General features: G+C 29.6%; 45 protein-coding genes and 1 pseudogene (1 of these 46 running past the window's edge). 38 read left to right on the top strand and 8 right to left on the bottom strand.

Features of this window, described 5'->3' with window-relative positions:
- Positions 1-318 carry the 5' end (the start) of a CinA family protein gene (locus F1B92_RS05085; protein WP_154570796.1) on the bottom strand. It extends 771 nt beyond the left edge of the window, so 318 of the gene's 1,089 nt are visible here — the first part of the coding sequence; its start codon is at positions 316-318; the stop codon falls past the left edge of the window.
- A 117-nt stretch (positions 319-435) separates the two neighbouring features.
- On the opposite strand from F1B92_RS05085, the gene ileS reads away from it, so the two are divergent.
- From ileS to F1B92_RS05050, 7 genes are all read left to right on the top strand, one after another.
- Entirely contained in the window at positions 436-3,195 is a 2,760-nt protein-coding gene (ileS, locus tag F1B92_RS05080) for an isoleucine--tRNA ligase (RefSeq protein WP_154570795.1), read from the top strand.
- A 99-nt stretch (positions 3,196-3,294) separates the two neighbouring features.
- On the top strand, positions 3,295-4,653 hold the full coding sequence (gene gatA, locus F1B92_RS05075; RefSeq protein WP_326833100.1) for an Asp-tRNA(Asn)/Glu-tRNA(Gln) amidotransferase subunit GatA: 1,359 nt from the start codon (positions 3,295-3,297) through the stop codon (positions 4,651-4,653).
- Between the two features lie 3 nt (positions 4,654-4,656).
- Positions 4,657-6,105, top strand: coding sequence for an IMP dehydrogenase (gene guaB, locus F1B92_RS05070; protein ID WP_154570794.1), 1,449 nt, complete (start codon positions 4,657-4,659; stop codon positions 6,103-6,105).
- Positions 6,105-7,214: a homoserine O-acetyltransferase MetX gene (metX, locus tag F1B92_RS05065; protein ID WP_326833099.1), complete on the top strand. Its 1,110-nt coding sequence runs from the start codon at positions 6,105-6,107 to the stop codon at positions 7,212-7,214. The genes guaB and metX overlap by 1 nt, the downstream gene beginning before the upstream one ends.
- Positions 7,202-7,399, top strand: a complete 198-nt coding sequence (xseB, locus tag F1B92_RS05060) for an exodeoxyribonuclease VII small subunit (protein ID WP_154570793.1) — start codon at positions 7,202-7,204, stop codon at positions 7,397-7,399. The genes metX and xseB overlap by 13 nt, the downstream gene beginning before the upstream one ends.
- Entirely contained in the window at positions 7,392-8,192 is an 801-nt protein-coding gene (locus F1B92_RS05055; RefSeq protein ID WP_154570792.1) for a carbon-nitrogen hydrolase family protein, read from the top strand. Before xseB ends, F1B92_RS05055 begins: the two co-directional genes overlap by 8 nt.
- Positions 8,189-8,845: a HesA/MoeB/ThiF family protein gene (locus F1B92_RS05050; RefSeq protein WP_154570791.1), complete on the top strand. Its 657-nt coding sequence runs from the start codon at positions 8,189-8,191 to the stop codon at positions 8,843-8,845. The genes F1B92_RS05055 and F1B92_RS05050 overlap by 4 nt, the downstream gene beginning before the upstream one ends.
- Positions 8,846-8,991: 146 nt before the next feature.
- Here F1B92_RS05050 and F1B92_RS05045 read toward each other — a convergent pair whose 3' ends face one another.
- Complete coding sequence (locus F1B92_RS05045) at positions 8,992-10,173, bottom strand: multiheme c-type cytochrome (RefSeq protein ID WP_154570790.1); 1,182 nt, start codon at positions 10,171-10,173, stop codon at positions 8,992-8,994.
- Positions 10,174-10,340: 167 nt separating this feature from the next.
- Here F1B92_RS05045 and murC point away from each other — a divergent pair, with 167 nt between their 5' ends.
- Genes murC through F1B92_RS04990 form a run of 11 tightly spaced genes read left to right on the top strand, consistent with a single transcriptional unit; the run spans position 10,341 to position 20,434 of the window.
- On the top strand, positions 10,341-11,657 hold the full coding sequence (murC, locus tag F1B92_RS05040; RefSeq protein WP_154570789.1) for a UDP-N-acetylmuramate--L-alanine ligase: 1,317 nt from the start codon (positions 10,341-10,343) through the stop codon (positions 11,655-11,657).
- Positions 11,654-12,004 carry a hypothetical protein gene (locus tag F1B92_RS05035; protein WP_154570788.1) on the top strand — a complete coding sequence of 117 codons (351 nt, stop codon included), beginning with the start codon at positions 11,654-11,656 and terminating at the stop codon, positions 12,002-12,004. Before murC ends, F1B92_RS05035 begins: the two co-directional genes overlap by 4 nt.
- Positions 12,001-14,208 carry an endonuclease MutS2 gene (locus F1B92_RS05030; RefSeq protein WP_154570787.1) on the top strand — a complete coding sequence of 736 codons (2,208 nt, stop codon included), beginning with the start codon at positions 12,001-12,003 and terminating at the stop codon, positions 14,206-14,208. The genes F1B92_RS05035 and F1B92_RS05030 overlap by 4 nt, the downstream gene beginning before the upstream one ends.
- Positions 14,209-14,217: 9 nt before the next feature.
- Positions 14,218-14,841: a LysE family translocator gene (locus F1B92_RS05025; protein ID WP_154570786.1), complete on the top strand. Its 624-nt coding sequence runs from the start codon at positions 14,218-14,220 to the stop codon at positions 14,839-14,841.
- 31 nt (positions 14,842-14,872) lie between these two features.
- On the top strand, positions 14,873-15,976 hold the full coding sequence (gene dapE / locus F1B92_RS05020; RefSeq protein WP_154570785.1) for a succinyl-diaminopimelate desuccinylase: 1,104 nt from the start codon (positions 14,873-14,875) through the stop codon (positions 15,974-15,976).
- Between the two features lie 2 nt (positions 15,977-15,978).
- A complete protein-coding gene (locus F1B92_RS05015) occupies positions 15,979-16,350 on the top strand; it encodes a RidA family protein (RefSeq protein WP_154570784.1) in 372 nt (123 codons plus the stop codon).
- Between the two features lie 8 nt (positions 16,351-16,358).
- Entirely contained in the window at positions 16,359-17,393 is a 1,035-nt protein-coding gene (locus F1B92_RS05010; RefSeq protein ID WP_154570783.1) for a nitrous oxide reductase accessory protein NosL, read from the top strand.
- A 53-nt stretch (positions 17,394-17,446) separates the two neighbouring features.
- Positions 17,447-17,680, top strand: a complete 234-nt coding sequence (locus F1B92_RS05005) for a hypothetical protein (protein ID WP_229770936.1) — start codon at positions 17,447-17,449, stop codon at positions 17,678-17,680.
- Entirely contained in the window at positions 17,677-18,831 is a 1,155-nt protein-coding gene (locus F1B92_RS05000; RefSeq protein WP_326833098.1) for an ABC transporter permease, read from the top strand. The genes F1B92_RS05005 and F1B92_RS05000 overlap by 4 nt, the downstream gene beginning before the upstream one ends.
- Positions 18,828-19,472 (top strand): ABC transporter ATP-binding protein, encoded by a 645-nt coding sequence (locus tag F1B92_RS04995; protein ID WP_154570781.1) that lies wholly within the window; start codon positions 18,828-18,830, stop codon positions 19,470-19,472. The genes F1B92_RS05000 and F1B92_RS04995 overlap by 4 nt, the downstream gene beginning before the upstream one ends.
- Positions 19,473-19,474: 2 nt before the next feature.
- Entirely contained in the window at positions 19,475-20,434 is a 960-nt protein-coding gene (locus F1B92_RS04990; protein ID WP_154570780.1) for a hypothetical protein, read from the top strand.
- A 432-nt stretch (positions 20,435-20,866) separates the two neighbouring features.
- Here the strand turns inward: F1B92_RS04990 and F1B92_RS04980 are convergent, their stop codons facing one another.
- The 4 genes and pseudogenes from F1B92_RS04980 to F1B92_RS04970 all read right to left on the bottom strand — a co-directional run bounded on the left by F1B92_RS04980 (position 20,867) and on the right by F1B92_RS04970 (position 33,776).
- Positions 20,867-31,012 carry a YadA-like family protein gene (locus tag F1B92_RS04980; RefSeq protein ID WP_195836293.1) on the bottom strand — a complete coding sequence of 3,382 codons (10,146 nt, stop codon included), beginning with the start codon at positions 31,010-31,012 and terminating at the stop codon, positions 20,867-20,869.
- Between the two features lie 21 nt (positions 31,013-31,033).
- Positions 31,034-31,144: pseudogene (locus F1B92_RS09520) on the bottom strand (hypothetical protein); the annotation flags it as partial.
- A gap of 173 nt (positions 31,145-31,317) precedes the next feature.
- On the bottom strand, positions 31,318-31,461 hold the full coding sequence (locus F1B92_RS04975; RefSeq protein ID WP_154570777.1) for an ESPR-type extended signal peptide-containing protein: 144 nt from the start codon (positions 31,459-31,461) through the stop codon (positions 31,318-31,320).
- A gap of 539 nt (positions 31,462-32,000) precedes the next feature.
- Positions 32,001-33,776, bottom strand: a complete 1,776-nt coding sequence (locus F1B92_RS04970; RefSeq protein WP_154570776.1) for a biotin/lipoyl-containing protein — start codon at positions 33,774-33,776, stop codon at positions 32,001-32,003.
- Between the two features lie 193 nt (positions 33,777-33,969).
- Between F1B92_RS04970 and F1B92_RS04965 the strand changes: the two genes are divergently transcribed.
- Genes F1B92_RS04965 through pyk form a run of 3 tightly spaced genes read left to right on the top strand, consistent with a single transcriptional unit; the run spans position 33,970 to position 37,477 of the window.
- The gene (locus tag F1B92_RS04965) at positions 33,970-35,322 is read left to right on the top strand and encodes an FAD-dependent oxidoreductase (protein ID WP_154570775.1); all 1,353 of its coding nucleotides are present in this window, start codon (positions 33,970-33,972) and stop codon (positions 35,320-35,322) included.
- The gene (locus F1B92_RS04960; RefSeq protein ID WP_154570774.1) at positions 35,315-36,013 is read left to right on the top strand and encodes a class I SAM-dependent DNA methyltransferase; all 699 of its coding nucleotides are present in this window, start codon (positions 35,315-35,317) and stop codon (positions 36,011-36,013) included. The genes F1B92_RS04965 and F1B92_RS04960 overlap by 8 nt, the downstream gene beginning before the upstream one ends.
- 9 nt (positions 36,014-36,022) lie before the next feature.
- On the top strand, positions 36,023-37,477 hold the full coding sequence (gene pyk / locus F1B92_RS04955; RefSeq protein ID WP_154570773.1) for a pyruvate kinase: 1,455 nt from the start codon (positions 36,023-36,025) through the stop codon (positions 37,475-37,477).
- Positions 37,478-37,511: 34 nt separating this feature from the next.
- Here pyk and uvrB read toward each other — a convergent pair whose 3' ends face one another.
- Positions 37,512-39,488, bottom strand: coding sequence for an excinuclease ABC subunit UvrB (uvrB, locus tag F1B92_RS04950; protein ID WP_154570772.1), 1,977 nt, complete (start codon positions 39,486-39,488; stop codon positions 37,512-37,514).
- A gap of 69 nt (positions 39,489-39,557) precedes the next feature.
- On the opposite strand from uvrB, the gene F1B92_RS04945 reads away from it, so the two are divergent.
- From F1B92_RS04945 to F1B92_RS04935, 3 genes are read left to right on the top strand one after another with little or no spacing between them, the layout of a single operon-like run.
- A complete protein-coding gene (locus tag F1B92_RS04945) occupies positions 39,558-39,800 on the top strand; it encodes a hypothetical protein (protein ID WP_154570771.1) in 243 nt (80 codons plus the stop codon).
- Positions 39,787-40,020 carry a hypothetical protein gene (locus F1B92_RS04940; RefSeq protein WP_154570770.1) on the top strand — a complete coding sequence of 78 codons (234 nt, stop codon included), beginning with the start codon at positions 39,787-39,789 and terminating at the stop codon, positions 40,018-40,020. Before F1B92_RS04945 ends, F1B92_RS04940 begins: the two co-directional genes overlap by 14 nt.
- Entirely contained in the window at positions 40,017-40,454 is a 438-nt protein-coding gene (locus F1B92_RS04935; RefSeq protein ID WP_154570769.1) for a hypothetical protein, read from the top strand. The genes F1B92_RS04940 and F1B92_RS04935 overlap by 4 nt, the downstream gene beginning before the upstream one ends.
- 1 nt (position 40,455) lies before the next feature.
- Here F1B92_RS04935 and F1B92_RS04930 read toward each other — a convergent pair whose 3' ends face one another.
- Positions 40,456-41,553, bottom strand: coding sequence for an FtsW/RodA/SpoVE family cell cycle protein (locus F1B92_RS04930; RefSeq protein WP_154570768.1), 1,098 nt, complete (start codon positions 41,551-41,553; stop codon positions 40,456-40,458).
- 45 nt (positions 41,554-41,598) lie between these two features.
- Here F1B92_RS04930 and F1B92_RS04925 point away from each other — a divergent pair, with 45 nt between their 5' ends.
- The 14 genes from F1B92_RS04925 to F1B92_RS04860 form a co-directional block, all read left to right on the top strand.
- Positions 41,599-42,576: an RluA family pseudouridine synthase gene (locus tag F1B92_RS04925; protein ID WP_154570767.1), complete on the top strand. Its 978-nt coding sequence runs from the start codon at positions 41,599-41,601 to the stop codon at positions 42,574-42,576.
- A complete protein-coding gene (locus F1B92_RS04920) occupies positions 42,506-43,711 on the top strand; it encodes a fibronectin type III domain-containing protein (RefSeq protein WP_154570766.1) in 1,206 nt (401 codons plus the stop codon). The genes F1B92_RS04925 and F1B92_RS04920 overlap by 71 nt, the downstream gene beginning before the upstream one ends.
- Complete coding sequence (trmB, locus tag F1B92_RS04915; protein ID WP_154570765.1) at positions 43,711-44,883, top strand: tRNA (guanosine(46)-N7)-methyltransferase TrmB; 1,173 nt, start codon at positions 43,711-43,713, stop codon at positions 44,881-44,883. The genes F1B92_RS04920 and trmB overlap by 1 nt, the downstream gene beginning before the upstream one ends.
- Positions 44,868-45,569 carry a cell division ATP-binding protein FtsE gene (locus tag F1B92_RS04910; protein ID WP_154570764.1) on the top strand — a complete coding sequence of 234 codons (702 nt, stop codon included), beginning with the start codon at positions 44,868-44,870 and terminating at the stop codon, positions 45,567-45,569. The genes trmB and F1B92_RS04910 overlap by 16 nt, the downstream gene beginning before the upstream one ends.
- A complete protein-coding gene (locus F1B92_RS04905) occupies positions 45,556-46,371 on the top strand; it encodes a cell division FtsX domain-containing protein (protein WP_154570763.1) in 816 nt (271 codons plus the stop codon). Before F1B92_RS04910 ends, F1B92_RS04905 begins: the two co-directional genes overlap by 14 nt.
- Entirely contained in the window at positions 46,368-47,615 is a 1,248-nt protein-coding gene (locus F1B92_RS04900; protein ID WP_154570762.1) for a murein hydrolase activator EnvC family protein, read from the top strand. Before F1B92_RS04905 ends, F1B92_RS04900 begins: the two co-directional genes overlap by 4 nt.
- Positions 47,616-47,680: 65 nt before the next feature.
- A complete protein-coding gene (gene pyrH / locus F1B92_RS04895) occupies positions 47,681-48,391 on the top strand; it encodes a UMP kinase (protein WP_154570761.1) in 711 nt (236 codons plus the stop codon).
- A gap of 12 nt (positions 48,392-48,403) precedes the next feature.
- Positions 48,404-48,628: a DNA-directed RNA polymerase subunit omega gene (locus F1B92_RS04890; RefSeq protein ID WP_154570760.1), complete on the top strand. Its 225-nt coding sequence runs from the start codon at positions 48,404-48,406 to the stop codon at positions 48,626-48,628.
- A complete protein-coding gene (locus F1B92_RS04885) occupies positions 48,603-50,816 on the top strand; it encodes a RelA/SpoT family protein (RefSeq protein WP_195836292.1) in 2,214 nt (737 codons plus the stop codon). Before F1B92_RS04890 ends, F1B92_RS04885 begins: the two co-directional genes overlap by 26 nt.
- 8 nt (positions 50,817-50,824) lie before the next feature.
- Positions 50,825-52,030 (top strand): tyrosine--tRNA ligase, encoded by a 1,206-nt coding sequence (gene tyrS, locus F1B92_RS04880; protein ID WP_154570759.1) that lies wholly within the window; start codon positions 50,825-50,827, stop codon positions 52,028-52,030.
- Entirely contained in the window at positions 52,030-53,121 is a 1,092-nt protein-coding gene (locus tag F1B92_RS04875; protein WP_154570758.1) for a nitronate monooxygenase, read from the top strand. The genes tyrS and F1B92_RS04875 overlap by 1 nt, the downstream gene beginning before the upstream one ends.
- The gene (locus F1B92_RS04870) at positions 53,105-54,562 is read left to right on the top strand and encodes an N-acetylmuramoyl-L-alanine amidase family protein (protein WP_154570757.1); all 1,458 of its coding nucleotides are present in this window, start codon (positions 53,105-53,107) and stop codon (positions 54,560-54,562) included. The genes F1B92_RS04875 and F1B92_RS04870 overlap by 17 nt, the downstream gene beginning before the upstream one ends.
- Before the next feature lies 1 nt (position 54,563).
- Positions 54,564-56,420, top strand: a complete 1,857-nt coding sequence (gene mnmC / locus F1B92_RS04865) for a bifunctional tRNA (5-methylaminomethyl-2-thiouridine)(34)-methyltransferase MnmD/FAD-dependent 5-carboxymethylaminomethyl-2-thiouridine(34) oxidoreductase MnmC (RefSeq protein WP_154570756.1) — start codon at positions 54,564-54,566, stop codon at positions 56,418-56,420.
- Positions 56,421-56,623: 203 nt separating this feature from the next.
- Positions 56,624-57,671, top strand: a 1,048-nt coding sequence (locus F1B92_RS04860) for a hypothetical protein (RefSeq protein WP_195836291.1), incomplete at its 3' end; no start/stop codon positions are given.

Here is a 57,671-nt window from a genome sequence, read left to right as displayed (position 1 = left end):
GTCTATTAAAATACTATTTTTTTGATAATTTAATGAATTTTGTGGTATTAAATCATCAAATTCGTTGAGTATTAATAAATCTTCATTTATTGTGGCAAGTATTTTGTTTGTTAAATAGTGCGTTGAGTTATCGGTAATGATTGTGATTTGACTATAGTTAGATATGCAAAATTCCAAATTCTGCTTTAAATTTATTTTTTCTATAAATTTAATATCATCTAAATTTCCAAAATTCTCAATGTAGCTTTTAAAAATATAATCCAAAAATGGTTGATTTATTTTTATACTACTACTTATTATTAAGAGCAAATTTTTCATTAAAATCCTTAAAATTTTAAAGATTATATCATATTTATGGATAAAAAATTTAAATTTTATGCTTATTTTAGGCAATTTTTGATAAAATTCAAAAATTTTTAATTTAAGGTTTTAGATATGGATTATAAAGACACGCTTTTTTTACCCAAAACAGATTTTCCTATGCGTGGAAATCTGCCACAAAATGAACCAAATAGATTTAAATCTTGGTATGAAAATAGAAAAATTTATGACAAGATGAAAAAAATCAGACAAGGCTGTGATTTAAGTTTTAGTATTCATGATGGCCCTCCTTATGCAAATGGACATCTTCATATAGGTCATGCACTTAATAAAATTTTAAAAGATATAATCACAAAAACTCACTATTTTTTTGGTCAAAATATCAGATACGTTCCTGGTTGGGATTGTCATGGACTGCCGATAGAACAGCAAGTAGAAGTAAATTTAGCTGGCAAAAAAGATAGCTTGCCAAAAAGTAAAATAAGAGAACTTTGCAGAGAACATGCTAGTAAATTTATTGATATCCAAAGAGATGAGTTTAAAGCTCTTGGAATTTTAGGTGATTGGAATGATCCATATTTGACTATGAAATTTAAATTTGAAGCAGATATTTATAGAAATCTTTGTGAGATAGCTAAAAAGGGGCTTTTGATAGAAAGAAGTAAGCCTGTTTTTTGGAGTTGGGCTGCAAAATCTGCTTTAGCAGAAGCTGAGGTTGAATATAAAGAAAAAGAAGATTATAGCATTTATGTGGCTTTTGATTTAAACGAAGAAGCAAATTTAAAACTAAATACTAAAAACGCAAAAGCAGTTATTTGGACTACTACGCCTTGGACTTTGCCTGCTAATGAAGGGATATCTTTAAATCCTGATGAAAAATATGTTGTTACAAAAGAGGGTTATATTTTTGCTAAACCTTTGCTTGAAGTTTTGATTGCAAAAAATTTAACAAAAGGTGAGATTATAAAAGAATTTTCATCTTGTGAGCTTGAAAATTTATATGCTATAAATCCTTTAAATGGTAGAAAATCAAAATTTATATTAGGTGAGCATGTTTTGATGGATGGTGGAACAGGACTTGTTCATACAGCACCAGGACACGGTGAGGATGATTATTTTATAGGGCTTAAATACGGACTTGATGTAACTATGCCTGTAGATGATGGCGGATGTTATGATGAGACGATAAAATCAAAAAAACTTATAAAAGATGAATTTGCTGATGATTTTGTTGGGATGCATATTTTTAAAGCTAATGAGAAAATTTTAGAGATTTTAGGAGATAATCTTTTAGATTCTAGTAAATTTATCCACTCATATCCATTTTGCTGGAGGACGCACAAACCCGTGATTTATAGAGCCACAAAGCAGTGGTTTATCGCTATGGATGAAGCAAAATTAAATGGAAAAACCCTAAGAGAAGTTGCTTTAAACGAGATAAATAATAACATTACTTTTTATCCTAAAACAGGTAAAAACAGGCTTTTATCTATGATAGAAAATCGCCCTGATTGGTGTATTTCAAGACAGAGAGACTGGGGGGTTCCAATAGCTTTTTTTAGGGATAAAACTACCCAAAAACCTATCTTTGATAGTGAAATTTTAGATAAGATAGCTTTTATTTTTGAAGAAAAAGGTGCTGATGCTTGGTGGGATTTAGAAATTTGTGAGTTTTTGCCTAAAAGTTCAAAATACAATCCTTCAAATTTAGAAAAAGTTATGGATATTTTAGACGTTTGGTTTGATAGTGGTTCTACTTGGAATGCAGTTTTAAGAAGCGGATGCTATGATGCAGGTGGATATCCATCTGATATGTATTTAGAAGGAAGCGATCAACACCGTGGTTGGTTTCAAAGTTCATTACTTATTAGTTGTGCAGTCAATGAAAAAGCCCCCTATAGAAGCATTTTAACTCATGGATTTACTGTTGATAAAAATGGTCAAAAGATGAGTAAATCTTTAGGAAATGTGATATCACCGCAAGAAGTTGCAAAAACTCATGGTATTGAAATTTTAAGATTGTGGGTTGGGCTTAGTGATTATTCAAGTGATTTAAAAATAGGTGATGAAATTTTAAAACAAGTAAGTGAGCAATACCGAAAAATTCGAAATACAATTAGATTTTTATTAGCAAATGTTAGTGATTTAGAAGAGCTTGAAATTTCTAAATTTAATGCCTTAGATCTATGGATTTTAGCAAAAGCTAGTAAGACTTTTGATGAAGTTAGTGTTGCTTTTAAAAATTATGAATTTTCAAAAGGTTTTAATACTCTTTTAAATTTTTTAAGTGCTGATTTAAGTGGAATTTATCTTGATATTTGCAAGGATAGATTGTATTGTGATGATGTGAATGAAACAAGAAGAAAAAGTTGTCAAAGTGCTATGGTTTTAATAACTAGAGAGTTGTTGCCACTTATAGCACCAACTCTTACATATACAGTTGATGAAGTTATGGAATATGCACCAGAGATAGTTAAAAATGGTGCAAAAGATGCTTTTGATTTAATTTATAAAGGGCTTGATTATAGCTTTGATGAAAGTGATGAAATTTTGATAAATTCAAGAGAGAAATTTTTTGAAATTATAGACAAATTAAAAAAAGAAAAACTTATAAAATCCACTTTAGAGTTGGTTATAGAAACGAGTTGTGATGAAATTTTATCAAAAGATACCTTATCAATGAGTGATTGGTTTATGGTAAGTGATATAAAAAACATAAGCTCTTCTATTAGTTTGGCTGAATTTAGCGTAAATGATGAGATTTTTAAACTCGTAAAATCAAGTAAATTTAAGTGTCCAAGGTGTTGGAAATTTGATAGTCAAGAAGAAAATGGACTTTGTCCTAGATGTAAAGAAGTAATGAAAAATGTTTAGTTTGCCTATACCTTTTAGTGTGATTGCTATAACTATTGCAATTATTTTGGTTTTTATAGGTATTGGGTTGTTTTTTGTAAATAAATTTAAGGAGTAGAGGTGGTAAGCTTAGAGCAGGCTTTAAAATTTTCAGAAGAAGAGATTAAAAATTTAAGAGACGAGTTGGAAGAAAAGATTATAAAAGATAAAATTTTAGGTGCTTATGTGGAGCAGTTAAGCAATCAAAATTTAAACAAAAGTGGTGATGGAATTCCTGTTGCCATTAAAGATAATATCCAAGTAAAAGGATGGAGTGTAACAAGTGCTTCTAAAATTTTACAAGGCTATATCTCCCCATATGATGCAACTGTTATTGCTAAATTAAGGGCTAAAAATTTAAGCCCTTTTGGAAGAACAAATATGGATGAATTCGCTATGGGAGGAGCTACGACAACCTCTTTTTATGGCAAAACTCTAAACCCAATCGATCACTCAAGAGTTCCTGGCGGAAGCAGTGGAGGCAGTGCTGCTGCTGTTGGCGGCAAGATAGCTATTGCAGCTTTAGGAAGCGATACAGGGGGGAGTATTCGCCAACCTGCTGCGTTTTGTGGTTGTGTGGGATTTAAACCTACATATGGAAGAGTTAGTAGATATGGACTTGGAGCATACTCAAGCAGTCTCGATCAAATCGGACCTATAACTCAAAATGTTCGTGATGCTTCTATTTTGTATGATATTATAGCAGGTCATGACGAAAAAGATAGTACGAGTTTTAATGGTAAATATGAAAGCACTTTTGATAAACTAAACTCAGATAAAAAATTTACAATAGCAGTTATTGAAAATTATATAGATCAAAGTGATGAAGATGTCAAAAAGGCTCTTTTAAATACAATTGAAAGATTAAAATCAGATGGCCATAAGATAATTTATAGAAATTTTACAAATGCAAAATACAATATCGCCACATATTACATTATATCAACCGCAGAAGCAAGTGCGAATTTAAGCAGATATGATGGGATAAGATACGGAAGGCGAGCTGAAACAAAAAGCCTTGATGAGCTTTATTTAAAAACTAGAGGCGAGGGATTTGGCGAGGAGGTTCAAAGAAGAATGCTTTTAGGGACTTTTGTTTTAAGCAGCGGATATTACGATGCTTATTATATAAAAGCACAAAAAGCAAGAGCTTTTATAAAAAGCCAATATGATGAAATTTTAAATGAAGCAGATATTATTTTTATGCCTGTTGCACCAACTACTGCTTATAAATTTGGAGCTATAAAAGATCCAATTAGTGCTTATTTGGGAGATATTTTTACTGTTGGTGTAAATTTAGCAGGGCTTCCAGCCATTTCAGTTCCAATCTCTAAAGATAGAGATGGGCTAAGTATTAGTGCACAAATTGTTGGTAAGGCATATGATGAACAAGGCGTTCTTGATAGTGCTTATTGTTTAGAAAATCTAATAAAAGGATAAAAAATGAATATTATAAAAAGAGCTTTAACTTTTGAAGATGTGCTTTTAGTTCCTCAATACTCCGAGATAGTGCCAACCGATGTTAATTTGCAAACAAAATTTAGTAGAAATATAAATTTAAACATACCGCTTGTAAGTGCAGCTATGGATACAGTTACTGAAGATAGAACTGCTATTATGATGGCAAGACTTGGCGGTATTGGCGTAATACATAAAAATACAGACATACCAACACAAGTTAAAATGGTAAAAAGGGTAAAAAAAAGCGAAAGTGGAGTTATTATGGAGCCTATTTTTATCAAGTCAGACGCCACTATAAAAGAAGCACTTTTAATAATGAGTGAGTATAGAATTTCAGGTATTCCTGTTGTTGATGATAGAGGTATTTTAATAGGAATTTTAACAAATAGGGATCTTAGATTTGAGAGTGATTTTTTAGCAAAAGTAGGAGATAAAATGACTAAAGCTCCGCTAATTACAGCACCAAAAGGTTGCACTCTTGATGATGCTGAAAAAATTTTTAGAAATAATAAAGTAGAAAAGTTACCAATTATTGATGAAAATGGAAAATTAAGTGGTTTGATTACTATAAAAGATCTTAAAAAAAGAATCGAATATCCAAATTCAAATAAAGATAGCTATGGAAGGCTAAGAGTTGCTGCAGCAATTGGAGTAGGGCATATAGAAAGGGCTGAGGCTTTAATAGAAGCTGGGGTTGATGTTTTGGTTATGGATTCTGCTCATGGACATTCAAAAAATATAATCTCAACGCTAAAAGAGATTAAATCTAAATTTAGTATTGATGTTGTAGTTGGAAATGTGGCAAATCTAGAAAGCATTAAAGATCTAGCTAAGGCTGGTGCAGATGCTATAAAAGTAGGAATTGGTCCAGGAAGCATTTGTACTACTAGAATTATAGCAGGCGTTGGCGTACCTCAAATTACTGCTATTAGCGATTGTGCTAAAGAGGCAAAAAGATATGAAATTCCAATAATAGCAGATGGTGGGATAAAATATTCAGGTGATATAGCAAAAGCTTTAGCTGTTGGAGCTAGTTCAGTTATGATAGGAAGTTTGCTTGCTGGCACAGATGAGAGTCCAGGGGATTTTGTAACTTATCAAGGAAGACAATATAAAGTTTATAGAGGTATGGGATCTTTAGGCGCTATGAAAAAAGGGAGTGCGGATAGATATTTTCAAGAAGGAACAGCTTCTGAAAAATTAGTTCCAGAAGGCATTGAGGGTAGAGTTCCATATGTAGGAAGTATAAAAAATGTAGTATATCAATTAATAGGCGGAGTTAGAAGCTCGATGGGGTATTGTGGTAGCAAGGATATTCCTACTTTTCAAGAAAAGGCTGAATTTGTCGAGATAACTTCAGCAGGTTTAAAAGAGAGCCATGTGCATGATGTTATCATCACAAAAGAAGCACCTAATTATAGAGTGGATTAGTGGAAGTAAATACAGGTATTGAGTATTTTAATGAGCCGTTATATTTAGAAAGCGGTAGAATTTTACCAAATTTTAAACTAGCTTATGAAACTTATGGTAGATTAAATAACGATAAATCTAATGCAGTTGTCGTTTGTCATGCACTTACTGGTTCTCACCACGCAGCAAGTCGTTATAAAAATGACACTAAATTTGGTTGGTGGGATGCTATGATAGGCGATGGCAAGGCTATTGATACTACTAAATTTTTTGTCATTTGTATAAATATTTTATCTAGTCCATTTGGTTCTACAAGTCCTCTTGATATAGATGAAAGCACAGGACTTGAATATCGTATGAATTTTCCAGTTATAGTTATAAGCGATGTTGTTAATGCTCAAATGAGACTTTTTAAGAAGTTTGGTATAGAAAAAGCTTATGCTGTTATAGGTGGAAGTTTAGGCGGTATGCAATCGCTTTGCTTTGCTATAGAGCACAATAAATTTACAGATAGAATAATAATGTTAGCTTCTACATATGCTACTAGTGCTTGGGCTATAGCTTTTAATAAAATAGCAATTCATGGAATTTTAAATGATATTATGTTTGACGATGGCAATTATGATGTAAATTTAGTAAAAAAGCACGGTCTTGTTGGGATGGAAGTTGGTAGAATGGCAGGCCATATTAGTTTTTTAAGTCCAGATTCTACTAGTTTAAAATTTGGAAGAAAATACGTAAATACTGATGGTTTATATGAGCTAAAAGGAAGATTTGAAGTGGATAGATATATGGAGTATAATGCTTCAAATTTTGCTAAAAGATTTGATCCGCTTTGTTATTTATATATAGTTAAAATGATGAATAATTTTGATTGTACGAGACATTTTGATAATTTAAAAGATGCACTTTCAAATATTTTAGCAAGATTAACTCTTATTTCTTTTAAAGGCGATATGCTTTTTAGGTGGCAGGAGATGAGAGAAATTTTTGATGTTATGGTAGAGCTTGGCAAGGGCGATATGGTAGAATTTTATAATATAAATAGCAATTATGGACACGATGCGTTTTTGGTTGAATATGATAAATTTGATTTTTATGTAAAAAAGGCTTTAGAATGGAAAATTTAGAACAAAATGGTAGCTTTGAGAGCAAAATTCAAGATTTAAATTCATTAATCGAAAAATTAAAAGATGAGAATTTAAATCTTCAAGATAGTGTTAAAATTTTTAAAAATGCTAAAAATTTACTAAAAGAAGCAAAAAGCATTTTAGAGGAAGCTAGGCTTGAAATTTTTAAGGATGATGATGAGTAGGGTTTGTATTATACAATTTCCAACTCTTTCGATGAGTCCATCAAGGATAGATTATTATTTAAAGATAGTAAAAGACAATGGTGCTAGTTTGGCTCTTCTTGGAGAGTATGTATTAAATAGTTTTTTTACAGAACTAATAAAAATGCCTCAAACCTTAATAGATGAGCAAATTTTAGATAAAAAAAACTTAATGAGCGAGCTTGCAATTAAATATAATTTAGATATTATTGCTCCTTTTGTAATGAAAAAAAATGATTTTTACATAAAAGGAGTAGCTAAATTTAGCCCAAATTCATTTGATTTTTGGGAACAAAATTTTTTAATCAATTATAAACATTGGGATGAGCGAAGTTTTTTTAAAAATAATAAAGAAAAGCTTGATTTAGGTATATTTGAAAATAGTGGTTTTAAATTTGGAGTTATGAACGGCTTTGATACACATTTTGATATTTGTTGGCAATATTTTTTAAAAAATAAAGTTGAGGTTGTTTTGGTGCCTAGTGCTTGCGTTTTCAACTCAAATTTAAGATGGGAAGAGCTTTTAAAGGTAAGAGCCTTTACAAATTTATGTTATGTCTTAAGAGCTAACCGTATAGGAAAGGCTAAATTTATGGATAATTTTGATAATTTTTATGGAGATAGTTTTGCTGTTTCGCCAAATGGAGTTGTTAGTAGCAGGCTTAAAGATGAAGAGGGGATTTTATTGTTTGAGCTTTCAAAAGATGAGTTAAAGGTTGAAAATGAGCGTTGGAAATTTAGAGATATTTTGGATAACAAGGGATTTTTGAAATGAACTATTTTCACAGACAGATACAGCTTTGGGGAGAGGATGTGCAAAATTCGCTACAAGATAAAAAGGTATTAATTGTCGGTAGTGGCGGTCTTGGAAGTAGTTTTGCTTATGCTTTAGGAGCAAGTGGGATAGGGAAAATTGAAGTTGTTGATTTTGATAGAGTAAGCATTAGTAATATCCACCGTCAAATTTTATTTGATTTAAATGATGATGGTAAATTTAAAGCAGAAATTTTTAAAGACAGAGTAGAAGCTAGATTTAAAGGAGTAAATGTAAAAACTCATTTAATGAAATTTGAAGAATTTTCTAAAACTTGCACCGATAAATTTGACTTAATTTTGGATGCAACAGATAATTTAGAAACTAGATATGAAATCTCTAAATTTGCACAATCAAACACCACGCCTTGGATATTTTCAGCTACTCAAAGTTTTCACGGTCAGGTATGTTTTATGAAAAATGCTAGTTTTAAGCCGCTTTTTAAAACAGGCATTAAGCCAGAAGGTATAGCTTGTCCGATTGTTATGTTTATAGCTAGTTTTGCTTCAAATTTAGCACTTAGATATTTGGCAGGATTTGATGTTAAATTTGACATTTTGCACTATTTTGACATAAGTAGCGGAGAGTTGAAGCTAAGCAAATTTAAGATTTGATGCCTTATACCAACAAAATTAAAAACTACTATGTTTTAACTTGGTTTTATATATAATTTTATCTTCATTTTGAAATAAACACTCTGAAATGAAAGCTTGGGCATTATATAAATAAGATGAATTTAGAGTAAATACTCTAAATTCCATTAAATATCAAAAATATACGAACTAATCTCATAAGGTTTTGTGTAGTTAGGATCTTCTATTTCTAATTTTTTTTGTAAATTTGGATCTATTATATAATATATTAAATCAACTCTAAATTTAGTCGCATTTTGTGGAGCATTGATTTTAAATTGTCTAGTTTCAAAAGCATTTAGTCTAGTGTCAAATTCCACTTTTTGTGCTGAGTAAGATAGAGTTTCTAGATTGTTATTTGTATGTTTGATTCTAAGTTTAATTTCATCATTTGAAATTTCTTTACCCTGTATATCTAGGTATGTAAATTTTAAAACAACACTTCTTCCGCTAAAACCAGTAGGAATTTTATGAGTGGCTAAATTTTTTATATATAAAATTCCATTATTATATCTTATGCTTATATTGTTTTTAAGCAAATTTGGATTATTTCTTACGCCAGCAAAAATATGTGGTCTTATATCTCTAGTAATAGCATCTTTAGGTTTTATATGAGGTGCTATAATGCCTTTACTAAGCTCTCCCATATGGCAATCTACACATCTTTTTTCGCTAGTGTTTACTGTGTTTTCTTGACCTGTATTATAAATGGCTAGTGGATTTTTATTTACTTGACCTTGATGACAAGATAGACATAAATCATCTGTTTGTTTGAAAAAATCTCTAGAGCCAATTTTATGAAAACCAGCTCTATTGCTTTCATCTTCATATGGTCCTACAATTGTATCATCGCCTATCCAATTGAAATTTTGATAACCTACTTGAGTTTGATTAGTTCTAGGTTTTATGCTATCTACATTGTGGCAAATATAGCAACTTATACCGTTTTGTATGTGTTTTGCATTTAATGCTTGATTTACCTCTTTTGTTTTTGAAGTTTCAACGCCAAAAGCTTTTGCTATTATGTATTCGTTGTCTATATTTTTGATTTCTAATCTTGGATTATGACAGTTAGAACAGGTTATTAAAACTTTATCATATGGTTTATTCATCTCTAAGGCTACCATTTTAACGCTTTTTTTATATAGTTCGTTATTTAGTTCATGTGATTTTGCGTGAAGAGAAGTTGACCACATTTCGTATTGCTCCTTATGACAGGATTTGCAATTCTCAGGCTGAGTAAAGCGGTGGATGATATTACTAAAGCAACAATTCACAATAAGTAAAATAAAAAACACAAATCTTATCATCTTAAAATCGCCTTGTATTAAATTTTAGTTAATATTATAAATAAATTTATATAAATTTAAAATAAAAATATATTATTTTATATATTATTTTTTTAATTTTTGAATAAAAAAATAAATTTTAAAAAAAATTTTGGTAGAATAACATTAAATTTACTTAAGGATTTATTTTGCAAAAAGTTCATTTTATAGGCATTGGAGGCATTGGAATTTCAGCTATTGCTAGATTTTTAAGAGAAAAGAATTTTATTATTAGTGGCTCAGATATTAAAGAAAGTGATACCATAAAAGCCCTTAGAAACGAAGGTATAAAAGTAACAACTCCACATTTAAAAGAAAACATAAAAGATCAAGATTTTGTGGTTTATTCAGCTGCTGTAAATTCGGACAATATCGAGCTTGTAAGTGCAAAAAAAATGGGCATTAAATGTTTTTCAAGAAAAGAAATTTTACCATTTATATTAAATGATAAAAAAGTTTTTTCAGTAGCGGGTGCTCATGGAAAAAGCACTACTTCGGCAATGCTTGCTAGTTTGCTTGAAGGAAGTGTTATAATAGGAGCGATATCTAAACAATTTTGTTCAAATATGAAGTATTTTGAGAGTGAGAATATTATTTTTGAAGCAGATGAAAGCGATAGCAGTTTTTTAAACTCAAACCCTTATTTGGCGGTTGTTACAAATGCCGAACCAGAACATATGGAACATTATGATTATGATATTGAAAAATTTCATGCAGCTTATCGTGGATTTTTAGAAAGAGCAAAAATTTGTGTTATAAATGCAGAAGATGAGTTTTTATCGACCATAAAAAGCGAGTGCATTAAACTCTATCCTAGCATTGATATTAAAGATTTAAGGCTTGTTTTAAGGGATTATGAGCCATATATGAGTTTTAATCTTAAAAATTTAGGTAGATTTGAGGTTTTTGGTATAGGAGAACATATTGCAATTGATGCAAGTTTGGCTATTTTGGCTGCAAATTCAGAAATAGGATTAGAAGATGTTAGGAAAAATTTATTAAATTATCGCGGTATAAAAAGGCGTTTTGATATACTTTTTGCTGATAGAAATTTTGTTTTAATTGATGATTATGCTCATCATCCAACAGAGATAAAAGCTACTTTAAAAAGCATAAAAGAGTATGCAAATTTAATGGGAATCACTAAAATTACAGCCATTTTTCAACCGCACAGATATACTCGCTTAAAAGCAAATTTACAAGGCTTTAAAGAGTGTTTTGGAAATTGTGATGATTTAGTTATTTTGCCTGTTTATAGTGCTGGAGAAAATGATAATGGTATAAATTTACAAAAAGAATTTAAACACTTAAATCCTTTATTTGCTAATAGTATAATTAGGGGTGAGAAAAATATAGAATTTATTGATATTTACGGCGTTAAACACATTTTTAATGAAGGCATTGTTGTTGGATTTGGCGCTGGTGATATATCGATTCAACTTAGAAAAAGCAAGGATAAAATATGAGATATATAATTTTTTTATGTTTTTTGATTTTTATAATAGTGCTTTTTACGATAGATGATAAAAAAATTAACAAAAAAATGAAAATTTCAGTAGTTTTTTTGCTTAGCTTAATCTCGATTTTTGCATATTTTTATGAAATTAATTTTCAAAAATCAAGTCAAAATATAAAAGAGCTTTCAAATTCATTTTTACAAGGTAAGAATTTAAAATGCAAAGGGATTGATGTAAATTTAACAAATTTTGAATTCTCCTATGCAACTTCATCTTTTATAGCTAAAAATGGTGTTCCAAAAGAATTTAAAAATTTAATTTTTGAAGTTAGTAAATGCGAGTTAAAAGATAAATGAATTTAGAAAAAATTTTTAAAAAATTAGATTTAGATGAGTACTTGTCTAAATTTAACTCATTTTTAGCACGAGAAAAAGAGCTATTTTTAGAAGGAGATAGCAGGGTAAATTTTGCTTGGATAAATGAAATTTCTAAATTTAACATATCATCTTGCAAGAGTGTTGAGAATTTAGATGATGCGATTATGAGAATTTCAAAACAAGCTGTTTTGCATATAAGTGAAATTTATGAGTTTGTGAAGATTATTAATTATTTTACTTATCTTAAAAAATTTAATTTTAGTGGAAATTTGGGCGATTGGATGGCAAAAATTCAAATACCTGCCGAGATTTTAGAAATTTTAAATTTTTTTGATAAAGATGGAAATTTAAAAGATGAGATTGATGGTAGATTTTTTGAGTTAAAGCAATCTTTGAAATTTAAAAAAGATGAGATAAATTTAGAATTGAAAAGATTGATTTACTCAAAACAAATTTCACCATATCTTGTCGATACTCAAATTCACTATATAAATGAAAATGAAACCCTTTTGGTAAGAGGCGGATTTAACCACGTGCTAAAAGGCAGTGTTGTTGGAAGAAGTAGTGGAGGGTATTTTTATGTAGAGCCAAATTCTATTTCAAAGTTAAAAAGCGATCAAAGTGCGATTTTAGACTCTATAGAGATGATTATATATGAACATTGTAAAAAAATCAGCAAAATCTTTAATAAAAATTTATTATTTTTAAAATTTATAAATAAAGCTTTTGATAAGATTGATAGCATAATTGCAAGAGTTTTATTTGCAAAAAGCAGAGATTTTGAATTTATAATAAGTGATAATTCTAATGATATCATAATTAAAGATTTTGCCCATCCAGCACTTAAAAATCCAAAAAGAGTTAGTGTAAATTTTACAAAAAAAGCTCTTTTGATAACTGGTGTAAATGCAGGCGGTAAAAGTATGTTGCTAAAATCTATTTTAAGTGTGAGTTTGCTAGCTAAATATCTGCTTCCTGTTAGTATAAATTCTACTCAAAGTAAGATTGGTTCGTTTAAAGAATTTGAAATAATTATGGAAGATCCACAAAATTCTAAAAATGATATATCAACTTTTGCTGGTAGAATGATTAGTTTTAGTAAAATTTTTGGCAAAAAAAATATGCTTTTAGGCGTTGATGAGATAGAGCTTGGTACTGATTTTGAAGAGGCTGCTAGTCTTTATAGTGTGATGATAAAACAGTTGATCGAAAATGGCGTTAAGATGGTTATTACTACTCATCACAAACGCCTTGCTATGCTTTTAGCTAAAAATAGTGATGTAGAGTTGGTGGCTGCTTTATATGATGAGAAATTTAGAGTGCCTAAATTTGAATTTTTAGAAGGAATGATAGGAAAATCATATGCTTTTGAAACTGCACTTAGATATGGGATTAGTGCAAATTTAGTATCTCAAGCTAAGCAAATTTATGGAGAGGATAAACAAAATTTAAATGAAATTATAAATAAGACAATAAATTTAGAGCTAGATTTAAAAGAAAAACTTACAGAAACTAAGAAAAAAGAGGAAAAATTAGACCATTTGCTAAATTTATTAAAAAATCAAAAACAAGAAAACGATAAAATTCAAAAAGAGCTTATTTCAAAATTAGAATTTGAGTATTATAAAGCTATAAATGAGGCCAAAAGAGGTATAAATTTAAATGATATTAAAGATAAACAAAGAAGTATAAATAAAGCAAATGATATATTAAATTCCATCAAAAAACCTGTTTTTAAAGAAGAAAGCGAGCCTTTAAAAGTTGGAGATAGAGCAAAATATAATCAAATAAAAGGCGAAATTATTGAAATTTCATCAAAAAATGCTACTATCATAAGCGATGGTATAAGATTAAAAGTGCCTTTAAATTTATTGAAAAAAATTCAAAATCAATCAAATAATAAAAAAAGCGATATTAAAATTAGCGTTACAAAACCAAAAATGGCTAGTGTTGTTTTAGATTTACACGGCTTAAGAAGTGAAGAGGCATTGCAAAAACTTGATAAATTTATATCAGATAGTCTTTTAATGGGATTTGATGAGGTTATGGTAAAACACGGAATAGGTAGTGGAAGACTAGCTTTTGCTGTAAGAGAGTTTTTAAAATCGCATCCAAGCGTAAAGGAATTTAGAGATGGTGTTCCAAATGAGGGCGGATTTGGCACAAAGGTTATTAAATTTTAAGGAAAATTTTTGGAAGAATTTTTGAGTGGATTTGTGTTGGGTATAGGTGTTGCAGTTCCATTTGGTCCTGTAAATATTTTGATTATGTCTTATGCCCTTAGAAGCTATAAAAAAGCTTTTATTTTTGGATTTGGAGCTATGAGTTGCGATATTTTTTATCTTTTGTTTTCAAGTGTAGGTTTATTTAAAATTTTAAATAATGAAATTTTGCTAAAAATTTTTGCTATTTTTGGAGTGATTTTTTTACTATATATGGCTTATGAAATTTATAAAAATTCAAATAACGTTATAGAAGTGGATAGAAATTTAAAAGATGGCAATAATATCAAAATTTTCTTAAGAGGCTTTTTTATAAATATGCTAAATCCTTATGTTGTTATGTTTTGGATCGGTATCTCGGCAACTTTAGTTTTAGCAGATAGTGGTTTTGCGTGGGCGAGAATTTTGGGTTTGATAGTAAGTATTTTTGCTTGGATAACACTTTTTCCATTAGCTATTTTTAAAAATTCTAAATTAATAAATCAAAAAATTTATAAAATCATATCTTATACTTCGGCTTTGATTTTGATTTTTTTTGCTTTTTCTTTAATTTATAAAATTTTAATTTTAAGCAGTTTTAAAGTGATAAATTGAGATAATTAAAATATATTTAAAAAGGAAATTTATGAGAGCTGATGAGATATTACTTCAACTTTTAAAATTTAAAAGTATAACTCCAAATGATGATGGAGCACTTAATTATTTAGCTATGATATTTGCAGATTTTGATACTAAATTTATAGAAAAAAATGGGGTAAAAAATCTTTTTTTAAATAAAAAATTTGGCGAAGGGGAGCATTTGTGTTTTGCTGGACATATAGATGTTGTAAAGCCAGGAAACGGTTGGCAAAGCGATCCTTTCTATCCCGTGATAAAAGATGGTTATATTTATGGACGTGGCACTCAAGATATGAAAAGTGGCGTTGCAGCTTTTGTGGCAGCAGTTTTAAGTGCTAAAAATTTTGATGGCACTTTGAGTATTTTACTAACTAGCGACGAGGAGGGAGATGCTATTTATGGCACAAATGAGGTATTAAAATTTTTGAAAGAAAGCGGAAATTTGCCTGATTTTGCTGTTGTAGCAGAGCCAACTTGTGAAAAAATTTTTGGAGATACATTAAAAGTTGGAAGAAGAGGCTCGATAAATGGTGTTTTAAAAATTTTTGGCAAGCAAGGACATGCGGCGTATCCAAAGAAATGCATAAATCCAGCTCATATTTTAGCTACTAAATTTAGTGAATTTGCTGGTTTTGATCTGGATGATGGAAGTGAATTTTTTGAAAAAAGCAAGATTGTAATTACTGATATTCGCGGCGGTATGGAGGTTTGTAATGTAACTCCGGGTGAAATTAAAATTATGTTTAATGTAAGAAATTCTAATCTTATAAATTTAGAGGATGTTAAAAAATATATTGAAAATTTATATAAAGATTATGATATAAATTTAGATATAAAAGCTTCTTCTATGCCATTTTTAACGGATAAAAATTCTAAAATAGTTAATAAGATTGCAAAAAGCATACAAAATGTTTGTGATATAAGACCAAATTTAAGCACTTCTGGAGGCACAAGCGATGCTAGATACTTTGCAACTAATGGGGTTAGTGTAGTGGAATTTGGAGTGATTAATGATAGAATTCACGCTATAAATGAGAGAGTTAGTTTAGATGAGGTTGCTAAATTACAAAGAGTTTTTAGTGATTTAATAGAAAATTTTAATAAGGAGTAAAGATGAAAACAGTATTGACACATAACGCACCAGCGGCAATTGGACCATATTCTCAAGGTATAAAAGCTAATGGATTTTTATTTGTATCGGGCCAAATTCCACTAGATAAGGATGGAAATTTTGTAGGCGGAGATATTAAAACACAAACAAATCAGGTTTTAAAAAATTTAAAAGCCATTTTGGCGGCGACTGATTTGGAATTTAGTGATGTTGTAAAAACTACAATTTTTCTAGCAGATATGAATAATTTTGCAGAAGTTAATGAAATTTATGGCGAAATTTTTGGTGAGCATAAGCCAGCAAGAAGCACTATTGAAGTTTCAAAATTACCAAAAGATGCTTTAATCGAGATAGAATTGATTGCAAAATTATAGATAAATTTATGAGAATTAATTTTTTTATTGCTTTTATTATATTTGCGATAAATTTATTTGCTAGAGAGCCTTTTTTGGCTCAAAATGGAGACAAGAAATTTTTTTGCTCTTATAGTGCTAAAAATTTAAAAGATTTTTACAAAACTTCAGTAATTATAAATTTAGAAGATGGCACAATTATGCAGTATTGTTCAATTGGTGAAATGGCGATGGATTCTATGATAGAAGATGTTGTTTTGAGTAGTGCTAGTGTTTTTGATTATTTTAGCGGTGAGATGATTAAGGCAAAAAATGCTTTTTTTGTTGTCGGAATGGATGGAGAATTTGCATTTAAAAATGAAAATGATGCTAAAAATTTTGCTTTTAAATATAAGGCTAGGGTTGTGGATTTTGATTTAGCGTATGAAGTGGGATTTTTAAGAGTTAAAAAAAATACAGAGCTAAATCATTTTAAAAATATAAAAAGAAATTATAAAATAGGCGAAAAAATCTATAAAAATTTATGTCAAGAAATATCAAAAAAAGATTATAGATTTATAAATGAATTAAAATCAGATATCTTTAAAAAATGTAAAAATATAGATGATAAAAAAGCAGACTATGTTACAAATTTCTTATGGAACTACTCATCAAAAACAGATAGCAAAATAGTTGTACCAAGTAGTGCAAAGTGTCCAATTTGTGGTATGTTTGTGTATAAATATCCAAGATGGGCTACGTATTTAAAACTAGAAAATAGAGAGTATTTTTTTGATGGCGTGAAAGATATGATGAAATTTTTGTATGAAAATTTAGATGAAAATTTAAATAAAAATATAGAAATTTTTGTTAGCGATTATTATTCGCAAAATAAAATAGACGCTAGAAATGCTTTTTATGTTTTTGGGAGTGATGTTTTTGGACCGATGGGAAATGAGTTAATACCTTTTGAAAATTTAAAAGATGCAAATATATTTAAGCTAGAGCACAAGGGTCTAAAAATTTATAAATTTAGTGAAATTTCAAAAAGCGTATTATGTAGATTGGAATCAAAAGAGTGTTAAATTTAAACAGAAGAAATAAATTTTATCTTTTTATAACAGCTATTTTATCTTTTTTGATATTTGAAATTTGTGTTTTGTGTAGAGTGGAAGATAGTAAAGAACAGAGGTTGGAATTTGTAAGAAGATTTAATATAATAAACTTTAGTTTTTATCCGAATGAGCCATATTTTAGGCATTTTTTTAGTTATTTTGGCGATGAAATTTATAATACTCATCCAGGTTTTAGAGAGGATGAAAAAGGTAGTTTTATAAATTTAGGCTATCAAAAAAGGTTGAAAAATAGGTGAAAAATATTTTTGATTATGCTTTGGCTTCTATTTTTAGGCATGGAAGTAAAAATTTTTTTATTACTGTTATTTTTGGCGTTATTGTTTTTTTATTAAGCTCTATGATGTTTATAGTTAGCTCTTTAAAGAGCCAATATTTGGAGATTTCAAAAGAATTTCCTGATATTTTAGTTCAAAAAAAAATAAATGAAAGATCTGTTTTAATTGATGAAAAAGAGCTTGATGAATTTTGGAGTGATCCAGTTATTTCTAGCATAGAAGGCAGAATTTGGGGGCAGTATTTTTTTGATCTAAAGGGAGTATATGTAACCATAATTGGGGTTGAAAGTTTTGGCAATTATTATCAAAAAGAAATAGAAAATTTAGCTTTAAATTTTGGAGATGAAAAGCTTAGTTTTATGGCTTCAGATGCGGTTTTAAAAATGCTTAAAGATGATTTAGAAATTTATAATAGCGTTGTGTTTTTTACTCCAGATGATAAAATGCTAAGACTAAAACCAGTTGGCAAGCTAAATTTAAAACATAGCCTTGAAAATAATGATATAATTTTAATGGATATGGATAGCGCAAGGGCTATTTTGGGGATAAAAAAGCCTTATTTTAGAGATGTTGTTATCAGGCTTTCTAATCCTAATGAGTCTAAATTTGTAGCAAATAAAATCAATACAAAAAAGACATTAAAAGCAGCAACCAAAGATGAAATTTTAAAAAACTATATGCTTTTATATGATTATAAAAGTGGTTGGTTTTTGCTATTTTTTATAATTATTTTTTTAACTTTTAGTGTCATTTTATACGATAAAGCAAGTGGTTTAGCAAGCGAAGAAAGACGCGAAATATGGATACTAAAAGCCGTAGGATGGGATATTTCAGATATAATTTTTTATAAAGTGATTGAGGCTTTAATTATGAGTATTAGTGCTTTTTTAATAGCTTTAGTTTTATCTATATTTTTTGTATATTTTTTAAATGCACCATTTTTAAAAAATATATTTGTAGGTTTTGATTCTTTAAAACACCCCTTTATACTTTCTTTTGTGTTTGATTTTAAGGGGCTTTCAATGGTATTTTTCTCTACAATACCTCTTTATGTGGCTGTTTGTATAATTCCAGCTTGGAAAATAGCTATAGATGATGAGAATTTAAAATGATAGAAGTAAAAAATATATCTAAAATTTTTAATGAAAATAAAAATAATGAATTTTGTGCATTAAAAAATGTAAATTTTAGCGTAAAAAAGGGTGAAATTTTTTTCTTAAAGGGCGTTAGTGGAAGTGGCAAAAGCACTCTTTTAAATATTATGGCAGGGCTTTTGAAGCCTAGTGAGGGCGAAATTTTTATGGATGGAGAAAATATATCAAAATTATCTATTAAATTTGCTTCTAAATTTAGGCGTGAAAAAATAGGTATGATTTTTCAAAATTTTAATCTCATACCAACTCTTAGCGTTTTTGATAATATCATAATTCCAACTTTACCTGATAAATTAGATAAAAAAGCATTTGCTTTTGAGCTTTTGGATAAATTTAATATATTTTCAAAAAAATATGAATTAACGAAAAATCTTTCTGGCGGCGAGCAACAAAGAGTAGCTATAATCAGGGCTTTAATTAACAATCCTAGCATAATTTTAGCAGATGAGCCAAGTGCAAATTTGGATAGATATTTAAGCGAAAAATTAATTGAATATTTTTTCAACATAAAAGGCATCACAATAGTGATTTCAACCCATGATCCGCTTTTATTAGAAAGTGGAATAGGGAGTGCTTTTTACGAGATGAAAAAGGATTAGATATGCTTATGTTTTCACCGCTTGTAATTACTCTTTTGATAGTTGAGGGGGTTATTGTTTTTTTTGCTTTTGTAGCCTTTGTTTTTTCTATTAAAATTTTAAGAAATTATGATGAAAATTTATCAAACTCATACCAATTTCATTTAGCAAAAAGTGGGTATTTAATCTCTACTATTATTACTTTTATAATGTGCGTTAAAATACCTCTTTTTTTATATTTTATTTGGACGATGTCTGCGGTTTCTTTTTTAGTTCCAGGGGCGATGTGTGCTGCAGGTATCGTGGATGCTACTGAGTTTGGATTTTATCTTTTTGCATTTAAGATTATAAATATTTTTTTTATAAGTGGTTGGTTGCTTGTAAATTTTGAAGATTTTAAAACTAAAAACTCTAAATTTTTAAAGTTGAAATTTAAATTTTTTATACCAATATTTTTTCTTTTAGTTTTGGAATTTGTTTTAGAAATTTTTCATTTTAGTGGAATTTCTCTTTTAAAACCTGTGCTTTGTTGTAGTGAGATTTTTAAATCATCCTCTTTGGATAAGATGATGTTTTGGCAAGATAAGACTTTTATAGTTGTTGTATTTTTTATAATTTATATCTTAAATTTTATATCTGCTTATTTTAAAATAGATACCTTGATGGCTATTTTTTCTTTAGGATTTTTATTATCTAGTATATATGCTTTGATAAGATTTTTTTCGCCTTATATTTATGAGTTACCAACGCATATGTGCCCATTTTGTATGGTTGGCGTTGAGTATTATTTTGTGGGATATTTGATTTATATTTTTATATTTCTTGGGAGTTTGCCTGGATTTTTTGTTTTTATTTTGGAGCTTTTAAACTTAAAAGCTAGTGAAATTTTATATAAAATTTCAATGTTTTCAACTACAATTTTAACGCTAATTTTTAGCTATTATCCGTTATTTTACTATTTTAAAAACGGAGTATGGTTGTAAAATTGCGTTTTTATGTTAAAGTAAAATAATTTATCACGTAGGCAAAAACTCTTTGTTTTTATAACAAAATGTATATTAATTTAAAGATTGATGAAATTATTTTAATAGCACCAACTTTAAATTTATAAGCAAAGTTGGCTTTGTCTTTTTTAAAAAACTACAAAAATAATCAAGGCGAGTTAAAAACTAAAACTTGGTTCAAATTTTATAAAACACATAAAGTTAAACAAATTTTATGGAGAAACTATAAAAAAGATTTGCAACATAAATTTAATAGTAGTTGAAGATTTAGTTGCTAAAATATAACAAAACGAGCTAAACTAAAACAAAAGTGGTCTAGTGTTATGGAATTATTTAAATTTAATGAGGAATCACTCGCTTATATAAGCGAGTGATTTATAAACGAATAAAGCAGTAAATTTACTCTCTATCCTACCAAGTCCAGCCAACACCTATACCGCCAGCAAAATCGCCAACAGAGTTACTATTGCCTTGTATTTTAAATAATACTTTGCCATTATCGCTTACACTAGAAAATCCTAACGCCACTGCACTTTTTCCTTTATAAGTTCCAGCAGATATAGCCATAACCGATCTACCTGGTATTGAAGACATAGGCAATGTTGCTGCTGCATTTGCACCTGCAATGCCTGCTTGTAGGTTTTTATTTACATTGTCTAAGTGATTAACAACAGCTCCTACTCTACTATCTACATAGTTTTTATTAACAACTTGAGCATAGTTCTTTGGATTATCAATATCTGGAATTAAAATTTGACCCTTTGTTCCATCAAGTATTATATTGCCGTTATTACCAGATATTATCAACCCTGAATTGGTTGCCATTAATGAAGGCTCACCATTTTTACCTTTTAGTTCGATACCGTCGATATTATATTTTGCTGACTTACCATCTTTGCTTTTAATCTCAGTTCCTTTTGCAGTAACAATAGTTTCGTTATCTTTGCTAGTAGCTTGTAAGCCATTGCTATTTAATACCGATTTTGTGCCATTGATTTCTTTAGTTTCAAATGAAGCCATATTTTTTAACTTATCAGATAGTTTTATATCTAAGCCCTTGCCATCTTTTGACATTTCTACTTTGATATTGCCAGTAGCTGTTGTATCGCTATTAAATTTAATACTACTAGTATCTTCTTCACCTTTGATTGCTAGAGTTTCTGATAGATTTTTATGTACACGTTTGGCGTCATTGCCCTCAAAATTTAGCCCTGCTTTAGCAACAGCTTTTAAATCTTTGACAGTAACTACATTAGCCTCTTTAATATCTGATTCATCAGAAACTAAGGCTTGTATCTTATCCACGCCATTTTCTTTATTTCGCAAGATCTCTTGGGCAGTTGTTAATGCTTGCTGTGCTTCATGGGCTTTTAACACATTGTCTGCTAAAGCTATTTTGGCTTTATCAAGTGCATCAGAAGCCTCACTCACAACTTTTGTCGCTTCAGTCATTTTTTGATCGTTTTGTTTAAGCTCTTTTTCTATATCATCAAGAGCTGATTGCATGGTCGCTTTTTGTGGATCATTCTCATCTAATGTTTTAATCTGTTGTTCGATTTCAGCTTTTTTCATCAATAATGAAGGACGTTCAGTTGCCATCTTGGAAAGCTCATTTTTTGCTGTCATTAATGTTTGTTGTTCCTTGCCTACTTGATCTTTGGCGTTTTGTACAGCTTCATCTTGTTTTTTTAATGCCTCTTTTTTCTCATTAATTGCATCATTGAGTAATTGCTTTTCGCTTTCTAATATTTCTGAAATACCTAACCCACTTGCTACGTTGCTTATATTCATAGGTTTAGAAGTTGGTTCAGCTTTGATAATAACTTTTTTCGCTTCTTCGTCAGATAGGACTTTAGTTCCTCCTTTTTTATAGAATTTACCATCTTCACCTTTGATGACTTTAACATCGTCTAAATAATAATCAAATGGTCTATTTGAATTTGTTGAAGTTAATTTGCTATCAAGCTCACCAAATTTTGTATCCACGTATTTTTTATTTACTGCAGTATCACCAGTAGAATTTTTATCAATATCAGCAAGCCCTGTTATTTTACCAGTAAAATTTCCATCTTTTTTTTGTTTAAAGTCTATAGTAACTTTCCCAGAATTATTTGTAATAGCAAAAACTTCTTCTTCATTAGAAGAGTTTGTTTTTTGTTTTAAACTAATTCCTGTTGCATTTGTTTCGAAAGTATTTGTGTTATCTGTAACCTTTGTGCCATTAAGCGTGTATTTTGCTTTTTTACCATTTTCTTTTTCATTATCGCCTAATCCAACTATTGTTGTTCCTGTCGAGTTAATAGTTGTTTTGGTTTTTGGACTAGTTATATCCTCGGCTTTAAATTCTGCTGATGTTAGATTTTTTAAATTTTTAGAAAGTTGCACTACTAATGCTTCACTTTCAACAGCTACATTAATATTATCTTTTGCAGATTCAAATTTAGATTGAGTCGTATTTTGATCACCTTTAATCGCTAGTTTTTGTCCAAGATTTCTATGAACTTTTTTTGTTTCATTATTTCCCATAAAATCCATTCCAGCTTGCCCTAAAGCTTGAAGATCTCTTATAGTGGCAACATTATTTAACATTGGATCACTATCTTTTATGTTATCTTCATTAGCGTTATTTCCTAACAACTTATCAATAGCGTCTTTTTTAGATTGTTTATATTTTTTCTTAGCTTCTTCATCTGAGTCTTGAGGATTTAACTCTTTATATTTTTTAAGCCCTAAACCGGAATCAACATTGGCGATTTTCTTAGGATTTCCTTTTAGATTGATTATTTCTTGAACTTTTTCTGCTTCATCTTCATTTAAAGCAGTAGGTTGTTTATCTGTTTCATTCCCATCTGTTTTTACAAATTTTTGCTTGTTTTTATCATATTTTACACCGTCTGGTATATCTTCTTTCTTATAGAATTTATCTCCGTGTTTTTCTAGCTCTTTACCATTTTCATCTTTGTAGGTTGTTTTAAATGGATTATTTGCATCTGTTTTTGAAATTTTATCATTAATTTCATTTTGCATAGCATCAATAGCCGTTTTTACTGCTTTAGATGTAATAACTCTTTCATCTTCTAAAGATAATGCTTCAGATTTATTTAATGATAATGTTATTTTGTTGGTATTATTGTTTGAAGCTATTGATACTTTTATGTCTTTATCTTTTTTATCTAGTTCACTACCACTTGAGTCTTTTGATTTTCCATTTTTACTTTCAGAGCTATCTATTTCTATAATACTACCTAACGAGAATGTCGCTTGCTGTTGTGTTTGTTGCCCGCCTTGTGGCTTTGTTAATTCAGTGCCTTTAAATGTCAGCCCTTTATCAATAATAGCTTTGGCAATCGTAGATAAGTCTTGGACATTTACGGCGTTTTGAGCTATTTTATTGTTGCTATTGTTGCTATCAGGATTTCCAGAAAGGACATTTGCAATGGTTTGTAGATTAGTTTTTTTACTAGCTTCACTGATGCTATTAATACCTAAACCGCTTGTAATACCTTTAATCTGTTTACCACTTAAGGTTAAGCCGGTTCTGTCAAATACAAAATCTGCACCATTAGATTTAATCACCACATTAGTATTTGCTTTTGTGCCATTTACACCTTTTTTGTTAAATTCAATACTAGAGGCGATTTTTTTACCGTTGCCCGCTCCGATTTCTCCGCCAGTAATTGACTTCATATCTTTTAAATGCTCATTGAGTGAAAGCTCTAAAGTTTTATCATCAGGTTGTGTAGTAGCAGTAATGTTTTGATGTTTTGTCTTCTTTTGTGATTTATTTTTTGTCTCATCTAAGGAATATTTAACCATAAGTTCCTTGCCTTTAATGGTTAAAAGTGTATTATTGCCATCAAAAACTTCAAAAGATTTTCCTACATTACCAGCAACTTGTAATTTTGCCGATTTACTTTCTAATTTATCATCTACATATTTTTTATTTACTGCAGTATCACCGGTAGAATATTCAGTAATATCAGCAAGCCCAGTAATTACTCCTATGCCTTTAGTTTGGTTAGCTTCATTATTTGTTTTAAATGCAATAGTTGGTTTTTCTCCTGCTTTTATAGAGATACTCTCATTAGATCCATCTTTATTTTTAAGTATTAAACTTCCACCATTTGTATTATTTCCACCTAATACTGCATAAGTTTTATTATTATCTTTTATGCTAATTTCTTTAAAGTCTGGTTTTTCTTTAAGACCTATTTCAAATTTACCATTTCCATTAGTATTAGTGTATTTAGTAATTAAATTATTTCCTACATAAGTTTCTTCTGTTCCATTATTTCCAACTTTTATATCACTTGTAGCTTTAACTATATCAAGTTTACTTCCTAAATATTGAGGTTTGTAGTTATTCATTGCTTTATTGCTAGTATTAACATCTGCTTTATAACTTAAACCTGAATTTAATTTGCTAACTACTTTTTCTAATGAATTGATTATACTTGCAGGGACTGTTTCATTACTTCCATTTACTTCTTTTAATGCTAATGTATTGAATGTAAGTTCTTTAAACTCAGTTTTATTATTATCATTAACATTTATTCCTAATTTAGTTGCTAAATCCAATAGTTGTTTACCTGTTACAGCTTCTTTTGAACTATTAGTAATGTTACCATCTGCTAAATTTACTATTTTTTTACTTCCTAAATCTAACCCTTTTTCGCTAAAGCTAAATGTTGTAGAAGTTACTGTAATACCATCTTGACCTTGTGTTTGATTAGCTGTTTTTGTTCCTATCGTAAATTCTATTTTATCTTTAGTAGCATTGGTATCTTGACTATTGGATGCGAAAGAAATTTTCGCTCCAGTATCATCTTTGCTACTTTTAATGCTATCTATATTTTTAAGATTATTAGCAAGGCTATGTTGGATTGAACCATTTTTATCGACAACGACTTGAATATTGTCATTTTCATCTTTCTTGAAGTCCAAGCCATCCATTAGTTTGACCGTTTGTATGTTATCTTTTGATCCGTTTGCTTTATAGACTATTTTTAAGTCATCTACATATTTTTTATTAACGGCATCATATTTGCCTTGCGGGGTATCGACAAATACAATCCTTCTTTTTGTTGAAGCATTCCCTACCGATACAGCATTAGATACTCCTATTGACTTATCACCTAATACAATCGCACTTTCTACATCATCTTTGAGATCTACTTGAGAGCCTAAAACGATGTTTTCATTGCCACCTACTGTATTGCCTAGTCCTATAGCAATGTTTTTAGCACCGCTGATTTCATTATCCGAACCGATGACATAGGTTTGTTCTTTATCAAGTGTATTTCCTTCACCTAATACAAAAGAGAAATTACCTTTGACATTATTTTCTTTACCTACAGCGACAGAACTCGTTCCCAACACGGTTGAATCCTGACCGATAGAGATTGCACCGCTATTAGAAGCCTCAGAGTTATAGCCAATAGCAATGGATCCTTCGTTTTTTGATATGGCATTATGTCCGATAGAAATAGAGCCTTCACCTATCGCTTGTGTTTTTGCGGAATCAGAAAGTTTAACAGATTTATCCCCTGTGCCTTTTAGGTAGCCCACTAAGGCTTTGGCTTGTATTAATTCACTGGTACCTTCTGTTTCATCTTCATTAAGCTCAATTTTTTCAATGCCGATATTTGAACCAAACTCTTTTTTATGACCATTTATATTTTCTCCAGTAACTCTTAAAAAGTCATCTTCTAATGTTTTTGTGCCTTCAGATATTTGACTTTTTACATAATCAACAACTGCTTTTTCTGTTGTTAATCTATCTGGGTGTTTTTCTTCATTATCTTTATTTATTCTAGTTCCAGCATTTGCATCAATTGTATCTGTTTGATTAGCACTTATTGTAAATGTTCCTGTGTTGTTATTTTCAGAGTGTTTTAAAGAAACAGTTATATTAGATCCTCCTGAAATTTTAACAGTTTTATTAGAATCATTAGCTCTTTTAAATTCTGCCGAGTTGTTATCTGCTGTAAATGTTAATGTATATTTAGATAACTTATCAATATCTGTTGCAGTAGCTATTTTTGAAACATTCTTATCACCGTGATTAACACTAACATTACCTAAATCATCAACAGTTATTTTTACTGTTTTGTTGTTATCGTTACTATTTTTTAATGTTATAGAATTAATATCTTTTAAATCCTTATTGAGACCAACTGTAATCTTTTGGTTTTGACGATCAACAGTTGTTGTAATATTTGATCCACCATTAATATTTAATGTCTTATTTGTAGAATTTATTTCAAGACTTTGAGATTCTCCCTCGCTTGGCTTATCCCCTTTAACACTAAAACTTGACGCTACATTTGATAATGCACCTTTTAAGTATCTTTTAGTTATTAATTCGTTTTCTTTAACTTTATCGTTTTTTTCATATTCTTGTTTTTCTTCTAACTCTACTTTTTTAAATGTTGGATCATCTTTTATTCCTATTAAAAATTCTCCACTATTTGGTTGATATTTTACTTTAATGTTATTACTACTATATCCAAGTTTGTCAGATGTTTGTTTATCTATATTGCCAGCTTTAATTGTTAATGTATCTCCTAAATAATGAGTTCTGTTATTGTCGGCATCCCCAATTACAATTCCTTTATTAATTGCTTTTATATTTTCATCAATAGCATTTTTAAAAGTCATTTCTTTTGGTGATTGCGGGTTTGTATTACCATTATATTTTACAACTTCAAAATTTGATTTTTTAAATCCAAATTTATTATTAGCGTTTTCAGCCTTAGCACCCAATACATCTATAGCCAACTTAGAAAATTCATCTGCTACTGCATATAGCTGACTTCCATTTACAGCATCTGTTGAATTTTTTGTTACATCTCCTGCTGCAACATTTTTGATTTTACGCTCTACACCATTTCTACCTACACTAAATACTGTCTTTTTATTATTATCATTATTATTGCTACTTACTCCACCTGACCAGTTAAATTTAATATTTTGCTTGCCAACAATTACAGTTGCTTCTTTGTTTGCTGTTTCTTTAGCTGTTGCTTCAGATTCTTTACCTATAGCTATTGAATCTCCTGCTGCTTCTTCTACTTTTGAACCACTACCTATTGCTACTGCACCCGAAACTTTAGTAGTCGCACCTTTTCCTATCGCTACAGAATTTTTTACCTCTTTATATTCGTGTTTTGCTTCATCTCCATTTAATGCTACAGCTCCAGCACCAATAACAACACTATCTCCAGCTTGTGCTGCTTTAGCACCATTACCTATTATGATAAGGTTACTATTTTTCTTATTTTTATTATTAGCAATTCTATTTTTTTTATCAACTTCTGTTTTATTAGCATAAACTTTAATATTATTACCTAATGCAAGCGAATCAGTTGCATTGTAGATTGTAGCTTTATTACCAATTACTGTTGACCATTCTGAATTTTCTATAAGTGTACCTTCAATTCTAGTACCATCTTTTATGTGGTTTCCATTATTTGCTTTAACTGCACCTATAGCTATAGAAGCTCTTGAATTTCTTAATGTTGTACCACTACCCATAACAACAACCGCATGATTTAAACCTCTATCATTTTGTGTAACTGTATTATCTGAACCCAATACAAAAGAATTAGGAACATCAAGACTTACATTTTTTCCTATTACTACTGCATTTTGTGCCTTTGATTGTGCTCCTTCTCCTATTGCTATAGCTCCCCTTTTAGTTGCTCCATCGTTGTTATAATTTGAATTATCTTCTTGACTAGTACCATTTACAGATACATAATGCCCTCTTGCTTGTTTTACACCCTCTTTTAATTGAGCAAGGATAACAACGTCTGTGTCTTTTGTACCTGGTGCTACGTTTACTATTTTTCTTAAGGCGAATTTTTTAACCTTCGCTGCTTCTTCGAGCCTTTGTTTCTCATATTCATCAGGTTTTGTCTCTTTGAGAACAGCATTCTCTTTTACCCATTTTTCATATTTTTTTTGGTTTTCCTTTGCTTTTGCATCAGTACTGTTCTTAAGATCTTCCAAATCTCCGCCATAACGACCAACAGAGACTGCTGCATACATATGATGGTCGTCTATTAATTTTGCCAATTCGTCAGTTATATATGTATTAGATTTTTGTTGAGCACTTAATTTACTAGCCGGTTCAGGTGTTCTATCTGCAACCGAATAGTTACCCAATGCGACGGCGTTGGCAGTAGCAGATGAGGTGTTATTACCAAGTAGTACTGTATTTTGAGCTGCGTCATTTTCTATCTTTGCATTTTTACCAATAACGATAGATTCACTAGAATTAGCTAAAGCTCCTACTCCTATTGCAATCGAACCTGATTTTTTTGCTCCGTCACTAAAGAAATTAGAGTTTTTTAATTTTTCTTGATCGTCTTCAGTTATTAATTTATTAATATTTTCATCTGATTTATCTATTTTTTCTGCATTTTCAATATCTACGAAAAGTTGATTATACCAATCTTTTTTCAGTTTTTCTTTTTGTTCTGCATCGTAATTATTAGGATATGTTGGTCCATAGCCTTGTTGACTCATTTGTTCATCTAGTTCTTTTAATTTAGATGCAGTCTTTTTAAAATCAGTGTATTTTTTATCATACTTTTCTAGTTTTGCTTCCATTTTTGTTAAATTTATATCTTCTTGATTTATAACTTTTCTAAGTTTTAATTTCAAATAATCTTTTTTTATTTTAGTATAGTTTTCGTAATCATGTTTTTTTGTTACTAAATTTTTTAATTCATCTAACCCCTTAACTGATAAATACTTAACTCCATGATTAATATCGCTATCATCATCTAATGTATTGCCATATAAAATAGCTTCTTCTAATGCTTTTAATTGTGATACGTTTACAGCATCCGTATCACTATAGCCTGGTGCTACATTTACTATACGTCTTTCGGCATTTTTTCCACCAACTGATAAGTAACCAATTTTTTCTGATGATGGAAGCGATATTGCATATTTTGGTGCCCATGCATCTTGTGCCATTTCAGTTTGAGTGTAATCAGTTTTTGCATTTACTCCTAGAGCTATTGAATTTAAATAATAGGCCTTTGCATTATTTCCTATTGCCATTGCATTTTCAACAGGTATTGTAAAGTTAGAATCTTTATTTTTCTTTTTATTTTCTTCAGTCATAAGTTCCACTGGCATTTCTTTTAAAACTTTTGTATCTATACCTAATGCCAGTGATGAAGGAGCTTCTACTCTCGATAATGATCCAAATGCAATTGAGTCATTATTTAATGATTTTGCTCCATAACCAATAGCAAAACTTTTGCTATTTTTTGCATAAGCTGCTTGACCTATTGCAAAAGCTTTGTCATTTTTCGCGTAAGCAAATCTACCTATTGCTAATGAATTATCTCCATTTGCTATTGAGTATGATCCTATCGCTATTGAGCCATTATTAAATCTTCCTTCACTGTCTTGATCTCTTTGTGCTTTTTTTTCACCAGAACTGTATTGATCTTCTAATTTAGCAACGTAATTTGATTGCACATTTGATTCTAGAAATTTATTTAATGTAATATCAGTAGAATTACCTTCGTAAATTTTTTCTAATTGTTTAATTTCATCTTCTTTCATAATTACATTTGAAAATACATTTGATCCAATAGCTAATGACCCTTTTCCGCCTGCATAAGCATTTCTACCATATACCATTGAACCTGTATATAGAGCTTGGACGTTATTACCTATACCGACTGACTCATCTTCGTACACATAAGCTTCATTACCAACAGCTAGTGATTTTGTGCCAAATGCTATTGTGTTTGTTCCTAGTGCTGTTGAATAATCCCTGTTTGCTATAGCTAATGTTCCTAGTGCTGTTGAATAATCCCCATAGGCTATCGATCTAGCTCCAAGTGCTATTGCATTGTTTCCTTTTGCCCATGTATGAGTCTTAAATCTTCTGTTATCTTTCAAATACTCTTGATACGCTTCATCAACCTCTTTTTTATGATTTTGATATCTTTGCCAGTCTGGTAGTTTTTGTATTTCTTCTATTGTTTGTTTATAGTTTTTGTTGTTAGTGCTTTTATAGTCTTTGTTTATTTCTTTCAGTATATCACCTTGAGCTTCATAAAAAATTCCTTGATGATAAACATAATATCCAGCATTATAACTAGGATTTCCGTCATTTCCTTTTTTTCTTATGTATATTTTTCCATCTTTTTTAGAAAGTGCTTCCCCTTTGTCTTGACTATTATAATCATCAAAATCTTTACTATATAATATTCCATCTGCATCAGCCATTACTGTTTGTTTTTTACCATTTTCTATATGTCCAGCCTTATTAAATTTAGTCGCAGCATAACTTCCTGTATCATTAAAATTTGATCTTGCATTATAGAATAGTCTAAATACATCTCTACTTAGAGCTTTACGAAGGCTTTCATCTCCAGAAACATTATCCGTTCCTATAGCTATACTTGAATTTCCCCAAGCTACCGTATCATTACCAATTGAGGTTGCCTCGTTTCCTTGAGCAAATGCTTTATATCCTATAGCAACACCTTCACGGTTATGGTTCTCAGCAGCTTTCTTGTTCACATTATCCCCAGTAATAGCTTGAAATCCTATTGCTGTTGAAGAATTACCACCAGCAACCGCACGTGAACCAATAGCTACTGTTTCGTTAAAGTCCTTATTTCTAAATGAAGTATTAGCCCCCGTTTTATTCATTGTACTTGTTAATATTGTTGATTCATTTGAAACGGTATGAGTTTTATCATTCCATTCGCCAAACCAAACTTTTGATCCTTCATTTAAATCACCATTTTTAAAATTTCCTATGTTGCTTGGACCATTTAGCCACAAAGTATAACCATATGCCGCACTTGATAATATCCCACTCATCAACAACGCAAGTGAAAATGTCCTAAATAAGCTCGTACCCCCCCCCCCGTTGTGGTAGAAGATTGACAGTTTTTAGCTATCTCAGGAACGGCTTTTACTTGAGATGTTTTTATATTATATTTAATCTTAAAACTTTTATTCATATTTTTTCCTTAAAGAATTATTATTGATATTAAAATGCCATATTATAAGATAATTTTTTTTAAATATCAATAAAAATAGAGATTGTTAAAAAGTAATTTTAAATAGAATTATAAATAATATTGTTTAAATTTGATCTATTTATAATAATAGCTTTTGTGGCTTTGAGATGCGTTTTAGTCTTTAAATAATCAAAAATATATAATCAAACAAATTAAAATGCAAATTTTATAATATATATTTTGTTTTGTGTAAATTTAGCTTTTAAAAAAATGTTTAAATGTAATTCGCACTTTTGAGGATAAATTTTTAAGTTTTTACTCATATATGGTAACTTGCTAGAAGTAACTAAATTTTATCGGCAAAAAAGTTTGTATGTATGCATAAATTTACTAACTCTAGTAAGTTAAATATCGATTAAATTTTTAGGTTTTAAATTTACTTTTATATTTTGATTATTTACAATCACATTTTTGAAGCTTTTATAATACTCTTTATTAAAGCAATTAAGTCTTAGTAGTCCCCTTTAAAAAGGGGAGGATTAAGAAAATCTAGCTAAAACTTCGCCACTTTCTATACTCATACCAACATCGACTAAGACTTCTTTTATGATTCCATCATTTGGAGAGATAACTTCTATTTCCATTTTCATGGCTTCTAATATCAAAAGTGGTTGGTTTTTTTTCACATTTTCGCCACTTTTAACTAGGACTTTAAATACATTGGCTGAAATTTCAGCACATATATCTTTACTACTTTTTGCTGTAATTTTACTTTCTGTTTTTACAGGCTCAAAATCTTTTACTTTTATTTGTGAATTATGTCCGTAAGCTACGTTTACGTTGTATTTTTCGCCATTTACTACAACGGTATAAGCACCTTGTTTGGCTAATTTTTTATGCTCAAGTTGCTCACCTTTTCTGACTTTAACATCGGCGTTTCCTTTTAGGAATGCTATGCCTTTTTCTTTACAAGCTAGTACTATAAAGATGTTTTCTTCTGAAGTTTCTATGCCTTCGTTTTCTAAAATTTCTTTGGCGTATTTGATAGTTTTTGTTTTATCTTGATCGGCTACATCGATTGCTGATTTTGTTGTAGGCTCTAAATTTAGCTGTTTGCTAGCAAGGTTGATAATTTCTTGATCAGCTTTTACTGGAGTTTTACCAAAATATCCAAGTACCATTTTGCCATAACCTTCTGCTATTTTGTTCCAATTTCCAAACATTACGTTGTTAAAAGCTTGTTGGAAGTAGAATTGACTTACAGGAGTTACACTTGTGCCATATCCGCCTTTTTCTACAACTTCACGCATAGCTTTTATAATTTGTGGGAATTTATCTAGAATGTTGTTATCTCTCATCATTTGAGTATTTGCTGTTAGAGCTCCTCCTGGCATAGGCGAAAAAGGTATTAGAGGGCTAACTTGCGTAGCTTCAGGCGGGATAAAATACTCTTTTAAACACTCATTTAAAACTTCTTCGTATTTTAAAATTTTGTCAATTTCGAGTCCGCCTAAATCATAATTTTTGCCTTTTACGGCGTGAAGCATTGTTAAAATATCAGGCTGACTTGTTCCACCGCTTACTGGATAAGCAGCCAAATCGATACCATCGACACCTGCATCTAAAGCTGCTAAATAGCAAGCCACACTAACACCTGCAGTTTCGTGAGTGTGAAGTCTGATGTGAGTGCTTGAAGGTAGAAGTTTTCTAGCCATTTTTATTGTTTGATAGACTTTTTCAGGACTTGAGGTTCCGCTTGCATCTTTAAAGCATATACTATCAAAAGGAATTTCGCTTTTTAAAATCTCTTTTAGGGTTTTTTCATAAAATTCAGCATCGTGAGCTCCTTTGCATCCTGGTGGCAAATCCATCATAGTTACTACAATTTCATGTTTTAAGCCGTGATAAACAATCCTTTCGCCTGAGTATTTTAAATTTTCAACGTCATTTAAAGCATCAAAATTTCTAATTGTAGTAGTTCCGTGCTTTTTAAAAAGTTTTGCGTGCAAATCTACCATCTCTCGACTTCCAGTATCCAAAGTTACTGTATTTACACCACGGCTTAGGGTTTGTAGATTTGCCTCATCTCCAACAATTTGTCTAAAATTATCCATCATCTTAAAAGCATCTTCATTTAAATAAAAATACAAACTCTGAAATCTAGCTCCTCCACCAAATTCAAAATGAGTGATTCCTGCTTCTTTTGCTGCACTAACTGCTGGTAAAAAATCATTCATCAAAACTCTTGCACCAAATACGGATTGAAAACCATCTCTAAAAGTAGTATCCATAATATCAATAAATTTCTTTGCCATATGTAGCCTTTAATAAAAAATTTCAGACATAATTCTAACTAAAATTATCATTGTTTAAGCTGAAATTTCTAAAAATTCATAAAATTTTTGCTTGTAGCTTTATATATATTTTATTTTTTAAGTTAGTTATTAAATTTACAATATTTTAAGAGAATTTTAAATAAAATTAGCAAAATATTTTAAAGGAGTGTGTATGGAAGAAAAGCATTATGAGGTTGTTGTTATCGGTGGCGGTATAAGCGGATCAGCACTTTTATATGAGCTTGCTAAATTTAGCAATATAAAGAGTTTAGCGATAGTTGAAAAGTATGAAGGTATTGGGACTTTAAATACAAAAGCTAGTGCAAATTCTCAAACGATTCATTGTGGAGATATAGAGACAAATTACACTCTTGAAAAAGCTAAATCTGTAAAAGCAAAAGCAGATATGATAAGTAGATATATCATAAATAATAATTATGGTGAAAAATTTGCTTTTAAAACTCAAAAATTAGCTATGGGTGTGGGGGAAAAAGAGGTTGATATTATAAAAAATAGATTTGAAGATTTTAAAAGTTTATATCCGTATTTAGAGCTTTTTGATAAGAATAGATTAAAAGAGATAGAGCCAAGACTGGTTTTTAAAGAAAATGGCGAAGAAAGAGATGAAAATATCGTAGCTATGGGAACAACAGGCGAAGTTTTTACGACTGTTGATTTTGGTGCTATGGCCGTTAGTTTGATAGAAAATGCAAAAAAAGTTGAAAATAAAATTTGTGATGTTTATCTAAATACCGAAGTTGAGATTATCGATAAAATAGGCGATAGATTTTATTTAAAAACTAAAAATAAAAAATCAATTAGTGCTGATTTTGTAGTGGTAAATGCAGGAGCTCACTCTTTATATTTAGCTCATAAAATGGGCGTTGGAAAAGATATAGGCTCTGTTTCTATGGCAGGTAGTTTTTTCTTAACAAAAGAAAAACTTTTAAATGGCAAAGTTTATATGGTGCAAAATCCAAAACTTCCTTTTGCTGCACTGCACGCAGATCCTGATATTTTGGCAAATGGTTGTACGAGATTTGGTCCAACTGCACTTCCTCTTCCAAAATTAGAAAGATATCACGGATGTCTGCAAAGTTCATGCGAGTGGGCAAAAACTCTAAATTTAAGTAAAGAGATTGTGAGTATATTTTATGATTTATTAAAAGATGGGGAGATTAGAAATTATTTATTTAGAAATATAGCTTTTGAAATTCCTGGCTTAGGGGTTAAACTTTTTGTTAAAGATGCTAGAAAAATTATTCCATCTTTAAAAGAGAGTGAAATTTATTTTGCTAGAGGTTTTGGTGGGGTTAGACCGCAAGTTTTAAATAAAAAGAGTAAAAAACTTGAATTTGGCGAGTTTTCTGTAAATGAAATCGATGGTGTAATCTTTAATATGACGCCAAGTCCAGGAGCTACAAGTTGTCTAGGAAATGCTTACAGGGATGCAAAAATAGTTTGTGATTATTTGGGTAAAAATTTTGATGAAAATAAATTTAAAAATGAGTTAGTAGATGAATGATCTTGATTTTTACGCTAAAATCGAGCCTATTCTTGGACTAAATGAGGCTAAAAATAGGCTTTATGAAATTTATTTAGATGAAATTTCTAATCTTAAATTTAGTGGATTTAAGGGGCTTGATTTTGGTTGTGGAGCTGGTGATTTGGCTTTAAGATTAGCACATAAATTTAAGATGTTGTGTTTAGATAAGAGCGATGAGATGGTAAATTTAGCGTTAAAAAATGGACTTAATGCTAAAAATTTAAGCATATTTGAGCTTAATGAAAAATTTGATTTAATAATATCTAGTTTTGATGTTTTAAACTATATGAAAAAAGATGAAATGGTTGAATTTTTATCTAAAATTCCAGAGTTGTTAAATGAAAATGGATATTTTATTTTTGATATTAATACGAAATTTGGATTTGAAGAGATTGCTCAAGGGTTGCTTTATGAAGAAGATGAGGATGGAAATTCTCTTATTATAGATGCTGTTTTTGAGAATGAAATTTTAAAAACAGATATGATATTGTTTGAAAAACGAAAAGATTGTTTTTATAAAATTAAAAAAACCATAACTCAGGTTTTTCATCAAAAGAGTTTTATACAAAATAATTTAAATTTAAAGCTTTTAAATGTTAAAAATATAAATCTTTATAGCAAAAAAAAGGCTGATAAAATTATTTTTATCTTTAAAAAAATAAATAATTAAAGGACGATAATGAGAAAAAAGACTAAAATTTTAGCTACAATAGGCCCAGCTAGTGATAACTTAGAAACAATTGTGGATTTGATAAAATCAGGAGTAAATGCTTTTAGGATGAATTTTAGTCATGGAGATCATGATTATCATAAGTCAAATTTAGAGAAAATTCGCAAGGCTGAGAGCATACTTAAAAAAAGAGTAGGAATTTTGCAAGATATTAGCGGACCAAAGGTTAGAGTGGGTAAGCTAAAAGAGATGTTTAGATTAAATCCAGGCGATAGATTGATTTTTGTTAGAGATGAAATTATTGGCGAAAAAATTGATGATAAAAACTATAGGCTTTGCATAAATCATCCAGAAATTTTACCGCTAATAAAAGAAGGAGAATACATTTATCTTTATGATGGTGCTATTAGGGCAAGAGTTGAGAAAGTAAGCAGTGAAGAGATTTGTGCGGTACTTGAAAATGGTGGAATTTTGACTTCAAATAAGGGCGTGAATTTTCCAAATACGAGATTAAATATAGATGTTATAACTCCAAAAGATATGTCAGATTTAGAGTGGGGCGTTAAAAATGGAGTGCATTTTGTGGCAGTTTCTTTCGTCCAAAGTGCTACGGATGTTTTAAGAGTGAGAAGAATTTTAGATGAACTTGGAAGCAAGGCTAGAATTTTTGCTAAGATTGAAAAATTTGATGCAGTTGAAAATATAGATGAGATTATAGAAGCAAGTGATGGAATTATGGTAGCAAGAGGTGATCTCGGAATAGAGGTGCCGTATTATGAAGTGCCAAATATCCAAAAAATGATCATTAAAAAGGCTAATCAAAAAGCAAAACCTGTTATAACAGCTACTCAAATGATGCTTTCTATGACTCAAAATGAAAGTGCAACAAGGGCAGAGATAAGTGATGTTGCAAATGCTGTTTTAGATGGAAGTGATGCAGTGATGTTAAGTGAAGAGAGTGCAGTTGGAAAGCATCCTGCTCAGGTTGTAAAAGCGATGAGTAATACTATAAAAGAGGTTGAGAAAATTTATCCTTTTAATAAAAATTTAGAGTGTTTTGATGAGACAGATATGGTTGCATTTAGTTCAGTATCTCTTGCTAAAAATTTAAACGCAACAGCTATTTTATCCATAACAGGTTCAGGGCGTTCTGCTATAAAAATGGCTAGAAATAGACCATCAATGGAAATTTATGCTATAACTCATGATGAAGAGACGGCTCATTTTTTAACTCTTGCTTGGGGCGTTAATCCTATAATGGTAAAACTTAAAGTGGATGTAGATTTTTTGATTGCTGATAGTATTGTGGATGCTTATAAAGAGGGGTATATTGATGAAAATTTAACCTATATTATGACTGCTGGATTTCCAACAGGTGTGGCTGGTAGCACAAACTATATAAGGATTATCAAAAAAGATCAAATATCTTACTATCAAAATTTAAAAAATAAATTTAAAATTTAATTATATTTTAGCAACTAGTGATTTCTAGTTGCTTTTAAAACTCTTTTAATTTTGCTATCTCATCACGCAGGGCGGCGGCTTTTTCAAACTCAAGTTTATTAGCAGCTTCAAGCATTTCACGCCTTAACTCTTTTATGATTTTAGCTCTTTCATTTGCTGGCATTTTTTCTAAATTTTTAGAAGCTCTTAAAATCTCAGCTGTATCTTCAGTTTTTAAGCTATCTTCAATATTTCTAGAAGCAGATCGTGGAGTAATGCCATGCTTTTTATTATACTCATCTTGATATTTACGCCTATTTTGAGTTATTTCAATGGCTTCTTTCATTGAATTTGTAATTTTTTTATGAAACATCACAACCTTGCCATTTACATTTCTAGCAGCTCTTCCCATTGTCTGAATTAAGCTAGTGCGAGATCTTAAAAAGCCCTCTTTATCAGCATCCATTATCGCTATTAAGCTAACTTCAGGTAGATCTAGTCCTTCACGAAGTAAATTTATACCTATTAGCATATCAAACTGCCCACTTCTTAAACCTCTAATTAACTCATTTCTCTCAACAGCGTCGATGTCTGAGTGCATGTATTTAACTTTAATGCCAAGTTCAAGGTAGTATTTTGTTAACTCTTCAGCCATTTTTTTGGTTAGAACTGTTACTAAAACCCTTTCATTTCTAGCAATTACTTCTTTTGCCATATCGTGCAAGATTTCAACTTGATTGTCACTATCTTTTAGGATGATTTCAGGATCAAGTAGCCCAGTAGGACGTAAAATTTGATGAAATACTTTACCCTTACTAAGTTCTATTTCATAATCATTTGGAGTAGCCGAAACAAATAAAAATTTCCCCTTTTTGTTTATAAACTCATCAAATTTTAAAGGTCTATTATCAAGGGCTGAAGGTAAGCGAAATCCATACTCAACTAAAGTTTCTTTTCTGCTTCTATCTCCTGCATACATTCCTCTAAATTGCGGCAAACTTACATGACTTTCATCAACTATAACTAAATAATCAAGCCCTTTTATTTCATAATAATCAAATAATGAATATGGCGTCCCACCTGGCTTCATACCTGTGATGTAGCGTGAGTAGTTTTCAACGCCTTTAGTTGAGCCCGTGGCTCTAAGCATCTCTAAATCAAACTCAACTCTTTGCTTTAAGCGTTGTTCTTCAACTAATTTTCCAGCATCACGAAACTCTTTTAATCTCTCATCAAGCTCTATCTCAATTCCTTTAATGGCTTCTTTTAAGCGATTTTCTCCTACGATAAACTGACTTGCTGGATATAAAATAAACTTATTTATGCTTTTTGTTCTTTTATTTTCTAAAAAGTCAAAATGGTAAATTTCATCAATCTCGTCTCCAAAAAACTCTATCCTTAGGGCTTCATCGTTAAAATAAGCTGGATAGATATCAATCACATCCCCATTTACTCTAAAATTTCCTCTATCAAAAAAATTGTCATTTCTAGTATAGCCCATATCAATTAGTTTTCTAAGGAGAGTTTTTTGTGAAATTTCAGTCCCATTTTCTAAAAACATAACCATTCCTTGATACTCAGCTGGATTTCCTAAGCCGTAATTTGCTGAAACTGAAGCAATTGTTATAACATCATCAAAGCTTAGTAAATTTGCAGTTGTGCTAAGTCTAAGGCGTTCTAACTCATCATTTATAGAACTATCTTTTTCTATGAAAAGATCTTGCCTTGGGATATAAGCTTCAGGTTGATAATAATCATAATAACTTATAAAATACTCAACTCTATTTTTTGGAAAAAAGCCCTTAAATTCGCTATAAAGTTGGGCGGCTAAGCTTTTGTTATGAGTCATTATTAGGGTTGGAATTTGAAGCTTTTTAATTATATTTGCCATAGTAAAGGTCTTACCACTTCCAGTTACGCCAAGCAAGGTTTGATATTTATTTCCATTTTTTATAGAATTAACTATGCCATTAATTGCATTTTCTTGATCAATGCTTGGGCTAAATTTACTTGAAATTTCAAAATTTTTCAATTATTTTTCCTTATTTTAAGTAAAATTTGATACAATTTCGCCATTATATCAAAAATAGAGGTAAAATTTATGCTTGAAGATGAAAAAATAGTTCCAACTCTAAGTGATAAAATAAAAGAGTTGATTGAAAAATATAGAAATGTCGTTAGTGAAAATGAAGATTTAAGAAGAGAAATAGTTGGTTTAAAAGTACAAAATGAAGCTTTAAATTCCAGACTTAGAGATGCTGAAGATGATTTAACTATGAAAAATTTAACAGATGAAGAACTATATAAAGAGATAGAAGATGTATTGAATAATGAGAGAGCTTGAAGTTCATATCACAAATAAATCTCTTTCAAAATCATATAAAATTAGTATAGATGACGAATTTGCTGTGGTTTTTAAAAAAGATTTAGCCCTGTTTAGCGATAAAAATGGAAATATTGATGCTAAAGATCTGCTTGAAGCGTTTGTAAAAAAAAGCTATGAGCAATTTATTAATGCAAAAGAGCTAAATCGTCTTATAAAAAAAATAGAGGAAAATAGATGAAAAAAGGTTTTGGGACAGGGAATTTGGCTGTTTTTTTAATAATTGCAATTGTTGTTTGGAAAGTAGTTATTCCTAAATTTAGCGGTTTTGCGGGGGATAAAGCTAATGCTTTTATGGCAGTTAGTGAATTAAAATCAGCAATTGATGATATTAAAAGATACTATTTAAAATATGGAAAATTAACAGATATTCAGCTAATGACATCTGTTTCAAATTTTGAAAATCCAGCTCAAAAGCTAGAAATAAATAGACCTGTAATGTATGGTGTTAGAAAGAATAATTTAGTTAGTTACTGTACAATTCTTGAGATTAAAATCATAAATTCTCAAGAAATAATTACGCTTACAGATAGTAGTGATAGAAGCAAAACTTGTCTTAATTTTAGAGAAGATGCTAGATATCAAAGTCTTAAAAATACAGCCCTTAGATATTAGATCACCCCTTTGTTTTATACTCATCTCTAAATTTAAAAGTTAATAAATTTTGCAAAATTCCAAAAAAACACATAAATGTTATAAAGCTACTTCCTCCATAGCTAAAAAACGGTAATGGAATTCCTACAACAGGAGAAAGTCCAATATTCATAGCTATATTTACATGAGAATAAACAAAAATCAAAACACCAATTCCTATAGCCATAACTCGTGTTATATAATCTTTTTTTAATGTAATGCTAAGGCTAAAAAGATGCATAATTAAACATAAATACAAAATCATTACAAATAAATTTCCTGCAAAACCAAATCTTTCACTATTGTAAGCAAAGATGAAATCACTTGTAGCAATTGGTAAAAATTTAAAGTGAGACTGAGTGGCTTCATCTTTTGATTTTCCGCTTATTCCTCCATTTCCGATTGCAATTATTGATTGTTTTACTTGATAGCTAGGTTCTTTTGATATGAAATCTATTATTCGTTTTTTTTGGTAATCATGTAAATTTTCATAAATTACAGGCGATGAAACACAAAGCGTCAAAGCTATACTTATCCAAATTTTTTTATTTACTCCAATTACAAATAACACAGCATATCCAGTCATCATCATAACGAGTGCAGTTCCTAAATCAGGCTCTTTTAGTATCAAAACAAAAGGTAGTAGTATAAAAAAACTTAGCTTTATGAATTCTTTTAAAGAGTAGCCATCTTGAGAAGGTGGATTTTTTGCTATTAAATATCCAAGCATTAATAAAAAAATAGGCTTCATAATCTCACTAGGTTGAATTGTAAAATGAGTAAATGGAATTTCAAGCCATCTTTTTGCACCAAGTTTTGAGATACCAAATATATCTACACTTAAAAGCAAAATTATACCTATCCAATATGCAAATGGTACTAGCCACAACATTTTTCTAATTGGAATTAAAAAGAAAAATAAAAAAACTAAAAATCCAACACCAAAATATATATATTGTTTTAAAGCTAGTGTTTGATTAGCTTCTGATATTAAAAAATGAGATAAAATTATGATTGGTAGTATTAATAAAGGTTGTATAAAATCAAAATGTGATACAATACGTCTATCAAAAATAATCAAATTTGCTCCTTAAAATAGCAAATTATAACAAAAAAAGGTATAAATTTGGATGAAATTTGTGTAAAAAGTAGCAAAAGATTAGATCAAATTTTAAGTCAAGAGCTTAAAATTTCAAGAAATTTAGCTACAAATTTAATAAAAAGTGGTTTTGTATTTTTAGGCGATGAAGCGGTTATAAAGCCGTCATTTAATGCAAAAAATGGTGATTTGATAAAAATAAAAACCCAAATAGAGCAAAATTTAAATTTTGATTTAAATTTTGATATTAAGGTTGTTTATGAAGATGATGAAATTTTGGTTTTAAATAAACCGCCAAATTTAGCAACTCACGGAGCAAAAAGCCTAAAAGAAGCGAGTTTGGTTGATTGGCTTTTGGATAAAAATTATAAGCTTTCAAATGTTGATAGTTTAGGTAGTGATGGAATTTATAGACCAGGAATTGTTCATAGGCTAGATAAAGGTACAAGTGGTGCTATTTTGGTTGCAAAAACAGATAAATCTCATATAAATTTAAAAAATCAACTCTTAAATAGAAGTATGGGAAGAATTTATCTAACGTTTTTAGATTTAAATTTAAAACAAAATTTAGTTGTAAATAGAGCAATAGCTAGAAATCCAAAAAATAGATTAAAAAAAATAGTTAGCAAAGATGGAAGAGTTGCAAAAACTGCTTTTTTAAAGATAGATGATGAATTAAATTTAGTAGCTGCTAAGCTATTTACAGGCAGAACTCATCAAATAAGGGTTCATCTTTTAAGTTTAAATAGACATATTTTGGGTGATTTTTTATATGGTTTTAAGAGTGCAAATGATAAAATAACGCACGTTATGCTTCATGCATACATTTTGTATTTTTTTCATCCATTAAGTGGTGAAAAAATCTTTTTAAAAGCCGATTTATATGATGACTTTTTAAATTTAATTGATAATTCTAAAAATAAGGAGAAAATTTATGAAAAAATTTTACCAAATACTCTATATAATGATTTTAACAGTGTTGATAAGTGGTTGTGCTACAACTAAACAACCTATTTTGGTAGATTCAAATTTACCAGTCATTAACGACATAAAGACTATTTATTCATCAAATTCAGTGGGTCTTGAGTGGACATTTGTCAAAAATTTAGAAGTTAGAGGATTTGAAATTTATAGAGCAGAATTAAACTCACAAATGCAATTTATAGCTAGAATAGATGATAGGTTTGCAACTCACTTTTTAGATACAAATTTAAAACCAAATACTACATATAAATATATGATAAAAACTTTTTCTGATAGGGCTGTGTCAAATGTTGGAACACAAATTAGCGTTACAACTACAAAAGGTATTGATACTGTTTCGTTTGCAAAAGCTATTTATGGTTTGCCAGAAAGGGTTAAGATTATTTGGAGACCACATTCAAATTTAAAAGTAAGTTCTTACTTGATTGAAAGAAAAAATCCAGAATCAACAAAATGGTCAAAAATAGCAGAGGTTGAGGGCAGACTTAGTGCAGAATATATAGATAAAAATGTAAAAAGCGGACAAAATTATGATTATAGAATTTTAGTTAAAACTTTAGATGGTGAAATTTCAGAGCCTACCCAAATTTTAAGTGCTACAACAAAAGAATTACCATTAGGGGCTACAAATTTACAAGCTACAATAGATCAGCCTAAAAAAATTATATTAACTTGGGATAGTCCAGAAAATGAAAATTTCTCACACTATCAAATTTACTCTTCAAGAAGCAAATTTTTACCATTTAGACCGCTTGCTAAAAGTGATAAAAATTTTTATGAAGATTTAATTAACTCAAATGGAGCTACTAGATACTATAAAGTAACTTTTGTGGATATGGATGGATTAGAGAGTTTAGCACAAGATGATGGTGTGATGGGACAAACCCTTCAAGCACCACCAGCACCTGTTTTAGGCGAGCCTCTGATGAGTGGAGATTATATTGTTTTGAATTGGCATACAACAGGAAATCCAGTTGATAGTTTTGTGATCGAAAGAAGTGGCGGAGGCAATGATAAAAAAATTTATGATATCAAAGGCACTAGCTATGTTGATATGGATGTTGTAAGAGGCAGTGAGTATAAGTACCGAATTTATGGTATTGATAAATATGGTATTAGCTCAAGCGGATCAAATCAAATGAGTATTGAGTTTTAATGCCAAATTTTATAGCATCTAATATAAAAAAAATAAATTTTCCTTCCACAAGAGATGGGGTTAGTTTTTTAAAGATTGCTAGAGGTAGGAAGGTTGATTTTATTTTAACTTCTGTTAAAAATGAAACATTTTTTATTACCATAAAACCTAAAAATGATAAATTTGTTATTAAAGGAGAGAAACTTACTAGACCTGCCAAAATAGGTCTATTGCAAAAATCTCTAGAAATTTTTAGAGATGAATTTTGTAGTGGCATTATCAAAAATGCTATTAAATTTAATAAAAATTCTCTTTTAGAAAATATTGGTATTATAAAAAATAGCGACGAGGCTTTAATTTATTTGAAAAACGCCAAAAAAGTTGCTATCGAGATAGGTTTTGGCTCAGGAAGACATCTTTTATTTAGGGCTAAAAATAATCCAGATATGCTTTTTATAGGTGTTGAAATTTATAAGCCTGCGATTGAACAGGTTGCAAAACTTGCATTAAAGCAAGGTATTTCAAATTTAATACTTCTAAATTGCGATGCTAGAAATTTTTTAAGTTTGATAGATTCTAATTTAGTGGATTTATTATATATCCATTTTCCAGTGCCTTGGGATGATGCACCTCATAGGCGTGTTATATCAGATGAAATTTTAACTGAAATTCAAAGGGTTTTAAAATTTGATGCTAAATTTGAATTAAGAAGTGATAGTAGGGAATTTGTAGATTTTTCTTTATCTAAAATTTTAAATTTAGATGGCGTTGAAGTTTTAGTTTTTAAAGATAGAGATATAGAAATTTCTAGCAAATATGAAGATAGATGGAAGAGACAAAATAAAAATATTTATGATGTAATTTTTACTAATAAGATAGTATCGGATAAAATTTTAAAAAATGATGAATTTGATTTTACTCCAATAAGCCCACATTCAATAAGGCAAAATTTTAGGAATCAAACATATAAATTTAATGATTTTTTTATACATTTTGAAGAATTTTATGAGTTTAGTTGTGATGAGGTTATGATCAAATTATCATTTGGTAGTTTCGATATGAGTGAGAGTTGCTTTATCAAATTTACAAAAAACAGATGTGAATATTTTTTGACCAAACCATCAAAAAGTGAGATAAATTTTAAAGCACATAAAAAAATAGAGGAAATTTTAAATCAATGGCAAATGATGTAATAATATCGGCTTCAAATTTAGTTTTAGGATATGATTCAAGACCTGTTATAAGAGGTGTTGATTTTAAAATTTATGCAAATGATTTTGTTGTTATTACAGGCGAAAGTGGTAGTGGAAAATCCACGCTTTTAAAGTCGTTTTATGGTGAAATTTTAGTAAAAAGTGGCGAACTAAGTATTGGATATTATGATGATAAATATGGTTTAATTTATCATAATATGAAAACAATAAGCAATAAAAAACTCTCTCTTCTTCGTCAAAAAATGGGTGTAGTTTTTCAAGATTATAGACTTATAAATGAGTGGAGTATAGAAAAAAATGTTATGCTTCCTTTGTGGATTATGGGTTGTAGTAATGAAATTCGTAAAAATAATTCTGAAAAATTGCTGAGTTATGTTAAACTCGGACATAAATTAGGTAAATTTCCACTTGAATTAAGCGGAGGAGAGCAGCAAAGAGTTGCTATTGCTAGAGCTATGGCACATAAGCCAAAATTTCTTTTATGCGATGAGCCAACTGGAAATTTAGATGATTTTTCTTCAGAGATAATATGGGATTTTTTAAAAGCCGCTAGAGAGCAGTTAAAAGCCACAGTTGTTGTTGTAACGCACAGGCCGCCATCTACTTTAAAATTTGATTTTAGACACTTTAATATAAAGGACGGTAAGATAGATGAGTGTTTTTAAAACTTATGCTATATTGATTTTATCTCTTATGGCGTTTCTTTTTTCTTTTCAATTTATTTTATTGTTTAAAAATATTATAAATGATTATGAAAATTTTCTAAAAGATGATTATAATATAATTTTAATCTCAAAAAATGAGCTAAATTTAGAACAAATTTCAACCAAAATAAAAAATATTGAATCATTAAAACCGGTGCGCACCGATTATGTTATACAAAAACTAGGAAATAAAATTTCTCAAAAATCTATCGAAATTTTAAAACAAAAATTACCGTATTTTTATACTTTAAAATTAAATTTTTTTCCAAATCAAAAAGAGCTAGCAAATGTGTCAAAAAATTTACAAACAATTAACGATATTGTTAAAATAGAAATTTTTCAAAAAACACACGATAATACATACAAAATTTTATTAATGCTTAAAAATATTATACACGTTTTTGCTTTAATAATGGCTATTTTAGGGCTTTGTCTTATGTTAAATCAAATGAAAATTTGGGTTTATGAGCATAAAGAAAGAGTTGAAATTATGGCACTTTTTGGAGCACATTTTTTATTAAAAAGCTCAATACTTTATAAAATAGCTTTTTTGAGTAGTTTGTTTTCTACTATTTTTGTTAGTTTGTTTTACTACTTTTTGCCTAAATTCGAGTTTTATAAAAATGCTTGTTATGCTATGGGGATTAAGCTATATTCTATAAATTTACTAAATGATGGTTTGATTTTGCTTGCAATCTCTTTAACTATCTCTATTTTGATGGCCACTTTTGTGATGATGGGTATTAAAAGTGAGTGTAGATGAAAAATTTAGTTTTTATTTTTATAATTACTACTTTTTTGTTTTCAGCACAAAAAACAACAAAAGAAAAAATAAATCAAACACAAAATTCTATCCAAACTCAAAACAAACAGGCTAAGAAATTATCAAAAAAAATAGATGAGTTAGCAAATTTAATAATTGCGGAAAGTAAAGAGGTGGAACAAAGAGCAAAAAATATAGAACAAATTTCAAATATCGTTGTAAATTTAAGACAAAAACTGAGTGAACAAGAGGCGGAATTAAAAAATCTTTTAGAACAAAGTCGAAATCTTTTAAATTTACAAAAAAAAATAGAAGATGAGATGATTGATCTAATAGTTGATGAGGTTGCATTTAATCTTTTAAAACAAAATGAAGTAAGTAATTCTCAAAATTTAGTTTTAAATGAAATTTTTAATTCACTTAGTTTAGCTGTAAAAGATGAAATGAATAAAATTTCAAACAAGTGGGAAGATTCTCAAAAGATTTTAAGTCAAACAAATATAAAAATTAACCAAATACAATCAAATTTAAAAGAGTATAATGCAAAAAAAGATGAGTTATCAAAAGAAAAAAATTTACACGAAAAAAATGTTAAAGATCTAAAAAAAAATAGAGAAATTTATATTAAAAAATTAGAATTAGCGCAAAAAGAGAGTGATGAGCTTAGAAAAACACTACAAGAGCTAAAAATTCTTGACGATAAAGAAGAGAGACAAAAAGCCATCGAAAAAGAAAAACTAGCCAACAAGCAAAAAGAACAAAACGCATCAAAACATAAAGTTAGTCAAAATACTGAAGAAATAGACCAAGAAGTTAAACTATATGGTTCTAGCTATCAAGAAGGTAGGGTTAAAACATATAAGGGTAGTAAAACTATTTCTCCTTTAAAAGATGCTTATGTTAAAAGGTCTTTTGGTAGTTATAATGATCCTGTTTATAATATTAAAATTTTCAATGAATCAATCACTTTGGCTTCACATAGTGATAATACTGTTTATAATGTTTTGCCTGGTAAGGTTATATTTGCTAAACAAACATCAGTTCTTGATAAGGTGATTATAGTTGAAAATAGTGGCGGTATGCATACAATTTATGCACATCTTAGTCAAATAGCACCAACTATCGAGGTTGGAAGTGTTATTAAAAAAGGTTATATTATAGGTAAAATTGATGATGATTTAACTTTTGAGGTTACTCAAAAAAACTATCATATCAATCCTTTGGAGTTGATTTCCATAAAATAAATAAATCTTATTATATTTTAAAGAGAAATTTGGTAAAATCTCAGACTTTAATAAGGAGATTAGATATGTCTAAAAGAGTTTTAGTTAAATTTTCTGGAGAAGCTTTGGCTGGCGAGAATGGTTTTGGGATAGATAGCAAAATACTTAAATTTATAGCAAATGAGATAAAAAGTCTAGTTGAACAAGGCAATGAAATAGGTATAGTAATTGGCGGTGGAAATATAGTTCGTGGTGTTAGTGCTGCAGCTGGCGGAATCATCAAAAGAACAAGTGGTGATCATATGGGGATGCTTGCAACTGTTATAAATGCAATAGCAATGAGAGAAGCTCTTGAAAGCGTAGGTATAAATGTAAGGGTTCAAAGTGCTATTAAAATGGAAGCCATTTGTGAGACTTTTATAATTGGTAGATCAAAAAGACATCTTTCAAAAAAGCGAGTTGTAATTTTTGCAGCAGGAACTGGAAATCCATTTTTTACAACAGATACAGCCGCCACTTTAAGGGCTATTGAGATTGAATCAGATATGATTATTAAAGCCACAAAAGTAGATGGAATTTACGATAAAGATCCTAACAAATTTAGTGATGCTAAGCTACTAAATTTACTTACATATGAAGAAGCCCTAAAAGATGATATAAAAGTTATGGATGATACAGCAATTGCTTTAGCTAAAGACAATTCTTTGCCGATTGTGGTTTGTAATATGTTTAAGAGTGGAAATTTACTAAAAATATTAAGCGGAGATCTAACTGGCTGTTCGGTAGTAAAAAATTAAAAGGAGATTATTATGAAAAGGTTAGAAGAAATTACAGCTAAAGCGTTAAAAGTTACAGGCGGAGATAGATATAAATTATCACTAATGGTAGCAAAAAGAGCAAATAAGCTTCATGAAGGTGAAGAAATTTTAATAGATAGAAATTTAATCAAAGGTATGAAGCACGCAGATATTGCACTTTTAGAGATAGCAGAGGGAAAAATAAGTTTAGATGGAATTATTGAAGCAGATAAATAGTGCAAATATAGAAGATTTTCTTGATAAAGTTTCTAATTCTAGAGATTTAAATAGTGCAAGAAAACTTTTTTTTTCACTTAATGAGCCGACAAAAAAATTAGAAGAAGGCATTAGTCTTTGCATTAAGCAACATAGTACCCAATTTAGAAAAAGTGGCGAACCATACGCCATTCATCCTATTTTAGTGGCTTCAATTGTATCTTTTATGGGTGGTGATGATGATATGATTGTTGCTGCTTTGCTTCATGATGTGGTTGAAGATACTAATTACACTCTTGAAGCAGTTAGGCAAAATTTCGGAGATGGTGTTTCAAAATTAGTTGAAGGGCTTACAAAAATTGTTAGCATAAGAGAGGATAAGTTAGTTCCTTCAAGCGATAAAAACGCTAAACTTAGAACATCAGCTCTTACTTTTAGAAGAATGCTATTGATTTCTATAGAAGATGTTAGAGTTCTTGTCGTAAAACTTTGCGATAGACTTCACAATATGCTAACTTTAGAAGCTTTAAGAGAAGATAAACAAAAAAGAATAGCAGAAGAAACTCTTTTTGTATATGCTCCAATTGCTCACAGGCTAGGTATATCAACCATAAAAAACTATTTAGAAGATTTAAGTTTTAAATATGTAATGCCTAAAGAGTATGAAACAATTGATTCTTATATAAATGAACATAAACAACAACTTCAAATAAATTTAAATAAATTTAGCACAAAAATCACTGAACTTTTATTGACAAGCGGTTTTGATGAAGATAGTTTTGATATACAAAAAAGAGTAAAACACTATTATTCTATTTATATGAAAATGCAAAGAAAAGGTATATCCATACAAGAAGTTTTAGATTTATTGGCGGTTAGGGTTATAGTTAAGAATGTAAAAGATTGCTATTTAGCACTTGGCATAATTCACACAAATTTCAATCCCTTAATATCAAGATTTAAAGATTATATATCGCTTCCAAAACAAAACGGATATCAAACCATACATACTACTGTATTTAATGATAGTATGATTATTGAGGCACAAATTAGAACTTTTGATATGCATAATACCGCAGAATACGGTGTAGCAGCACATTGGAAATATAAATTTAGTGGCTCTTTAAATCCTCGTCTTGATTGGCTTAGTGATATAAGCGAAAAGGAGCTAAATTCTCAAGAAACAGATGATGAAGATAGCCCTGAAGATCTATATGAATATGCAAAAGACAGTCTTTACGCAGAAGATATCGCTGTATATTCTCCAAAGGGTGGAATTTTTACTCTTCCAAGAGGATCTACTGCTTTAGATTATGCTTACGAAATTCACTCACAAGTTGGTTTAAAAGCAGTAGATGCATATATTAATAAAGTAAAAGTTCCACTTTTAGCGGAGTTAAAAAATGGCGATATTATACATATAATTACTGGAAATGAAGCACATTATAGATGCAGCTGGTTAAATTCCGTAAAAACAGGAAAAGCAAAGGCCGCTATTAAGAGCTTTTGTAATCAGAAATTAAAAGAGTTAAATACAGAAATAGCCATAAAAATATTATCAGGTATTTTTCAAATCAAAGAAGATAGTATTTTAAATTGGCTAGATAGAGAAAATTTAAGAAAAAAGGTTGGAAAAGCGGCCATTAATTCTGAATTTCTAAAAGATATTGTAAATGCCTTAAAAAAATACATTCCAAAAACATTTTTTTTAAATTCTAGTGATAAATATTTAGTTCAAAAGCAAAAATTTGATAATATAGTTGTTTATTCAAATCATCAAGTTAGCGGTGCTGAGTTTGATTATTGTTGCAATCCTAAAAGAGGTGATGATATTATGGGCTTTAGAAATAATGTAAATGTTACTGTTCATCATAAATTTTGTGAAAGGGCTGCAAATTTAATGAAAGATGGAGAAGAGATTATTTTTGTTAAATGGACAAGAAACGCTCCACACAGATATAAAATCATATTAAATTTAGAAAATAAAAGAGGCTCTTTGGCTACATTTTTGACATTTTTGGCTAAATTAAATGTAGATTTAGTGGCTATAAATTTAAATGAAAACAATGAAAATAAATCTGATTATTTTGATATAGTTGTAGAACTTGGAGAAAATATAGATGCAATGGACGTTAAGGCTAGATTAAAAGATAAATTTAAAATCATAGAATTTGCATCACTAAATGATGCGTATAATATGACTGAATAGGAGTTAAAATGGTAAATTTGGATGAAATTTATACCGAATTAAAAAAAGGTGTTAGCGAAATAATTGATGAAGAAAAAGTTAAAAATTTAATAAAAAATTTTTATGAAAATGGTGAAAATTTTTATGTCAAGATAGGTATGGATCCAACTGCTCCAGATCTTCATTTAGGACATAGTGTAACACTTCAAAAAATGGCATTTTTGCAGCGTCATGGCGCGATTATACAGTTTTTAATAGGTGATTTTACCGCTCAAATTGGCGATCCAACAGGCAAGAGTGAGACTAGAAAAAAACTAAGTAAAGAGATCGTTTTAGAAAATGCAAAAACTTACCAAGAACAAGTATTTAAGGTTTTGGATAGAGAAAAAACTATAATTATGTTTAACTCAACTTGGGTTGATAATCTAAAAGTTAGTGATATCATAGAAATTGCTAGCACTTATAGTGTTGCAAGAATGTTAGAAAGAGATGATTTTGAAAAAAGATATAAAAATCAAACTCCAATTTCAATAAGTGAATTTTTGTATCCATTAATGCAAGGATATGATAGCGTAGAGATGAAGTGCGATATTGAAATGGGTGGAAATGATCAAAAATTTAATCTTTTGATGGGCAGACATATGCAAAGAATTTATGGGATTAAAAATGAGCAAGCTATTATAACAATGCCACTTTTAGTTGGATTAGATGGCGTCAATAAAATGAGTAAATCTCTAAATAATTATATAGGCGTAACAGAAGCTCCAAATGATATGTATGCTAAAATTTTAAGCATTAGCGATGAACTTATGTGGGAGTGGTATAATCTTTTAAGCACTAAAAGTTTAAAAGAGATAGAAAATTTAAAAAATAGTGTTAAAAATGGCTCTATCCATCCAAAAACCGCAAAAGAAAATTTAGCTTTAGAGATAACGGCTAGATTTCATAGTCAAGAATTAGCTAAAATTGCTAAAGAGGAATTTGATAAGGTGCATTCTCAAAACCAGCTTCCAAATGATATAAAAGAATTTGAAGAAAAAGATGGAATTTGGGTTATTGAAGCGATAGTAAAATGCAAACTTGCAACAACAAATAGTGAAGCTAGACGCCACATAAAAGCAAACGCTTTTAGTATAAATCAAAAAAAATCGAACGATGAGAATTTAAAATTTACAAAAGGTGAGTATATTTTACAAATTGGTAGGAAAAAATTTGCAAAATTAAAGGTAATTTAATGAAAAGTTTAAAAATAGGAAAATATGAAATAACTTATCCGATTTTCCAAGGCGGTATGGGGCTTGGTATTAGTTGGGATAAATTAGCTGGCAATGTTAGTTTAAATGGCGGTCTTGGCATTATTAGTTCTGTTGGAACGGGATATTATGAAAATAGAGCATACTCAAAAAAAGAGTTAAATCAAAAGCCTTTAGGTAGTGAAAATTTCTACTCAACATCAGGATTAAAAGCTATCATTAATAATGCTAGAAAAATTTGTGGAAATAGCCCGCTTGGCGTTAATATAATGTGTGCTTGCAATGATTATGCTAGAACAGTTAAAGACGCTTGCGAAGCAGGTTTTAATATGATAATTAGCGGAGCAGGGCTTCCTACTAATTTACCAGAATTTACTTCCGAATTTAAAGATGTGTGCTTGATTCCAATCGTGTCATCTGCTAAAGCTTTAAAAATAATATGCAAAAGATGGACTCAAAGATATAATAAACTTCCAGATGCTGTTGTGTTGGAAGGACCACTAAGTGGCGGACATCAAGGCTTTACTTATGAGCAATGTTTAGATGAAGCTTATAGATTAGAAAATTTAATTCCACAAGTTAAAGAAGAAATTAAAAAATGGGGAGATTTTCCGCTTATTGCAGCAGGAGGCGTTTGGGATAAAAATGATATAGATAAGATGATAGATTTAGGTGCTGATGGTGTTCAGATGGGGACTAGATTTATTGGGACTTTTGAGTGCGATGCTGCACCTGAATTTAAAGAGGTATTATTGAGTGCTAAAAAAGAAGATATATTGCTTTTAAAATCTCCTGTTGGATATCCAGCAAGAGGCATTAGAACAAATTTAATAAATTTAGTAGAAAAAAAAATCGGACCTAAAATTCAGTGTATAAGCAATTGCGTGGCACCTTGTGGGCGTGGAAAAGAAGCAAAAATGGTTGGATACTGTATAGCAGATAGATTATATGATGCTTATTCTGGCATTAAAGAGTTTGGTTTATTTTTTAGTGGAGCTAATGGATATCGCTTAAAAGAGATTATAAGCGTTAAAGATTTAATGAAAAAGCTAATAAATGGTGAAAATAGCTAGAATTTTATTAATTTTCCTTTTTATATCTTCACTTTTTGGTGGAGATTTTGATAAGGAATTTAATGATTTTGATAAAAATTTTAATTCTGTAAATTTAAATAAACAAAAGAAATTTCATCAAAATTTAAAAAATATATATCTTAAAACATCTTCCCAAAAAGACGAAATGGATAGAAAAAAGGTTCTTCAAAGACTCATTTACTCATCTAAAAAATTAGGATTAAATTATAAAGGCTATGAAAATGAGTTAAATTTATTAGGCGTAAAACAAAAAAATTATAAACCACTTTCAAGTCCAAAAAATACGACTTTAGAAAAAAAAGAGAGTGTGAAAAATAAGACAAATCAATCAACAAGCGATAAAAAAAATAAAAATAACGCATTAAGGCTTCAAAAGATAGAAAAAATTCAAGATGGCTTAAAACTTAAATTTAACATACCTCTCAAAAATAGCGATATTAAAAAATTTGATATAAAAGATAAAAATTATAGAAGTGTTGTGGATATAAAAGCAAAAGCAAATCTCGATTTTAAAAGCTTTTCAGGGCATGTTATTGATAATATCAGAATTGCTAAATTTAATGACAATACTTTACGTGTTGTATTTGAAAATAGAGTAAAATTTGATATGAATTTAAAATTTAAAGACAGTGAAATTTATATAACTGCTATAAGTTTGACTAAATCATCAATCTCAAAAGATATCATAAAAACAAAAAAAGCCACCCCTAAAAATAATAACGTCATTAAAAAAAATAAAAAAGTAAGCATAAAAACAGTAGTCATTGATCCTGGTCATGGAGGAAAAGATCCAGGTGCTATGGCAAATGGATTGAAGGAAAAAGATATAGTCTTAAAAATTTCAAAAAAGCTTGGTAAAATTTTACAAGAAAGAGGCTATAAAGTATATTTTACAAGAAATTCTGATGAGTTTATAAATCTTAAATCAAGAACGGCATTTGCAAATGAAAAAAATGCAGATCTTTTTGTGTCAATACATGTAAATGCAGGTCCTAAAGGAAAGGCGGCTTTAAATCTTAGTGGAATCGAAACATTTTTTTTAAGTCCAGCCAGAAGCAAACGCAGTAAAGATGCAGCAGCACTTGAAAATAAAGGCGATTTAGAAGATATGAATCACTTCTCAAAAGAAACTTATTTAAATTTTTTAAATAGAGAAAAAATTATTGCTGCAAATAAATTGGCAATTGATGTTCAAAAACACATATTAAATAGAGTTCAAACAAAATACAAAGTCAAAGACGGTGGAGTAAGAGAGGCTCCATTTTGGGTTTTAGTGGGTGCTTTAATGCCTGCTATTTTGATAGAAACAGGTTATATCACTCATCCAACAGATAGTGTAAATTTAGCCAAGGATGATTATTTGGAATCTCTAGCCATAGGCATAGCAAATGGATTAGATGCTTATGTTTTGAAAAATTAAAATGGAAATAATATTTAAATCAAACACGCTTTTTTCTGATGAATTTGGAGATTTTTATTTTAATAAAAGTGATCCTTTAGGTCAAAGTAGTTATGTATTTATAAGTGCTATTGATGAAATTTGGGATAAAAAGGATAGCTTTATTGTGGCTGAGTGTGGATTTGGTATAGGGTTAAATTTTTTAAATTTAGCTAGCAGATTTGAAAACACAACAAAAACACTTCATTACGTTAGTATTGAAAAATACCCCTTTTCTAAGGAAAATTTAGCCAAAATTTACCAAAAAATGGGAGTTTTTGATAAATTTAGCAAGAGATTGATAAAAAAATATCCAATTTTCAAAGATGGGCTTTGCAGGATATATTTTTCTAAAAATATCATTTTGGATATATATTTTGATGATGTAAAGGTGGCTTTAAAAAATTTAGATTTTAAGGCCGATATTTGGTTTATGGATGGCTTTAGTGCAAGTAAAAATCCGCAAATGTGGGATTTAGAAACTATCTTTTGTATTAAAAATTTAATGCTTAGAGATGGAATTTTAAGAACATATTCAAGCACAAAATCTTTAAAAGAAAATTTAAAAAACGCAAATTTTATCGTAGATGTTTTAAAAGGATTTGGCTTAAAAAGAGAGATGATAAGTGCCAAACTCATAAAAGAAGATGAGTTTAAAAAAGAAATTTATTATAGTCGCCCTTTAGTTAAAAAAAATTTAAAAAATGTTTTGATAATAGGTGCTGGAGTTGCTGGACTCATTAGTGGTTTTAAATTTAAAAAAGCTGGATTTAATGTTTTGATAGCCGAAAAAGAAAGCGAAGTTGCTACAAATGGAAGCGGAAATTTAGTAGGTGCTTTAATGCCTTTAATAACTCAAAAAGGTGTAAGTCTTGGTAAATTTCACGTAAAATCTTTTTTAATGGCTGGTGATTTTTATAAGAAATTTGCTAAAAAATTTATTAAATTTAGTGGAGCAAAAGATTTTGCTTTTGATGAAAAACTTATAAAAAGATACCAAAATAGTGATTTTGTATTGAATTTAAAAGATCATCCATATCCGAGTGTATTTATCAAAAATGCCGCAACCATAAGACCTAAGCATATGTGTGAGTATTTTGCTAGCTTGCTAAGAGATGAAATTTTATTAAATTATGAATTTATAAATTTTAAAAAAGTCGATGATGGATATGAAGTTAGTTTTAAAAATGGAGATATTTTAAAAACAGATATTATTATTTTTGCTACTGGAAGTCACAGTGAAGAGCTTTTTAATAAAGGAGAAAATCCAAAAATAAATCTCGATGATAGTGTTTTAATAAGCTCTGTTAGAGGTCAAGTAACCCACATAAAAAAGCAAATTAATACAGAATTTATTATCAATGCAAAGGGTTATATATGTCCTAGTTATTTTGATTTGCAAATTATTGGTGCTACTTATGACAGAGGCGATTATACAAAATTTTTAAAAGATTTAGACGATATAAAGAATTTAGAAAGCATAAAAGAATTTATAGATAAAAAAGATATTAAATTTATAGGTTCTAAGGTTGGTTTTAGATCTTATAGTGGCGATAGATTTCCACTAATAGGTGGAATTTGCGATGTTTTATGGTTTAAAAAAAATTATTCAAATCTATTATGGAATAAGCATAAAACTTCAAATTTATACCCCAAATACTTAGAAAACATATATATTAACTCCGCTCACGGTTCAAGAGGTCTTGGAAGTGCTGTTTTGGGTGCTGAAATTTTGTTGGATTTAGTTTTAAATAGACCGTTTTGTATAGATAAAAATTTAGTGGATGAGGTAAATCCAGCCAGATTTTTAATTAGAAGATTAAAAAAAGGATTTAAATAGTTTTTATCCATAAAGTATTTAATGATAAAATACATATCAAATTCGATTTTGCTACTTATAAGAGTTTAAAATTTTAAATTTAACTCCAGATTAGTTTTTAAAAAATTTAAAATTTAGCCAAATCTTTAAAAATTTTATTTAAACCCTTGATTTCAAAAAAAAAAAAACTATAATTAAAGAATTTTTTATACAAAGGACTTAATATGAAACAAAATCAACAACGTTTAAAATTTCTATCTTTGGCTTTAATCACAGCTTTTGGTTGTAGTTCAACACTATTAGCATCAACTACTCATTCTTATGCCTATACCGACAAAGAAGAAAGCACAGAAAATCAACTTAAAAAAAGAGTAGAATTATTAGAAAAACAAGTTGAAAATAATTTAAATATTTTTGAAAAAGAGGTGACAAAATATACACACAATCATACAAAATTTGGAGAATTAACAAGAAAAGCCGATAATTTACCTGATATTGAAAAAAAATATCCAAATTTGCAAGAGTTTAAAGATGAAATTTCAAAATACGATGAAGTAAGAATTAAAGCTGATGAAAATTTTAAAAAATATAAAAATGATTTAGAAACATTAAAAGCGAGCTTACATAACGATAAAGAAAAGGAGCAGAAATTTGAGGAACTATCTAATAAAATAGAAGAAACATCTAATGAACTGGAGCAACAGTTTTTTACAGCCCAACATAAACTCAAAGAATTTATAAATGGCATACAAGATGCATATCAAGATAATAATAATGAAAAAATTAAAAATACATTGCAACATATAGATGCTTCTAAAAAAGAGAATGATAAAGAAATAAAAAATATAACAAATAAAATAGAAGAAATAAAGCAACAAAACTCAAAAATTAAAGATTCATTACAAACTCCACCTCCATCATCTCCAATGACGCCAGGTAAAAAACCAGATTCAGATATTCCAAACAAAGAAAATTCAAGCCCTTCTGATATCCAAAATGATGATTCTAGTTCAAGCAGTCCAGACGGTTCAAGTAACGGTGAAATTTCAAGCGGTAGCAGCAGTGGTAGCTCAAGCAGCGGTGGTAGTGGTTCAAGTAGCGGTAGTTCAAGCGGTAGTTCAAGCAATGGCAACGGTAGTAGTGATACTGAAAGTTCAGGAAGCAGTGGTAGTAGCAGTGGTAGTTCAAGCAGCCCAGCCCCAGGTAATAGCTCAACCCATCCAAACGGCAACGGTAATAGCTCAAGCGGTGGTAGTGGTTCAAGTAGCGGTA

This window comes from Campylobacter portucalensis, assembly GCF_009690845.1.
Classification (GTDB): Bacteria; Campylobacterota; Campylobacteria; order Campylobacterales; family Campylobacteraceae; genus Campylobacter_B; species Campylobacter_B portucalensis.
Note: the sequence above shows the minus strand (reverse complement) of the source record. Positions and strands in the feature narration are given on the sequence as shown.

Bases quoted from the DNA above. Each gene is read 5' to 3' on its own strand.
- tyrS (WP_154570759.1), top strand. From the start codon at position 50,825: ATGGTAAATTTGGATGAAATTTATACCGAATTAAAAAAAGGTGTTAGC.
- F1B92_RS05055 (WP_154570792.1), top strand. From the start codon at position 7,392: ATGAGTAGGGTTTGTATTATACAATTTCCAACTCTTTCGATGAGTCCA.
- F1B92_RS05030 (WP_154570787.1), top strand. From the start codon at position 12,001: ATGAATTTAGAAAAAATTTTTAAAAAATTAGATTTAGATGAGTACTTG.
- F1B92_RS04960 (WP_154570774.1), top strand. From the start codon at position 35,315: ATGAATGATCTTGATTTTTACGCTAAAATCGAGCCTATTCTTGGACTA.
- F1B92_RS04935 (WP_154570769.1), top strand. From the start codon at position 40,017: ATGAAAAAAGGTTTTGGGACAGGGAATTTGGCTGTTTTTTTAATAATT.
- guaB (WP_154570794.1), top strand. From the start codon at position 4,657: ATGAATATTATAAAAAGAGCTTTAACTTTTGAAGATGTGCTTTTAGTT.
- pyrH (WP_154570761.1), top strand. From the start codon at position 47,681: ATGTCTAAAAGAGTTTTAGTTAAATTTTCTGGAGAAGCTTTGGCTGGC.
- F1B92_RS04940 (WP_154570770.1), top strand. From the start codon at position 39,787: ATGAGAGAGCTTGAAGTTCATATCACAAATAAATCTCTTTCAAAATCA.
- F1B92_RS04970 (WP_154570776.1), bottom strand. From the start codon at position 33,776: ATGGCAAAGAAATTTATTGATATTATGGATACTACTTTTAGAGATGGT.
- F1B92_RS04875 (WP_154570758.1), top strand. From the start codon at position 52,030: ATGAAAAGTTTAAAAATAGGAAAATATGAAATAACTTATCCGATTTTC.
- pyk (WP_154570773.1), top strand. From the start codon at position 36,023: ATGAGAAAAAAGACTAAAATTTTAGCTACAATAGGCCCAGCTAGTGAT.
- F1B92_RS04885 (WP_195836292.1), top strand. From the start codon at position 48,603: ATGGAATTATTGAAGCAGATAAATAGTGCAAATATAGAAGATTTTCTT.
- F1B92_RS04975 (WP_154570777.1), bottom strand. From the start codon at position 31,461: ATGAATAAAAGTTTTAAGATTAAATATAATATAAAAACATCTCAAGTA.
- F1B92_RS05035 (WP_154570788.1), top strand. From the start codon at position 11,654: ATGAGATATATAATTTTTTTATGTTTTTTGATTTTTATAATAGTGCTT.
- F1B92_RS04990 (WP_154570780.1), top strand. From the start codon at position 19,475: ATGCTTATGTTTTCACCGCTTGTAATTACTCTTTTGATAGTTGAGGGG.
- dapE (WP_154570785.1), top strand. From the start codon at position 14,873: ATGAGAGCTGATGAGATATTACTTCAACTTTTAAAATTTAAAAGTATA.
- ileS (WP_154570795.1), top strand. From the start codon at position 436: ATGGATTATAAAGACACGCTTTTTTTACCCAAAACAGATTTTCCTATG.
- F1B92_RS05010 (WP_154570783.1), top strand. From the start codon at position 16,359: ATGAGAATTAATTTTTTTATTGCTTTTATTATATTTGCGATAAATTTA.
- F1B92_RS05015 (WP_154570784.1), top strand. From the start codon at position 15,979: ATGAAAACAGTATTGACACATAACGCACCAGCGGCAATTGGACCATAT.
- F1B92_RS04945 (WP_154570771.1), top strand. From the start codon at position 39,558: ATGCTTGAAGATGAAAAAATAGTTCCAACTCTAAGTGATAAAATAAAA.
- F1B92_RS04910 (WP_154570764.1), top strand. From the start codon at position 44,868: ATGGCAAATGATGTAATAATATCGGCTTCAAATTTAGTTTTAGGATAT.
- F1B92_RS05050 (WP_154570791.1), top strand. From the start codon at position 8,189: ATGAACTATTTTCACAGACAGATACAGCTTTGGGGAGAGGATGTGCAA.
- trmB (WP_154570765.1), top strand. From the start codon at position 43,711: ATGCCAAATTTTATAGCATCTAATATAAAAAAAATAAATTTTCCTTCC.
- mnmC (WP_154570756.1), top strand. From the start codon at position 54,564: ATGGAAATAATATTTAAATCAAACACGCTTTTTTCTGATGAATTTGGA.
- F1B92_RS04965 (WP_154570775.1), top strand. From the start codon at position 33,970: ATGGAAGAAAAGCATTATGAGGTTGTTGTTATCGGTGGCGGTATAAGC.
- F1B92_RS04920 (WP_154570766.1), top strand. From the start codon at position 42,506: ATGAAAAAATTTTACCAAATACTCTATATAATGATTTTAACAGTGTTG.
- F1B92_RS04905 (WP_154570763.1), top strand. From the start codon at position 45,556: ATGAGTGTTTTTAAAACTTATGCTATATTGATTTTATCTCTTATGGCG.
- F1B92_RS04890 (WP_154570760.1), top strand. From the start codon at position 48,404: ATGAAAAGGTTAGAAGAAATTACAGCTAAAGCGTTAAAAGTTACAGGC.
- F1B92_RS04870 (WP_154570757.1), top strand. From the start codon at position 53,105: ATGGTGAAAATAGCTAGAATTTTATTAATTTTCCTTTTTATATCTTCA.
- xseB (WP_154570793.1), top strand. From the start codon at position 7,202: ATGGAAAATTTAGAACAAAATGGTAGCTTTGAGAGCAAAATTCAAGAT.
- F1B92_RS04900 (WP_154570762.1), top strand. From the start codon at position 46,368: ATGAAAAATTTAGTTTTTATTTTTATAATTACTACTTTTTTGTTTTCA.
- F1B92_RS04995 (WP_154570781.1), top strand. From the start codon at position 18,828: ATGATAGAAGTAAAAAATATATCTAAAATTTTTAATGAAAATAAAAAT.
- F1B92_RS05045 (WP_154570790.1), bottom strand. From the start codon at position 10,173: ATGATAAGATTTGTGTTTTTTATTTTACTTATTGTGAATTGTTGCTTT.